54 protein-coding genes and 1 tRNA gene (2 of these 55 cut by a window edge) are annotated in these 55,087 nt (G+C 57.3%); 27 read left to right on the forward strand and 28 right to left on the reverse strand.

Features of this window, described 5'->3' with window-relative positions; genetic code table 11:
- The 3 genes from O4G22_RS07315 to O4G22_RS07325 form a co-directional block, all read left to right on the forward strand.
- Window positions 1–1,648, forward strand: partial view of an NPCBM/NEW2 domain-containing protein gene (locus tag O4G22_RS07315; RefSeq protein WP_295977887.1) — the 3' portion only. The gene continues 272 nt to the left of window position 1, outside the view; the window shows 1,648 of its 1,920 coding nt (coding positions 273–1,920); the start codon falls outside the window, past its left edge; it ends in the stop codon at window positions 1,646–1,648.
- A gap of 87 nt (window positions 1,649–1,735) precedes the next feature.
- Window positions 1,736–4,114, forward strand: a complete 2,379-nt coding sequence (locus tag O4G22_RS07320) for an LPS-assembly protein LptD (RefSeq protein WP_094135342.1) — start codon at window positions 1,736–1,738, stop codon at window positions 4,112–4,114.
- A 212-nt stretch (window positions 4,115–4,326) separates the two neighbouring features.
- The gene (locus tag O4G22_RS07325) at window positions 4,327–4,968 is read left to right on the forward strand and encodes an NAD(P)H-dependent oxidoreductase (RefSeq protein WP_297545141.1); all 642 of its coding nucleotides are present in this window, start codon (window positions 4,327–4,329) and stop codon (window positions 4,966–4,968) included.
- 12 nt (window positions 4,969–4,980) lie between these two features.
- Here O4G22_RS07325 and O4G22_RS07330 read toward each other — a convergent pair whose 3' ends face one another.
- On the reverse strand, window positions 4,981–5,757 hold the full coding sequence (locus O4G22_RS07330) for an RluA family pseudouridine synthase (RefSeq protein ID WP_306701418.1): 777 nt from the start codon (window positions 5,755–5,757) through the stop codon (window positions 4,981–4,983).
- A 14-nt stretch (window positions 5,758–5,771) separates the two neighbouring features.
- Entirely contained in the window at window positions 5,772–6,464 is a 693-nt protein-coding gene (locus O4G22_RS07335; RefSeq protein WP_306701419.1) for a pseudouridine synthase, read from the reverse strand.
- A 135-nt stretch (window positions 6,465–6,599) separates the two neighbouring features.
- On the opposite strand from O4G22_RS07335, the gene O4G22_RS07340 reads away from it, so the two are divergent.
- The gene (locus O4G22_RS07340) at window positions 6,600–7,982 is read left to right on the forward strand and encodes a tetratricopeptide repeat protein (protein ID WP_094135338.1); all 1,383 of its coding nucleotides are present in this window, start codon (window positions 6,600–6,602) and stop codon (window positions 7,980–7,982) included.
- Between the two features lie 131 nt (window positions 7,983–8,113).
- Window positions 8,114–8,629 carry a zeta toxin family protein gene (locus O4G22_RS07345; protein ID WP_306701420.1) on the forward strand — a complete coding sequence of 172 codons (516 nt, stop codon included), beginning with the start codon at window positions 8,114–8,116 and terminating at the stop codon, window positions 8,627–8,629.
- Window positions 8,630–9,200: 571 nt separating this feature from the next.
- Here O4G22_RS07345 and O4G22_RS07350 read toward each other — a convergent pair.
- A tRNA-Pro gene (locus tag O4G22_RS07350) sits at window positions 9,201–9,277 on the reverse strand.
- A 102-nt stretch (window positions 9,278–9,379) separates the two neighbouring features.
- Between O4G22_RS07350 and argC the strand changes: the two genes are divergently transcribed.
- The 3 genes from argC to O4G22_RS07365 are packed head-to-tail and all read left to right on the forward strand — an operon-like array spanning window position 9,380 to window position 12,222.
- A complete protein-coding gene (gene argC / locus O4G22_RS07355) occupies window positions 9,380–10,423 on the forward strand; it encodes an N-acetyl-gamma-glutamyl-phosphate reductase (RefSeq protein WP_297667774.1) in 1,044 nt (347 codons plus the stop codon).
- Between the two features lie 9 nt (window positions 10,424–10,432).
- The gene (argJ, locus tag O4G22_RS07360; protein WP_256943507.1) at window positions 10,433–11,710 is read left to right on the forward strand and encodes a bifunctional glutamate N-acetyltransferase/amino-acid acetyltransferase ArgJ; all 1,278 of its coding nucleotides are present in this window, start codon (window positions 10,433–10,435) and stop codon (window positions 11,708–11,710) included.
- A gap of 11 nt (window positions 11,711–11,721) precedes the next feature.
- Window positions 11,722–12,222 (forward strand): YkgJ family cysteine cluster protein, encoded by a 501-nt coding sequence (locus O4G22_RS07365; RefSeq protein ID WP_306701421.1) that lies wholly within the window; start codon window positions 11,722–11,724, stop codon window positions 12,220–12,222.
- A 129-nt stretch (window positions 12,223–12,351) separates the two neighbouring features.
- On the opposite strand, the gene O4G22_RS07370 is transcribed toward O4G22_RS07365, so the two are convergent.
- The 5 genes from O4G22_RS07370 to O4G22_RS07390 form a co-directional block, all read right to left on the reverse strand.
- Window positions 12,352–13,494 carry a tetratricopeptide repeat protein gene (locus tag O4G22_RS07370; RefSeq protein WP_306701422.1) on the reverse strand — a complete coding sequence of 381 codons (1,143 nt, stop codon included), beginning with the start codon at window positions 13,492–13,494 and terminating at the stop codon, window positions 12,352–12,354.
- 131 nt (window positions 13,495–13,625) lie between these two features.
- Entirely contained in the window at window positions 13,626–14,651 is a 1,026-nt protein-coding gene (locus O4G22_RS07375; RefSeq protein ID WP_288926625.1) for a hypothetical protein, read from the reverse strand.
- A gap of 170 nt (window positions 14,652–14,821) precedes the next feature.
- Complete coding sequence (locus tag O4G22_RS07380) at window positions 14,822–17,323, reverse strand: excinuclease ABC subunit UvrA (protein ID WP_306701423.1); 2,502 nt, start codon at window positions 17,321–17,323, stop codon at window positions 14,822–14,824.
- A gap of 1 nt (window position 17,324) precedes the next feature.
- Window positions 17,325–17,963, reverse strand: a complete 639-nt coding sequence (locus O4G22_RS07385; protein ID WP_094135331.1) for a polymer-forming cytoskeletal protein — start codon at window positions 17,961–17,963, stop codon at window positions 17,325–17,327.
- 71 nt (window positions 17,964–18,034) lie between these two features.
- Entirely contained in the window at window positions 18,035–18,622 is a 588-nt protein-coding gene (locus O4G22_RS07390) for a bactofilin family protein (RefSeq protein WP_297404119.1), read from the reverse strand.
- A 210-nt stretch (window positions 18,623–18,832) separates the two neighbouring features.
- Between O4G22_RS07390 and O4G22_RS07395 the strand changes: the two genes are divergently transcribed.
- Entirely contained in the window at window positions 18,833–19,846 is a 1,014-nt protein-coding gene (locus O4G22_RS07395; RefSeq protein WP_297404118.1) for a hypothetical protein, read from the forward strand.
- Between the two features lie 50 nt (window positions 19,847–19,896).
- On the opposite strand, the gene O4G22_RS07400 is transcribed toward O4G22_RS07395, so the two are convergent.
- Window positions 19,897–20,277: a hypothetical protein gene (locus tag O4G22_RS07400; protein ID WP_290489186.1), complete on the reverse strand. Its 381-nt coding sequence runs from the start codon at window positions 20,275–20,277 to the stop codon at window positions 19,897–19,899.
- Window positions 20,278–20,479: 202 nt separating this feature from the next.
- Here O4G22_RS07400 and hisA point away from each other — a divergent pair, with 202 nt between their 5' ends.
- The 6 genes from hisA (at window position 20,480) to O4G22_RS07430 (ending at window position 25,196) form a co-directional block, all read left to right on the forward strand.
- Window positions 20,480–21,265, forward strand: coding sequence for a phosphoribosylformimino-5-aminoimidazole carboxamide ribotide isomerase (hisA, locus tag O4G22_RS07405; protein ID WP_290489188.1), 786 nt, complete (start codon window positions 20,480–20,482; stop codon window positions 21,263–21,265).
- The gene (locus O4G22_RS07410; protein ID WP_297545120.1) at window positions 21,262–21,552 is read left to right on the forward strand and encodes a DUF167 domain-containing protein; all 291 of its coding nucleotides are present in this window, start codon (window positions 21,262–21,264) and stop codon (window positions 21,550–21,552) included. The genes hisA and O4G22_RS07410 overlap by 4 nt, the downstream gene beginning before the upstream one ends.
- Window positions 21,553–21,686: 134 nt before the next feature.
- Window positions 21,687–22,241 (forward strand): nucleotide exchange factor GrpE, encoded by a 555-nt coding sequence (locus O4G22_RS07415; protein ID WP_094135326.1) that lies wholly within the window; start codon window positions 21,687–21,689, stop codon window positions 22,239–22,241.
- A 23-nt stretch (window positions 22,242–22,264) separates the two neighbouring features.
- Window positions 22,265–23,422, forward strand: a complete 1,158-nt coding sequence (dnaJ, locus tag O4G22_RS07420; RefSeq protein ID WP_290489192.1) for a molecular chaperone DnaJ — start codon at window positions 22,265–22,267, stop codon at window positions 23,420–23,422.
- A gap of 22 nt (window positions 23,423–23,444) precedes the next feature.
- Window positions 23,445–24,182 carry a 16S rRNA (uracil(1498)-N(3))-methyltransferase gene (locus O4G22_RS07425; RefSeq protein WP_094135324.1) on the forward strand — a complete coding sequence of 246 codons (738 nt, stop codon included), beginning with the start codon at window positions 23,445–23,447 and terminating at the stop codon, window positions 24,180–24,182.
- A 21-nt stretch (window positions 24,183–24,203) separates the two neighbouring features.
- Window positions 24,204–25,196 carry an HAD hydrolase-like protein gene (locus O4G22_RS07430; RefSeq protein ID WP_295977916.1) on the forward strand — a complete coding sequence of 331 codons (993 nt, stop codon included), beginning with the start codon at window positions 24,204–24,206 and terminating at the stop codon, window positions 25,194–25,196.
- A 12-nt stretch (window positions 25,197–25,208) separates the two neighbouring features.
- Here the strand turns inward: O4G22_RS07430 and O4G22_RS07435 are convergent, their stop codons facing one another.
- From O4G22_RS07435 to O4G22_RS07455, 5 genes are all read right to left on the reverse strand, one after another.
- A complete protein-coding gene (locus tag O4G22_RS07435; RefSeq protein ID WP_290489195.1) occupies window positions 25,209–26,999 on the reverse strand; it encodes an alpha-1,3-galactosidase-related protein in 1,791 nt (596 codons plus the stop codon).
- Between the two features lie 98 nt (window positions 27,000–27,097).
- Window positions 27,098–28,018, reverse strand: coding sequence for a phytoene/squalene synthase family protein (locus tag O4G22_RS07440; protein ID WP_297545114.1), 921 nt, complete (start codon window positions 28,016–28,018; stop codon window positions 27,098–27,100).
- Window positions 28,019–28,057: 39 nt separating this feature from the next.
- On the reverse strand, window positions 28,058–29,380 hold the full coding sequence (gene lepB / locus O4G22_RS07445; RefSeq protein WP_306701424.1) for a signal peptidase I: 1,323 nt from the start codon (window positions 29,378–29,380) through the stop codon (window positions 28,058–28,060).
- 16 nt (window positions 29,381–29,396) lie between these two features.
- Complete coding sequence (locus O4G22_RS07450) at window positions 29,397–30,773, reverse strand: FAD-binding oxidoreductase (RefSeq protein WP_306701425.1); 1,377 nt, start codon at window positions 30,771–30,773, stop codon at window positions 29,397–29,399.
- Window positions 30,774–30,776: 3 nt separating this feature from the next.
- On the reverse strand, window positions 30,777–31,361 hold the full coding sequence (locus O4G22_RS07455) for a DOMON-like domain-containing protein (RefSeq protein ID WP_094135318.1): 585 nt from the start codon (window positions 31,359–31,361) through the stop codon (window positions 30,777–30,779).
- 91 nt (window positions 31,362–31,452) lie between these two features.
- Between O4G22_RS07455 and O4G22_RS07460 the strand changes: the two genes are divergently transcribed.
- Window positions 31,453–32,106 (forward strand): hypothetical protein, encoded by a 654-nt coding sequence (locus O4G22_RS07460; RefSeq protein ID WP_297545109.1) that lies wholly within the window; start codon window positions 31,453–31,455, stop codon window positions 32,104–32,106.
- Between the two features lie 15 nt (window positions 32,107–32,121).
- Here the strand turns inward: O4G22_RS07460 and O4G22_RS07465 are convergent, their stop codons facing one another.
- Both O4G22_RS07465 and O4G22_RS07470 read right to left on the reverse strand, forming a co-directional pair.
- A complete protein-coding gene (locus O4G22_RS07465) occupies window positions 32,122–32,844 on the reverse strand; it encodes an EpsI family protein (RefSeq protein WP_297407503.1) in 723 nt (240 codons plus the stop codon).
- Window positions 32,845–32,858: 14 nt separating this feature from the next.
- Window positions 32,859–33,809, reverse strand: a complete 951-nt coding sequence (locus O4G22_RS07470; protein ID WP_094135315.1) for an exosortase/archaeosortase family protein — start codon at window positions 33,807–33,809, stop codon at window positions 32,859–32,861.
- A gap of 82 nt (window positions 33,810–33,891) precedes the next feature.
- Between O4G22_RS07470 and O4G22_RS07475 the strand changes: the two genes are divergently transcribed.
- The 5 genes from O4G22_RS07475 (at window position 33,892) to hisH (ending at window position 38,418) form a co-directional block, all read left to right on the forward strand.
- On the forward strand, window positions 33,892–34,821 hold the full coding sequence (locus O4G22_RS07475; RefSeq protein WP_012420508.1) for a ribose-phosphate diphosphokinase: 930 nt from the start codon (window positions 33,892–33,894) through the stop codon (window positions 34,819–34,821).
- Between the two features lie 133 nt (window positions 34,822–34,954).
- Entirely contained in the window at window positions 34,955–35,560 is a 606-nt protein-coding gene (locus O4G22_RS07480) for a 50S ribosomal protein L25 (protein ID WP_297545107.1), read from the forward strand.
- Window positions 35,561–35,700: 140 nt separating this feature from the next.
- Complete coding sequence (locus O4G22_RS07485) at window positions 35,701–36,927, forward strand: hypothetical protein (protein WP_306701426.1); 1,227 nt, start codon at window positions 35,701–35,703, stop codon at window positions 36,925–36,927.
- A gap of 286 nt (window positions 36,928–37,213) precedes the next feature.
- Window positions 37,214–37,804, forward strand: coding sequence for an imidazoleglycerol-phosphate dehydratase HisB (gene hisB / locus O4G22_RS07490; RefSeq protein WP_012420511.1), 591 nt, complete (start codon window positions 37,214–37,216; stop codon window positions 37,802–37,804).
- Between the two features lie 5 nt (window positions 37,805–37,809).
- Window positions 37,810–38,418: an imidazole glycerol phosphate synthase subunit HisH gene (gene hisH / locus O4G22_RS07495; protein ID WP_094135310.1), complete on the forward strand. Its 609-nt coding sequence runs from the start codon at window positions 37,810–37,812 to the stop codon at window positions 38,416–38,418.
- Between the two features lie 290 nt (window positions 38,419–38,708).
- Here the strand turns inward: hisH and rpsF are convergent, their stop codons facing one another.
- The 4 genes from rpsF to O4G22_RS07515 form a co-directional block, all read right to left on the reverse strand.
- Entirely contained in the window at window positions 38,709–38,993 is a 285-nt protein-coding gene (rpsF, locus tag O4G22_RS07500; protein WP_012420513.1) for a 30S ribosomal protein S6, read from the reverse strand.
- A 435-nt stretch (window positions 38,994–39,428) separates the two neighbouring features.
- A complete protein-coding gene (gene pdxA / locus O4G22_RS07505; RefSeq protein ID WP_306701427.1) occupies window positions 39,429–40,298 on the reverse strand; it encodes a 4-hydroxythreonine-4-phosphate dehydrogenase PdxA in 870 nt (289 codons plus the stop codon).
- Between the two features lie 19 nt (window positions 40,299–40,317).
- Window positions 40,318–40,578: a hypothetical protein gene (locus O4G22_RS07510; RefSeq protein ID WP_094135308.1), complete on the reverse strand. Its 261-nt coding sequence runs from the start codon at window positions 40,576–40,578 to the stop codon at window positions 40,318–40,320.
- Between the two features lie 146 nt (window positions 40,579–40,724).
- A complete protein-coding gene (locus tag O4G22_RS07515; protein ID WP_297667738.1) occupies window positions 40,725–41,135 on the reverse strand; it encodes a thioredoxin family protein in 411 nt (136 codons plus the stop codon).
- Between the two features lie 173 nt (window positions 41,136–41,308).
- Here O4G22_RS07515 and O4G22_RS07520 point away from each other — a divergent pair, with 173 nt between their 5' ends.
- Together O4G22_RS07520 and O4G22_RS07525 are read left to right on the forward strand one after the other, a co-directional pair.
- Complete coding sequence (locus tag O4G22_RS07520; protein ID WP_297667737.1) at window positions 41,309–42,280, forward strand: D-alanyl-D-alanine carboxypeptidase family protein; 972 nt, start codon at window positions 41,309–41,311, stop codon at window positions 42,278–42,280.
- A 44-nt stretch (window positions 42,281–42,324) separates the two neighbouring features.
- Window positions 42,325–43,404, forward strand: coding sequence for a 6-phosphofructokinase (locus tag O4G22_RS07525; RefSeq protein WP_094135305.1), 1,080 nt, complete (start codon window positions 42,325–42,327; stop codon window positions 43,402–43,404).
- 77 nt (window positions 43,405–43,481) lie between these two features.
- Here O4G22_RS07525 and O4G22_RS07530 read toward each other — a convergent pair whose 3' ends face one another.
- The 5 genes from O4G22_RS07530 to O4G22_RS07550 all read right to left on the reverse strand — a co-directional run bounded on the left by O4G22_RS07530 (window position 43,482) and on the right by O4G22_RS07550 (window position 48,156).
- A complete protein-coding gene (locus O4G22_RS07530; RefSeq protein ID WP_306713843.1) occupies window positions 43,482–44,678 on the reverse strand; it encodes a DUF805 domain-containing protein in 1,197 nt (398 codons plus the stop codon).
- Window positions 44,679–44,773: 95 nt separating this feature from the next.
- On the reverse strand, window positions 44,774–45,586 hold the full coding sequence (gene zupT / locus O4G22_RS07535; protein ID WP_094135303.1) for a zinc transporter ZupT: 813 nt from the start codon (window positions 45,584–45,586) through the stop codon (window positions 44,774–44,776).
- A gap of 51 nt (window positions 45,587–45,637) precedes the next feature.
- Window positions 45,638–46,657: a thioredoxin family protein gene (locus O4G22_RS07540; protein ID WP_306701429.1), complete on the reverse strand. Its 1,020-nt coding sequence runs from the start codon at window positions 46,655–46,657 to the stop codon at window positions 45,638–45,640.
- 12 nt (window positions 46,658–46,669) lie between these two features.
- The gene (locus tag O4G22_RS07545) at window positions 46,670–47,674 is read right to left on the reverse strand and encodes a hypothetical protein (protein WP_306701430.1); all 1,005 of its coding nucleotides are present in this window, start codon (window positions 47,672–47,674) and stop codon (window positions 46,670–46,672) included.
- A 20-nt stretch (window positions 47,675–47,694) separates the two neighbouring features.
- The gene (locus O4G22_RS07550; protein ID WP_143246909.1) at window positions 47,695–48,156 is read right to left on the reverse strand and encodes a hypothetical protein; all 462 of its coding nucleotides are present in this window, start codon (window positions 48,154–48,156) and stop codon (window positions 47,695–47,697) included.
- 108 nt (window positions 48,157–48,264) lie between these two features.
- Between O4G22_RS07550 and O4G22_RS07555 the strand changes: the two genes are divergently transcribed.
- From O4G22_RS07555 to gmk, 3 genes are read left to right on the forward strand one after another with little or no spacing between them, the layout of a single operon-like run.
- Window positions 48,265–49,539, forward strand: coding sequence for a valine--pyruvate transaminase (locus tag O4G22_RS07555; protein ID WP_306713844.1), 1,275 nt, complete (start codon window positions 48,265–48,267; stop codon window positions 49,537–49,539).
- A 20-nt stretch (window positions 49,540–49,559) separates the two neighbouring features.
- On the forward strand, window positions 49,560–50,435 hold the full coding sequence (locus O4G22_RS07560) for a YicC/YloC family endoribonuclease (RefSeq protein WP_290489229.1): 876 nt from the start codon (window positions 49,560–49,562) through the stop codon (window positions 50,433–50,435).
- A gap of 5 nt (window positions 50,436–50,440) precedes the next feature.
- Window positions 50,441–51,037 (forward strand): guanylate kinase, encoded by a 597-nt coding sequence (gene gmk, locus O4G22_RS07565; protein WP_306701432.1) that lies wholly within the window; start codon window positions 50,441–50,443, stop codon window positions 51,035–51,037.
- Window positions 51,038–51,381: 344 nt separating this feature from the next.
- Here gmk and O4G22_RS07570 read toward each other — a convergent pair whose 3' ends face one another.
- Window positions 51,382–53,256 (reverse strand): SLC13 family permease, encoded by a 1,875-nt coding sequence (locus O4G22_RS07570; protein WP_094135296.1) that lies wholly within the window; start codon window positions 53,254–53,256, stop codon window positions 51,382–51,384.
- Between the two features lie 131 nt (window positions 53,257–53,387).
- On the opposite strand from O4G22_RS07570, the gene gluQRS reads away from it, so the two are divergent.
- Complete coding sequence (gluQRS, locus tag O4G22_RS07575) at window positions 53,388–54,233, forward strand: tRNA glutamyl-Q(34) synthetase GluQRS (RefSeq protein WP_094135398.1); 846 nt, start codon at window positions 53,388–53,390, stop codon at window positions 54,231–54,233.
- A 76-nt stretch (window positions 54,234–54,309) separates the two neighbouring features.
- Here the strand turns inward: gluQRS and O4G22_RS07580 are convergent, their stop codons facing one another.
- Together O4G22_RS07580 and O4G22_RS07585 are read right to left on the reverse strand one after the other, a co-directional pair.
- Window positions 54,310–54,765, reverse strand: a complete 456-nt coding sequence (locus O4G22_RS07580; RefSeq protein WP_306713846.1) for a hypothetical protein — start codon at window positions 54,763–54,765, stop codon at window positions 54,310–54,312.
- Window positions 54,766–54,770: 5 nt separating this feature from the next.
- Window positions 54,771–55,087, reverse strand: partial view of a hypothetical protein gene (locus O4G22_RS07585; protein WP_094135294.1) — the 3' portion only. The gene runs 115 nt beyond the window's last position; only the last 317 of its 432 coding nucleotides appear in the window; its start codon lies beyond the right edge, outside the window; the stop codon is at window positions 54,771–54,773.

Raw genomic sequence — 55,087 nt, forward strand, 5'->3', positions numbered from 1 at the left:
AACGTTCAAGGACAGGCCGGCCCTTGAAGGATACCGGGAACGGTATGATCATATTCTGAAGAATATTCAGGCTTATTATGCGGATCAGATGCAGGCCAACGGTTTCCCTCCGCTCACATTCCAGCTGGATTTGGATGAACGGGGCAAGCTGGTTATTTATGACGCCTATGTGGATAAACCCATGAGCGAGATGAGCGTGCAGAGCTCCGGCCCCGTTTCCCGGGAGGCCGCCAAGAAGGTGCTGGCTTCCAAGGGAATTGATATTGATAAGGAGCATGTGCTTATCGTGTGCCAGCTTCCGGACGGCGTAGGGCCTTATTACGGCGGCGGCTTCAGCCATCAGGGCACAGGGTGGACCTGCGATCAGGAAGGGCTGGATCCCGCCAGCTTTCTGGATACGGAAATGATGCAGGGCGGCCGTTTCAAGGTGACCAGGGGGAAGAACGCCACCATTTACATAGGCGGCACAGCCCATGAATTGGGGCACTCCTTCGGCCTTCCCCACACGGGGGACGGATGGAATTACCCCAACGCAGGGGCTTCCCTGATGGGACACGGCAATTCCACGTACGGTAATGAGCTGCGCAATGAGGGGAAGGGCTCCTACCTGGCGCCTACGGATGCTTTGAAACTGGCCAGTGTCCCCCTGTTCAACGGGGTGGAGACGGAGCTTCCCTCAGATGCTTCCTTCGGGCGTATGATGGGCAGGTATGTCCCGGGGTCTTTTGAACGGCTGGAGGCCATTCCCGTCAAGGACGGACTACGCCTGAAAGGGAGGGTTCATCTGACGCGCCCCGCCTATGGCATCGTTGCCCATTTGGATCCGCCCGGAGGGTCGGATTATGATTCCAATGCCGTGGGCGCTTCTCTGGATGAAAAGGGAGAGTTTGATCTTACCATCTGCAGGCCGGGCTATAAGGGCGGTTTTATAGAAATGCGGGTGGCCGTATTGAATTGCGACAGCACGCGCAGCATGATTACTCTGCCCGTTTGGATGGATGCCAGGGGGGCCAAAGCCCCTTCGCTGGCCCAGATCGTTTATTTTGGAGATGTTCAGAATCTGTGGAGGCGGGGCCGCATGGAAGAAGCCCGGAAGGCTCTGGCGGAAGTGGAACGCAGGCATGGTTCCCGTCCAGAAGTGAAGGAGTGGCTCCCTGTCTGGAAGCGCGCCCTCCAGCGCCAGAACCTTGCGCTGGAGGTTGCTCCGGCGCAGATTCCCGCGGAAACCGCCAGCATCAGCCTGAATGACTGCAAGCCTTCTGCAGCTCAGGTGGGGTGGGCCGTTCCGTTGTGGGATGCCCTGTTCCCGTCGGATTTGGGGCCCGTGCCTTTCTTCCGGACAATTGGAAGGCCGGAACGTTTCATCCTGGCCCATGCCCCGGCTGTCTTTTCCTATGACCTGGACGGGCGCTGGAAGGAGTTCCGCGCTGATGTGGGGCTGCCTTTCGGGTCCCGCGGCAGCGTCAAATTCAGCGTGTATTTGGACGGCAGGAAGCTCATTGAATCCCCTGTGCTCAAGGACGGGGATTCCATTCCCGTGAAAGCGGCGGTGGAAGGCGGCAGGAAGCTGGAAATCCGCGTGGATGACGCCGGAGACGGCAATTCTGCCGATTGGGGCATCATCGCCAACGGCATGCTGTCCCGGTGAATTTTCCGCTCCACTGGCGGAGAAATGTGACATTAGGCTTGTCTTTTGTCCTTTCTCATAGTGTTCTGTGGGCTAGTCATGATTGGGATGCTTGCAAAGCTATGGGGTGCAGCGGCTCTGGTTGCCGGGGCTTCCCTGTTTGCAGAGACGGCTGCGGAGCGGCCGCCCGCTCCTTCCGCTGAACCCGGGCAGGAAGGTGCCGGGGGGAAAATGGCGGGCAATCTGTTTTCCGGCGCTTTCATGCCGCAGATTCCCTCCAATATCTCCATCACCAATGACGGGGCCGTCAGGGTGGAGGACTCCCGGAAGGTCATTTTTGAAGGACCGCGCATCCACATGGTTACGGATACCGGGGTGGAGGTTTTTGCGGATTATGCCCAGGCGGATATGGATCAGGGCAAGGTGTTTCTGAAAGGGAACCTGTCCATTTACCAGAGTGACGGCAGGACGAGGACCAACAGCCTGGTGCGCGCCGACAGCGCGGAGTTTGACTGGGAGAACGAAGTGCTTCTTACGGAGGCCATCCGTGCGAAGATGGAGGGATTGATTCTGCGCAGCGGAAAGTTTGAATCCCGGAAGGATGCCGCCGGCAACACTTACCTGGAAGCCCGCAATGCCTCCGTCACGGCGGAAGACGTCAGCGAGCCTCTCACCTGGATTTCCGCGGACAGGATACGCGTGTATCCGGAAGACAGGTTTTCTTTCAAGAACCTGACCCTTTATTACGGAGGCGTTCCCTTCTTTTATTTCCCCTATCTCAGCCATTCCCTTAATCCGGAAGTCGGTTACCTTCCCATTCCCGGCATGCGCTCTATCTGGGGGCCTTACCTCCTGAATGAATACGGGTTCCTGATGGGGAAAAAATGGTCGGACAACGGCATGCCTTCCGCGGATTATCTGGGAACCCTGCATGCAGATTACCGCATCCGGCGCGGCTTCGCCTACGGATTGGACATCCGCGACGTGCTGCTGGAAAAGGATTGTCCGGACATGACGGGGCTGTCCTTTTACAAAACCCACGATAAAGGGGTGAAAATCAATGCCGGTGATGATGAGTACCGCGAGCATCTGGATCCGGACCGGTGGAGGTTCGCGCTTCAGCAGATGTGGACCCACCGGGTAAATCTCCGTACGGACTGGCAGTTGAAGGCCAACATCAACATGCTGAGCGACGAGTACATGCTCCGCGATTTTTATCCGGAAATTTATCAGCGCAATTCTTCTCCGGATAACACGGTGCTTCTTTCCCGCACGGACGATACGAATGATTTTTCCCTGCTGCAGCGTTTTGTCCCCAATAATTTTTACATAGCGGATCAGCGGACGGAGTTCAGTTATGAGCGCATCAAATCTCCCATATTCCGTTCTCCCGTCATGTATGAAAGCCGCACCAGTTTCGCTTTCCTCAAGCAATACGTTCCTCCGTTCATGCGGACGGAAATCCGGAACATGCTGGACGGGATGGATCCCGGAACTTCTTCCTATGATTACTGGGCCCGAATGCTGATGACGGACAGCTACAGCAGGTTCCACTCCTTCCATGAAATTTCCGTTTCCAGGAAAATCATGGGGTTCCTGAACCTGACCCCCAAAATGGGCGGGGGTTATACGGGATATTACGGCGTGGAGGACTACAAACCGCTCAATCAGGGAATTTTTTACGCCGGGGCGGACGCTGATTTCAAATTCTCCCGCCGTTATTCTTCCGTCTATAGCGATTCCTTTGGACTGAACGGCATGAATCATATCGTTCAGCCCCACTTTACGCTGGCGTATGTCAAAACCAACCGCCTGAGCGAGCTTTATCCCCAGATTGACGGCGATACCCCCACGACCAATCCCCCGTCCTTGAGCATAGGCAGGTACACGGAGATCGACTCCCTGTCCACGGGGCTCGTGTTCCGGTATGGATTGCGCAATATGCTGATGACCAGCCGGGACGCCAATTCCCACCGCTGGTTTTCCTGGGATGTGTTCATGGATGCTTATCTGTATAATCCCGTTAACCAGCGGGATTTTTCCAACCTTTTTTCGTTCATGCGCTGGAATCCCGTTCCCTGGATGGAATACCGGTCGGAAATGCAGGCTCCCGTTTTGGGGAAGGACAAGATTTCCGGTTGCCATGAATATAACAACTCCCTGCGTTTCATGCCGTGGCGTTCCACGGAGTTCATAGTGGGGCACCGTTATTTGAACCAGCATTCCCTTCTGGAGGACAACAGCCAGCTGGATTTGCGCATTTTGCAGCGTTTTTCGGAAGCCTGGGCTTTCAGCGGCAAGTGGCGTTTTTCCCTGCTGGACGGCAAGATGGACATTCAGGAATATAATGTGTACCACAATATGGGGTCCTGGTATTTGGGTGTGGGCGCTTTCGTCCGCAAGAACGGGAACAAAAACGAATTCGGGCTGGGCATCAGCTTCACCATCCAGCAGACCGGGGATTATATGCCGGTCAAATTCCTTTGATGCCCGGAAAGCCGCGCGGTTGGCGGGATGGGGAGCGGAGCTGTTTCCGGCGTGCCGGACAGGAAGAAGGGCGGGGCCGGCAGGGAGCCGCTGCCGCTCTTGTGCCGGAACCTTGGCTTGCATTCCGGCAGGGAACGGGGAAAATGCCAGGGCATGGAGCAAGCTGCGGGGAAAAGCCGCCCGGCTTCCTGCATGAAACATCATACACGAATATGAACGCTCAGGAATTGATCGAGACGCTGGAATGGCGTTACGCCACCAAGGTATTCAATCCGGACCGCCGCATTCCGGCGGAAGACTGGGAAGCCCTTCTGGAATCCCTTCATTTGAGCCCTTCCTCCCTGGGGCTTCAGATGTGGAAGTTCCTTGATGTCCGGGATCCCTCTGTGCGTTCCCGGCTTCGGGAGGTTTCATGGGGACAGCCCCAGGTTACGGACGCTTCCCGTCTGGTGGTTTTTTGTGCCCGCAGGGACTTCAAGCCGGAAGACGTGCAGCGCTATCTGGAACGTATCGTGGAAGTGCGCGGTGTCACCATGGATTCCCTGGACCAGTACCGCGCCCGCATTTTTGAACTGGTGGGTTCCAAGTCTCCGGAAGCGCTGAAAGCCTGGCTGGAACGGCAGGTGTACATTGCCCTCGGGTTCATGATGAGCTGCGCCGCGGATCTCCGCGTGGACACCTGCGCGCTGGAAGGGATGGATCCGCTTGCCTATGACCGTATTCTTCATCTGGAGAATTCCCCTTATTACACGCTTTGCGCCCTGGCCCTGGGTTACCGGAATGAAGAGGCGGATAAGTACGCCCGCCTGGCGAAAGTGCGTTTTGACCGGGATGAGGTCATTCCGGTCATCTGACGGAGTTTTTTACTAATCCCCGGTTTCAAGCAGCAGCCGCATGTCTTCCGGCAGGGGGGCTTCCGCGGTGAAGGTCTCTTCATCAAACGGAAATTCCAGCCGGCAGGCATGCAGCGCATGGCGCGGCAGAACCAGCCGCTCCTCCAGTTCCCGGCTCCATCCATGCTGGATGTATTCCAGATAGCAATGTTCGGACGGACCGTAAATTTTGTCACCCAGGATGGGATGTCCCAAGTGTGCCAAATGCACGCGTATCTGGTGCATGCGTCCCGTTTCCGGAATGCACCGGACCAGCGCCAGAGGGCCCCAGCGTGTGTTCCACGTTCGTTCTTTCCGGAAAACGGTAGTGCATGCTTTGCCGGCTGGATGCACGGCCTGTTTGACCCATATGCGGCTTTCCGCCACTTCCCCCTGTCTCAAAATGGGGGCGGCACATGCTGTTTCCGTCCATTCAGGCCATCCTTGCACGATCGCCAGATATTCCTTGTGCATCAGGCGCCGCTGCATGGCTCTTCCCAGCTCCCTGGCCGCTCTTTTGTTTTTAGAAATCAGCGTCAGGCCGCTGGTTTCCCGGTCCAGCCTGTTGACCAGGGAAAGGGCGGCTCCGTTGGCTATTTCGTAGCTTAGCAGGGCTTCCACCCCTTCCAGAAGGTTGGGTTCCTTTTTCCCGTTGGACGGGTGGACGATGAGGGGCGCCCCCTTGTCCACCACAATCCAGTCCCCGGATTCCGCCGCTACCTCAAAGTGCGGAAAACAGGCAATCGGCGCGTCGGAAATAGGGATCCACATGGCGGACGGGAGGATTACAGCGTCTCCGGACGGATGGGCGCCCATTCCCCCGGTTTCAGGTTCAGGCTGTCCAGATGCAGGGAGCCGATGGAAATACGGCACAGAGATAAGACGGGAGCGCCTGCGGCGGCCAGCATGCGGCGGACCTGGTGGTATTTCCCTTCCGTAAGCGTCAGCCGGGCAAGCCGCGGCTCCCGGATTTCCAGCAGGGCGGGGGCGCAGGGGCGAGCCTCCCCATTTAGCGTGAGAGTCCCGGAGGCGAACAGCTCCACGGCTTCTATAGGGATATCCTTCTCCGTGACGGCTTCATAAACCTTGGCGACGTGATGGCGGGGGGAGGTCATGCGGTGGATGAATTTTCCATCATCCGTGAGGAGCAGCAGACCGGAAGTTTCCTTGTCCAGCCGTCCTACGGAAGAGACCGCAGGGTTTCTGTTCCGCCACCGGAAGGGCAGCAGATCGTAAATCAAATCCCCCTCACCGTCGTCATGGCTGCATGTGTACCCTTCAGGTTTGTAAAGGGCGGCGTACAGGCCGTCCGGGAATTCTACAGGCTCTCCGTCCAGCAGGATGCCTTCCGCCTGCACCTTGTCCGTGGGCGCGGAGCATGGTTTTCCTTTGAATGTAACGGAGTGGCGTTTGATCCAACCCGGCGCTTCCCGCCTGGAACAATATCCGTAACGGGATAAAAGAGCATCCAGTCTCATACGGCGTATTTTTTCCTAACGGGAACAAAAAACAAGGTTGAAGTATGCCTCCCCGGCTGATACCATTGGACCATTACATGCAGGGCCGCCCTGTTGGGGCGCTGCCATTATTCCCATTTACGCTTATATAGTTCCATGATTGAAACGATTACAGAAGAACAGTTGACTCCCCAGCAGGCCGAATTTTGGGTGCGCGCCCGCCAGGCGGTGGACATGAACAATTATCCTTATGCCGTCAGTCTGCTCAAGGCCCTGGTAAAGCAGCTCCCCGGCTTTCTGGAAGGACGCAAGGCGTTGCGCGCCTGTGAAATCAAATTGAATCCGGAGGCCAAGAGAGGAGGCCTGTTCAGCGGCATGAAAATCAGCACCAGCAAGCTCACTTCTTCCAAAAAAGACGCGGCTACCCAGCTTTCCGCGCTGGAAGACGAATTGGAACATGATCCTTACAGCATTCCGGTCAATGAGGCCCTGTTCATGGCTGCCATGGAAGTGGATTTTCCGGACTTGGCCGCTTTTGCTCTGGAGACCGTCCGCCAGGGGCACCCGGGCAATAAGAAAATGCTCCATATGCTGGCCTCCCATTACGTTTCCCGGGATATGCCGGCCCAGGCTGCGGAGGTGTACCATGACCTTGTAAAGCTGGATCCTACGGACAGTGTGGCCGTGAAGAGTGAAAAGGACTGCATGGCACGCGCCACGATGCAGCAGCAAAAGTGGGAGGAAGCCAAAAGCTTCCGGGACGTGATGAAGAACTCATCCGAAACGAACACCCTGGACAAGAGCGACAAGAAAGGACTCACCCGTGCGGAACTGGAAGAGCGCCTGGGGCTTCTCTCCGCCCGTTACGCCCAGAACCAGCAGGATCTGGCCGTCGTGCGCGACATTGCCGGCGTTTATGAACAAATGGAAGACTGGGCGAATGCCTATTCCTTCTATAATTATGCGTTCAGCCTCAGCAACAATGATATTTCCCTGGAAAACAAGGCCTCGGAAATGAATGAGCGCTGCCGCAAGGCCCAGGTGGAGGAAATCCGCCGCCGCGCTGCCGCGGAGCCGGATAATAAGGAGCTTCAGGAACAGCTGGCCCAGTTCAGCAAGGAGGCCGCGGAACAGCAGGTGGCCTTGTGCCGCCAGCGCGTGGAAAACAACCCCACGGATCCGCAGACCCGTTTTGAACTGGGGCAGGCCCTCTTCGACTGCGGCAATTACACGGAAGCCATTCCGGAACTCCAGCGCGCCCGCAACAATCCCCATATCCGCATCCGCGCCATGCTGTTGCTTGGCAAGTGTTATGACGCCAAGAACATGCATGATATGGCCCTGCGCCAGCTGGAGGAAGCCAATAAGGAATTAATAGAAATGAATGATACCAAGAAGGAAATCCTCTACATGATCGGCCTGCTTTATGAAAAGCAGGGCAAGAAGGGGGAATCCCTGGCTGCATTCCAGCAGATTTACGATGCCGAGTACGGCTACCGCGACGTAGCCCGGCGTGTGGAATCCTCTTACGGCAATTAAGGCGGTTTTCATTCCGCGCCCGTAATGGGACGCCATGCTCAAAGCCTTTGCCGTTTCCGGCAAAGGCTTTGTTGTTGGAAGGTTATGACAGATTGTTTTTTTCTTATGAAACATGAATGATCAATGTTTTTATGATTCTTCTGATTGGCGGCGGCACGCATACCGGGAAAACGCTTGCGGCGCAGCGGGTGCTTGAAAAATATTCCTATCCCTATTTGTCCATTGACCATTTAAAGATGGGGTTGATACGCAGCGGAATGTGTCCCCTTTCTCCTGAGAGCCCCGATGAAGAGCTGACCCCCTTCCTCTGGGGCATGATCAGGGAAATTGTAAAGACCGCGATTGAAAACGGTCAGAATTTAGTGGTGGAAGGTTGCTATATTCCCTTTGACTGGAAAAAGGATTTTACGCAAGCCTGCCGGGAACAGATACGGTATGTATGCCTGATTTTTTCAGAGAATTATATTCAAGGGCATTATCATGATATCCTGAATTATGAGAATGCGATTGAAAAGCGTGTGGAGAATGCTGCCTTGACACGGGAAGAGTTGCTGCGTGAAAACAGGGACAATCTTGAAAAATGCAGGTTCTACGGCTGTGACTATCTGTTGATTGACGAGCCTTACAATGTGGAGATCGTGTTGTAGAGAACAGAGGTTTCAAATTGTTCCGGGGAAGGAAAAAGGATGTTATGCCGGATTGCTTTGTTCATAGGGACAGGCGGTAAGGGGCCGTGTAATGCGTCAAGACCTCTGATAGAACTATGCCGGGTATCTTAATAACTTGTCCAGCCGCCCACTCCGTGCAGGGTGTTTGCATCGGCTTTGCCCGGCCAGCAGGCCATTTCTGGCCACTGCCTCGTATCTTTCCCTGGTAGCCTCGTTATGAACGCCTGTATCCTGTCATTGAGCATTCATCGCATCTTTAACGCCCTCTCGCTGGACGGTTGGGAATCCGGTTTTGGACTGCCCGTAGTCACCATCGCAAACCTGGTCGCATCATTTTCGGCGTTCACCGTCTGACCATCCATCCCCGCAACGCATACAATGCAGCCGTATGCAAATGGGGTAATCAATGGATTCGAAATACTGACGCATACCCATCCCTTGCCATTTCTGCGGCCCACAATACGGCATTTTTCATTTTGACGTGTGGCTGTTTTAACAACAGGGGAAAATAAAAACCGCTGTAAGCGTTTCAGCTTACAGCGGTTAAAAATGGTCGGGTTGACAGGATTCGAACCTGCGACCCCCTGCACCCCATGCAGGTGCGCTACCAGACTGCGCTACAACCCGATGAACTCGGACCGACCGGGGTCGTGTCTCGTGACGGCGAGGTGTATATAGGAAAACTTTAGTGTTGGCAAGAGTCTTTTTTCATAGCATACCTTTTTTGTCATGAAGCAAGTTCAAGTTGCAGTCGTCGGAGCCAGTGGCTACACCGGGCAGGAGTTGTTGCGCATCCTTTTGAACCATCGCGGCGTGAAGCTGGTATGCGCTACTTCCCGCCAGTATGCCGGGCAGCCGTTGTGGGAGGTTTTCCCCCGTTTTCGGCAGGTTCCGGGTTCCGACCTGAAGTTTACGGATTCCGATGTGGAAGCGATTGCCGCCACTGGGGCGGAGGTCGCTTTTCTGGCCCTGCCTCATGGCGTGGCCGCTTCCTATGCCCGCGGTCTGGTGGACCGGGGCGTGCGCGTGATTGACCTGAGCGCGGATTTCCGTCTGGACAGCCCGGAGGTGTACGAAGAGTATTACGGGAACCCCCACCCGGACACTGCCCTGATGCAGGAGGCCGTGTACGGCTTGCCGGAGTGGCGCCGGGAGGAGATTGCCCGGGCGCGCATTGTGGCTTCTCCCGGCTGCTATCCCACCAGCATTCTTTTGCCTCTCATTCCCTTGTTCAAGGCGGGCATGCTGGAGCCGGAGAACGTGGTGGTCTGTTCCGGCAGCGGCGTGAGCGGAGCGGGGCGCAAGGCGTCCATTCCGCTGCTGTTCTGCGAGTGCAATGAGAGTTTTCATGCCTACGGAGTGCCGAAACACCGCCATTTGAGTGAAATTGAACAGGAGCTTTCCCATGCCGCGGGGGAAACGGTGGTGATGTCCTTTACCCCCCATTTGATTCCCGTTAATACGGGCATCTGCTCCACGATTACGGCCAAAGTGAAAAAGGGGGCGGACCCCGAATGCGTCGGCCGCCTGCTGGAAGAAGCTTATGCCGCGGCCCCGTTCGTCCGCCTTCTGGGGCGCAACCAGCCTGCGGATACTAAGAATGTAACGCGGACGAACTGCGTGGACATTGGCTGGGCTTATGATCCCCGCACGAACCGCGTGATTCTGATGAGCGCGGAGGATAATGTGGTGAAGGGTGCGGGGGGCCAGGCCGTTCAGTCCTTCAATATCATGTGCGGATTTGATGAAACGGAAGGCTTGTGGGTTCTGTAGCTTTTTGATATGTTGAAAGACACTTTCAAGACGATGAATGATTCATCCTATATTCCGGTTGACGGGGGCGTTTGCGCGCCCCGGGGATTTTTGGGGAGCGCCGTAAGCTGCGGCATCAAGAAGCCTACGGCCACGCGTCTGGACCTGGCCCTGATTTATTCCACGGAACCCTGCGTGTCCGCAGGAACGTTTACGACCAACCGCGTGCAGGCCGCCTGCGTGAAGGTGAGCCGGGAGCATCTCCGGAAAGGAAATATCCGCGCCATCGTGGCGAACAGCGGGAACGCGAACGCCTGCACCGGTACCCGGGGTGTGGAGGACGCCAGGGGCGAATGCCGCAGCGTTGCGGAGCTTCTGGGGCTGGAGCCCGCAGAAGTGGCCGTATGTTCCACCGGCGTGATTGGCCTGCCAATGCCTATGATGCGCATTTATCCGAAGTTCCCGGAGTTGGCGGAGGGTCTTTCCCGCGACAAGGGGCATGAGGTGGCCCAGGCCGTGATGACCAGCGATACGAAGGAGAAAATCATCGCCATTGAATTTGTGGTGCAGGGCAAACCCGTGCGCATCGGCGCCTGCTGCAAGGGGGCTGGCATGATCAATCCCTGCATGGCGACCATGTTGTGCTTTATCACGACGGATGCGGGCGTTTCCCGCGATGTGCTGGAGCTGTGCGTGCAGTCCGGAGTGAAGAGTTCTTTTAACTGCATCACCATTGACGGAGACATGAGCACGAATGACACGGTTCTGGTGATGGCGAACGGGGCGTCCGGCGTGAAGCTGGAAACTCCGGAAGATATTTACGCTTTCCAGCAGGCTTTGGCCCATGTGATGCTGGAACTGGCCAAGCACATCGTGCAGGACGGAGAGCGGGTGACCAAGTTCGTCACCGTGCATGTGACGGGAGGCCGCACGGAGGATGAAGCGAAAAAAGCGGCGGAAGCCGTAGCCAAGTCTTCCCTGGTGAAGAGTTCCTGGAACGGGAACGATCCCAACTGGGGGCGCATTATTCATGCTGTGGGCTACTGCGGAGCAAAGGTGGACGAAGAGAAGATAGACATCGACATCGCCGGTTTGGCCGCCTGCCGCGGCGGCGTGCAGGCGGATACTCCGTCCGACGATTTGCGGCAGGCCGTGCAGGTTCCCGCGTTCCAGGTGGATATCAATTTGAATCGGGGCGAGTTTTCCCATACGGTGTATACCACGGATTTGTCTCCGGAATACGTGGATTTCAACCGTTCCGAGTATGCGTACTGGAACCAGGCGAAGGCGGACGGCCTGACCTGTTAACTGGTTCAGTCATGGCGCGTGGCAAATGCCGCCAGGGAAAGGCGGGGGGAATGGTTCCCTCCGCCGGGGTGTTGATGGAGGTGCGGCGCCTTCTGGATGAAGGCGCTTTCCGCGCTTCCCGCGCCCAGCGTTTCTGTACCGGCGCTGCGGATTGCTGCCGGTTCCGCCTGACCGGGGAGACGCCGCATGTAACGCTGGGTGAGGCATGGGTGGCCTGGAAGGCGTGGCGCGCTTCCGGACGCACCCGGCTGGAGCTGCCTCCGGACGGGAGCTGCCCTTTTTTAAGCGGGCAGGGAAGATGCATGATTTATGAAGGCAGGCCGTTAGCGTGCCGCACTCATTTCTGCGTGCCGGCCGGGGGCGCCTTGCCCCGCCGGGAGGTCATTGACCTGATTCATGCGCTGGAAGATATTGACGCCGCGCTGGGCGGCGATGGCGCGTCCCGGCTTCCGGAAGCCGTGGCACGGTTGTCCCGAAAAGGCCCAGCGGACGGAAGGAAGAGGCGGCGATGACGGTCCGGGGTTTTGACGGCTGTCAGGTATCTATTTCCGGGCGGGGACATGTTTTCCCGCGTGTGTTGATGACCGGATCCAGGTCAAGGAGATGGAATTTTCGGGGGAGGCAGGCAGGAAAACGACTTTTCAGCCCTCTGAGTCCGTTTTTTTCTCTTTTTCCTGTTTGGAAGCCAGATGGCGCAAGGCGCTGGCGGCCTTTTTGTTGCCGTGCCGGACGGCTTTCAGATACCATTCTTCCGCCTGTTTGTCGTCCTGCTCAATGCCGTAGCCGTGGGCATAACAGTTGCCCACATTGAACATGGCTGTGGCGTTGCCCTGTTCCGCCGCCTTAAGATACCATTTCAGGGCTTCTTCCCGGTTGACGGGCGTTCCCTTTCCGTTCAGATGGCACCACCCCAGGTTGAGCTGGGCGGTGGTATGCCCCTGTTCGGCGGCTTTAGTGTACCAGTGGACGGCTTTGGCCATGTCCACTTCCATGCCCCGGCCGTTGCCGTAGCACCATCCCAGCGTGTATTGAGCCGTAATCTGCCCCTGTAGGGCTGATTTGTGATACCATACCAGCGCTTTGTTCAGATCCGGCTTTACGCCGAAACCGTTTTCATAGCACCAGCCCAGATTGTATTGGGCTGTAGCGTGGTTCTGCATGGCGGCTTCCTCATACCAGTAAGCGGCTTTCTGCGGGTCTTTTGGGGTTCCGCTTCCGTTGCCATAGCACCAGGCCAGGTTATACTGGGCGCGGGGGTCTCCCTGTTCCGCAGCCTGCTTGTACCAGTATACGGCTTGTTCCCAGTTTTTCCGGCTGGGGCTGTTGGCGTAAATCCAGCCGAGGTTGAGCTGGGCTACTGCGTGGCCCTGTTCCGCCGCTTTTTTGTACCAGACGATGGCCTGTTGTTCGTCTTTTTCCACGCCCAGGCCGTTGATGTAGCAGAAGCCGAGGTCGAATTGCGCGGTGGGATGCCCCTGTTCGGCGGCTTTACGGTACCAGTAAAAGGCTTTGCCGTTGTCCTGAGGGGCGCCGATGCCGTTGGAATAAGCCCATCCCAGGTTGAGCTGGGCGGTAACGTGGCCCAGTTCCGCTGCCTGCTGATAGCAGTAAAAAGCTTCCTGCTGGTTTTCCGCCACTCCGCGCCCCTGTTCGTAGTTGATCGCCAGCTGGAACAGTGCCTGCGCGTCTCCTTGCAGAGCTATTTGCTGAAGGGTTTCTATGTCGACGGAATAGATGGAGACGGTGTTTTCCTGCTCACCGTGGTTGTGGGAAGCGTCATTCATTTCACAGGTAACCGCACCGGGGAACAACTGGGACAATTTTCGCTCTCCTGAACTTGTGCGCTTGCCGATTCTGCACATTTCCCCCATAAGAATCAAGACCCGTTTTTACGAGGGCCGGAGTTCGGAAAGCGTTACCGTCCAGTAAGCCTGCGACGGGACAGGACAAGGAATGAACCGCAGAGGAAGAGGATTCCGGCGCCGGGTTCCGGGACTCTCAGGTCCCCCAGCGGAGCGGTGAAGCTCTGTATTTCTCCCAGGCGGATGCCCGTCAGTCCCGCTTCGTCGTAGTTATAATTATACACGTCGTTTTCTCCATCCAGGCTGGTCAGATAAATGTCGCAGTGGGAGGAGCCGTATTCGTCCGTATAGTCGTTCACGACTACTTTCTGGCGGAACATTTCCACAGCGTAGTCGTCCGAGTCCGTCAGGTAGATAATCAGATTGCCGTCTTTGTCCGTGTCGTAGCCCCACATGGTGATGGCGTGGCCTCTTCCTTCTTCCCCGACGGTCAGCGTGGTTCCCCAGTTTTTGTTGATGCTGTTTGTCAGTTTCTGGTAAACGCCGCTTCTGGTGTCTCCGTCCCAGAAGCTGTATGCGGAAAATAAGGGGTTGTCAACAGCTCCTCCGCTTGAGGACTGCGGGACTGTCAGTCCCAGCTCTTTCCAGTATCCTCCGGGAGCTGTCGTCGTAGAAAGGCTCGGATAGGCGGTGGTATCCAGCATCCCGCCGTTGACCCACCAGTTGTAGGCCTGTTCCACGGAGCCTCCGCTGTTTGTCCAGTTCGTGGAGATGGTTTGGTAAATGGCCAGCTGGGCGACCTGCGGCATGACATCGTAAGTGGCGGATTTCCCGTTGGGCGTGGTGGATTTCAGGTCGCTTCTGGTATCCTGCCACCATTGGAGCACGTTGGAGGCTGCCGCCGCCCAGCAGATATTCTGGTCATAAGGAAGGTACAGCCATTCTGTGGGCCGTGCGGAAACCGGAGGATTTAACGGGTTGGTGGGGTGGGGCTTGGTCCCCCATGTCCATTTGGTTTTTTTATTGCAATCATACCATCCTCCGGATTCGGAGACATTTTCAAGGAATACGGGCGCGGCATGAAGCGTTCCGGGAAGGAACAACGCCGCCAGAGCAGAAGAGAGGAAACGGAGAGTCATAGGAAAAAGGAATACGTAACTCCTTTTTTGGTGAAAAAACAGGGAGGTCGTCAAGATAATAAATAGGGAAAGGGGGAGAATAGACCCCGGAGAAGCGGAATTTTTCTGAAGACGCCGGGAACGGAACGCCGGCGGCTGGGATGGGTGGCTGATTTCCTGCTCTGCCGTTGTTAACGGGGGACGAGCCAGGGTGAAGTGGGCGCTTCTGGATTGGACGATACATCTGCGGGGGAGCCCTCGGCCACGATATTGCCGCCGTGCCTGCCGGCTCCGGGGCCCATGTCCACCAGGTAGTCCGCGGCATTGAGCAGGTCCTTGTGGTGTTCCACGCAGAGGATGGTGTGCCCGGCATCCCTCAGGCGGAAAAGGGCTGCCAGGAGAAGGGCCACTTCATTGAAATGAAGGCCGTTGGTGGGTTCGTCCAGAATGAACAGGGCCCTTTTCCCGTCTTCCGCCAGTTTCCAGGCCGGGGCTTTGGCCAGTTCCGCAGCTATTTTTATGCGCTGGGATTCTCCTCCGGAAAGGGTGTCCGCCCTGCGGTTGAGATGGAGGTATCCCAGCCCTACGTCCTGCATGCTTTTCAGGATGGCGGCGGCTCTGGGCAGGGAGGAAAAGAAGTCCGCCGCTTCGTCCACGGTCAGGGCCAGCGCCTGGGCAATGGATTTCCCTTTCCAGGTGACTTCCAGCGTTTCCCTGTTGTAGCATTGCCCGTGGCAGGCGTCGCAGGGCATGGCCACATTTCCCAGGAAGTTCATGTCCACTTCAATCATGCCCGTTCCCTGGCACCGTTCACAACGGCCTCCGCGAATGTTGGGGGAAAAGCGCGCCGCCGTATATCCCCTCTGCTTGGAAAGGGGGAGCTGTGCGTAAAGGGGGCGCAGCACCTGGAGCAGGCCGGTAGCGGTGGCCGGCGTGGAACGCGGCGTTTTGCCGATGGGCGACTGGTCGATGACGACAAGGCGGTTGAAGTGCTCCGTTCCCTGCACGCGGCGCGGAATATCCTTTTTCCCGGAGAGGGCTTGCCTGACCGCGGGGATGAGACACTCCCGGACGAGGGTGGATTTCCCTGAACCGGAAGGGCCGGAGATGCAGGTCAATGTACCAACCGGGATACTCAGAGTGACATTGTTGAGGTTGTGTTTGTCCGCTCCGGTCAGGACCAGACGCTCCGCAGGAGCCGTCTTGTGTCCGGAGGCGGGCATGCTTCGCTTGCCTGAAAGCCATTCCCCGGTGGGGCTCCCGGCATTTTCCAGTATTTCCGCAAGGGAGCCCTGCGCCAGAATACGGCCTCCGTTGGTTCCGGCTCCGGGGCCCATGTCCACCAGGTAATCCGCCGCGGTTAGAATTTGCTCATCATGTTCTACGACCAGGACCGTGTTGCCCTGGTTCCGGAGCGTCCGGAGAGCGCGGAGCAGGCGGTCCGTATCGGCGGGGTGCAGTCCGGCCGTGGGTTCGTCCAGGATGTAAAGAACTCCGGAAAGGCCGCCTCCCAGCTGGGAAGCCAGGCGCGCCCTCTGCAGTTCGCCTCCGGAAAGGGTGTTTGCCTGGCGGTCCAGAGACAGGTAGGAGAGCCCCAGCTCATTCAGGAAGCGCACGCGTTTGTTGATTTCCTCCATGAGCGGGTTTAATGCCGCCGCCAGGGAAGGGGGCGTTTTCAGGCGTTCCAGTTCTCCGGCCATATCTTCCAGCGGAAGAGCCGTCAGTTCCGCCAGATTGTAGGCCCGGTCCGGCACAGACATGGTGACGGCCAGGGCCAGAGGGGAAAGGCGCTTGCCTCCGCAGGCGCGGCACGGGCCGTTTTCCTGTTCATTCAGGCCGGTTCCCCGGCAGGAGGGGCATGCCCCCAGCGGGGAGTTGAAAGAAAAATGGCGGGGAGTAAGCTGGGGCAGAAGGAAGCCTGTTTCCGGATTGCGGTAGCGGGTGTGGAAGGCCCGGATTGAAGCTTCCTCTCCCGGTATGGTGATGATGGCCCGCACCTCGTCCGGATTGATACGGAGAGCCGTTTGCAGGGAATCCGCAATGCGCGATGCCGTATTTTCCCCTCTGACGATGAGGCGGTCAATGACCAGGGCCGCGTCCGGAGGCGGGGGGGCGGGGGAGCTTATTTCTTCAATATCCCGCATTTCTCCGTTCCAGTAAACCCGTAGGAAGCCCTGCCGCTGGAAGTCGCCAAGCGTTGCTGCGGGGTCCTGGGACAGCAGGTTTTCTGCCGGAGCGGCCAGAACCAGGCGCGTGTGTTCCGGCAGGGAAACGAGTTCCTCCGTAATCCGGTCCGGGCTTTTGCGTTCCAGTTCCTTTCCTGTCTCCGGGTCATGGGGCGTGCCGGCGGCTGCGTAAAGGATGCGCAGGTAGTCCAGAATTTCCGTGATGCTCCCCAGCAGGGTGCGGGAGCTCTGCTGCCTGGCGGATTGCTCCAGGCACAGGGCCGGGGGCAGCCCGGTAATGCTGTCCACTTCCGGTTTTTCCGGTTGATCCATGCCCTGTCTGGAGCGTGCCGACAGGCAGTCCAGAAAACGCCTGCGGGATTCGGAAAAAAGCGTATCAAACGCCAGGGATGATTTTCCGGAGCCGGAAGGGCCGCAAAATGCGATGAGCTTGTTGGACGGAAGATCCAGATCCAGATTCCGGAGGTTGTGCTGGCGCGCGCCGCGGATGGAGATGGGAAGATTCATGTTATGCAAGGCGTGTAAAGGCTCCCTGGTGTGAGCCGCCTTCCTCAATGATGAGACGGCGCGCCGTGATATCTCCCAGGAATTTGGCGTGCCGGTGGATGGTGACGGTTTCATCCGCCGTAAGCGTTCCTTCCAGAGAACCCTGTATCCAGATGTTCTCCACGCGGATGGTGCCTGTGACCAGCACCGTCGTCTTTTTTTCCACCACCATCCTGCGGGCGGAGATGGAACCGGAGATGTGCTGGTCCGTTTTAATTTTGCAGACGCCGCGGCACAGGAAATCACCGGATGCCCTGCCGTATAAGACCAGATCGCGGCATTCGATGTTCAGCCCTTTCAGGTCTGCATTGGCCTGTACGGTAACGCTTCCGCAGGTCTGCACCTTGGTCCGGTGCGTTCTGCTGTGTAAAATGACGTCGTCCAGTTTGATATACGCGGAGCAGTGGCCGCACCTGGCGGAAACTGCCGTGGCGGGGACGGAAGTGATTTTGCGGCAGGAGAAGCATTCCACTTCCCGGGCTGGCGCCGGGCTGCTTTCCGCAGTTGGCGGGAGTGTCCAGGGCGGCGCCGGAGAAGGGTGGCTGATTTTTCCGGAGGGCGCGGCGCTGGTCCGGGGAACGGGATGGAAGGAAAAGTTCATGGAACAAAGAGGGCGGCAAAAGAACGGTCTGTTCTTTTGCCGCCCCGGAGAATGGCAGACGGAGAGTTTTTTTATTCCGCGTCAATATCCAGCGTGCTCTGGCTGGCCGGAGCGGGGGATTCCGGCTCCGGAGCAAAGGCCTGGACGGAAGCCGCCTTCTTGGCGGCGGAGATTCCTGTGGCGCCTACCGTGGGTGCGCCTACGGTAGAATGCCCGATGAAGATGGCGCCGCCTTCAATAGCCAGGGAGGCTGCCTGGATATCCCCTACGAGTTCCGCCGTGCTTTTCAGTTCCACGCGGTCCGTGACCGTTACATTGCCGATGACCTTGCCGTGGATGATGACGGACTTGGTGTTGATTTCCGCCCGGATGACGGCGTTCTGGCCTACGGAAAGCACCCCTTCGGAGGAAATGTCGCCTTCCACGGTGCCGTCAATCAGCAGGTCGTCGGAAAAGCGCAGGGAACCGATTACCTCCACATCGGAGTTCAGCACATTGCGGGTCAGCTGCTGGACGCGGGTGGTGGGGGCGTAGGAAGGAGCGGCTTCCGCAACCGGTTCGGGGATATCCTGGCTCTTGGCTACATCCATCCAGCTGGGGGTGGATTCAGGATTTTTATTGCCCTTGGGGGCGGGAACGGTGGTGAATGATCCAAACATGGCGTTAAAAAGAGGGGGGATGAAAGGTAAGGTGGGAGCTCTTGAAACTCGTCCGGTTTAATGTACATCACCCACATGTGGATGTGAAACAATTTTCTCCGGCAGGGATAAAAAAATGTGTCTGTTTTTTATCGTTGCGTTGCCTTGGGCGTTCCGGTAGTGTTTGACCATCTTTTCGCGATTGTTTTCTGTGGATATTTCCGTTTTAAAATGAGTGATTTATTTGAAAAAAAGCCATTCCTTTGCCCGACCGTGCGCAGGAGCGGCGGAAAAGCGGGCTTTGCGCTGGGCCGCATTCTTGCCGTCATCTTTTTCATGATCGCGCTGGGAATGTTTTTCGGCGGTCTTTTCTTCTGGCTCCAGAAGCGCCAGGCATCCCTGGATTCCGGGGCGGCCGCGCGGATTTGCGCCACGCCGGAGATGCTGTCCGGAGAGTTGAAAGCCGCGCTGAAAGACAAGGTGGACTATAGTTTCTGGCCTCCCTGTCACGTTCCTCCGATGGAGAAGCAGGATCTGTTGCGCAACTGCCTGGCGGAAGCCCAGAAATACCTGAGCGCCGCGGATGTGGTTCAAAAGTCTTCTTTTGTGTGGAAGTCCCTGCAATCGCTTCCCTTGATGGTCAGGCATTACGCCGTGTCTCCGCCCGAGGCGATTGTCAGCAGGCCCAAGGGGCCTAAAAGCTTTGCCGTATTTGAGGTGGAGGGGCTTCCCTGCGCCCAGCTCCTGGTTGGCTTTGAAAAGACTCCCGATATGGAATTCTGTTTTTTCAAGGATGAACAGGATGGTTCCTGGAAGCTGGACTGGCAGCAGTTTGCCCGTTTTCAGCCGATGAACTGGGAGGATTTTGTACGTGGGAAAGGGGAGGACATCGCGGAATTCCGCGTATGGATGGTTCGGGAGCGCATGTCGGAAAATAAGGATGAGTACGCATTTAAGCTGATTGCTCCCGGAATGAACGGTTCCGAAGACCGCAGCATTGCCCGGCCCATGGTTTATGTCCCCAAAAAATCGGAAATGGGCAAGCGTTTGTTCATGTTGTTTAAAATCAATGAGGAGATGGAACATTCCCCATACCGGGTGTTAAACGCCAATGACGAGGCCGGCATGCTCCGCGCGCGGGTTCTTCTCTCCCGCAGCAAGGAGCCCAACAGCAAGGGGGAATATTCCTTTACGCTGGTCAGGCTGCTGGGAGAGGGCTGGTACGGCCTTTCTTTCCCGGAATAAAAAACGGATTGAGCCGGTCTCCTGCTTTGCGGGGGATGAGCGTTGCGGTTTTACCGGTGGTGGAAACGGGGAGGGTGGCCTTCGTGAGGAGGCCTGGGGCGGTGGGGCCGGGAAGGGGGCGGACACGGCCTAAGGCGTGCGGCATGGTGTCCGCGGCAGACGCCCGCCGGCCAGAAAGGGCCGTGGTAATGCGGCCTGGGGTTCCATGCAGGAACATGGCAGCCGCGGTAGATGCCCCTGATGACGTAAATGGGTGCGCCTGCGGGGGTATAGGCGTAAATGGGCCGTCCGCATGGGGAATATCCCCAGATGGGGAATCCGGAGGGGTCATACAGGAAAACGGCTTGCCCTGCCGCAGGCATGCGGATTTCTCCATGCAGGTGAATCCCGGCTTCCGCAACGGGGGCGGAAAAGGCCAGGAGGGCAGACATGGCGCTTCCGGCGCAACAGAAAAGAAGGTATTTTCTGAAAGGGTTGTTTTTCATCGGTTTTTTGAATGGTGGTTGACGGCAGTTATCCGATAAAGCGGAGTCCCCGTCCCGTTTTGTGTAAATTTCCCAGTCCCGTTGTGCCGGGAGGGCGTGGGGGGAATACCGTCTTGACCTGGAGAGGCTCGCCGGGCAAAGTGACTGCGTGACGAAATTCAGACCATGCATTGATTTACACGACGGGCGCGTGAAGCAGATTGTGGGGGGCACCCTGACGCAGGACGGCGCCTCATTGCGCACCAATTTCGTCTCCGACCGCGGCGCGGCATGGTATGCGGATTTGTACCGCAGGGACGGCCTGCGCGGCGGGCATGTGATCAAGCTGGGACCCGGGAACGACCTTGCGGCGCGGGAGGCTCTGGCGGCATGGCCGGGAGGTCTTCAGGTGGGCGGCGGCATGACGCCGGAGAACGCGGAGGAATGGATTTCCGCCGGGGCCAGCCATGTGATCGTTACCTCCTGCCTGTTTGATGCGGAGGGAACGCTGCGGATGGACAGGCTGAAGGATCTTGTGTCCGCCGTGGGCGCGGAGCGGCTGGTGCTGGATTTGAGCTGCCGCAGGGTGCAAGGGGGCTGGGCCGTGGCCATGAACCGGTGGCAGACCCTGACGGAACTCCGGGTAACGGCGGAGACGCTGGATGTCCTGGCGGAACATTGCGCGGAATTTCTTATCCATGCGGCGGATGTGGAAGGGCTCTGCACCGGCATTGACCGGGAACTGGTGAACATGCTGGGAAACTGGCGCCGCCTGCCCATGACGTATGCCGGAGGCATCAGCCGCATTCAGGATATTGACGAAATAGACGCTTTGAGCGGCGGAACCATGGATGCTACGGTGGGGAGCGCTTTGGATTTGTTCGGCGGAGGGTTGATCAGGTATGGGGACCTGGTGGCCAGGCAGCGCGGGAAGTCCCGTACGGAAACGGTATGAAACTGGCCCTGAAAGTTGTTCCCAACGCGAAGAAGAGCGAGGCCGTGGGGTGGGAGGATGATCCCCGTGCCGGCCGCGCGCTGAAGCTGCGCATTGCCGCTCCTCCCGTGGAAGGAAAAGCGAACAAGGCCGTCATCCTTTTCCTGTCCGCATGGCTGGATATTCCCCGGTCCTCCGTCAGTCTGCTGCGCGGGGAGTCCTCCCGCCTGAAAGTGGTGGAACTGCCGGACGGATGCGAAGGAAAACTTGCCCGACTGCTTTCTGATGCGGATGCTTCCGGCGTTTAGGGAAGCCGTGCGGAAGGCCGGCATTTTCTTTTCTGCGTAGATGGGTTGCATCAGGCGCGTTCATTACGCGTCAAACGTCATCCATGTCTTAGCACGCCGTTGACGCATCCGGTAAAAGAATTTACATTGTCCGCATGAGCGACGAAGAGAAAGAGAAAAACGCGGAAGCGGAAGAGCTGGAAGCGCAGGAACAGGCTCAGAATGCTCCTGCCGAGGGGAAGGAAGCGGAACCTTCCCTGGAAGAGGAATTGCTTAAATGGAGGGATGCCGCCATGCGCACCGCCGCGGAATATGATAATTACCGCAAGCGCATGGTGAAGGAAAAGGAAGAATGCGCCAAGTTCGCCAACCAGCGCCTGCTGGAAGAACTTCTTCCCGTCATTGATAATTTTGAAATGGGCATGGCCGCCGCCAGCGCAGATGCCTCCTCCATGATTTACATCGGCATGAGCATGGTGAAGAAGCAGCTGGACGAATTTCTCGCCGGCAATGGCGTGAGCGCCGTGGATCCTGTGGTGGGAAGCATGTTTGACCACGCCACGGAGGAGGCCCTTCAGCGGGAACCCTCCGACCAGCCGGAAGGCACCGTATTGCGCGTTATCCGCAAGGGGTATATGCTGAAGGACAGGCTCCTGCGCCCGGCGAACGTGGTTGTCGCCCATACTCCGGAACCCGAACCGCAAGTCTGACCGTTTTTTAACATTCACGCCACATGGCTAAAAAAGATTATTACGAGATTCTCGGCGTTTCCAAGGACGCTACTGACGATGAGATTAAGAAGGCTTATCGCAAGCTGGCTTTAAAGTACCATCCGGACCGCAATCCGGACGACCCGTCCGCAGAAGAAAAGTTCAAGGAACTGGGAGAGGCCTATGAGGTGCTTTCCGATGCGGACAAAAGGGCTGCCTACGATCGCTTCGGCCATGCCGCCTTTGAACAGGGCGGCCCCGCCGCGGGCGGCGGTTATGCCGGGGGCGGGTTCCAGGACCCGATGGATATTTTCGCCCAGATGTTTTCCGGCATGGGCGGTTTTGCGGATATGTTTGGGGGCGCCGGCCGCGGCGGCCAGAAAAGGTCCACTAAAAGGCCCGGCTCCGATTTGCGCTATGACCTGGACATCACGCTGGAAGAGGCCGCGAAGGGCTGTACCAAGAAACTTGAAATTGAGCGTCTGGTGACCTGCAAGACCTGCCACGGCACCGGGGCCAGGGATGGAAAGGAAGCGTTCAAATCCTGTCCTACCTGCCAGGGGCGCGGCATCATTACCCAGCAGAGCGGCTTTTTCGTCCAGCAGTCCACCTGCCCCACCTGCCACGGCACCGGGGAAATCATCTCGGATCCATGCCCCGTCTGCCGCGGGGAAGGGCGCGTCAGGGAGGATTCCCACATCACCATCCGTATTCCTGCGGGCGTTGCCACGGGCAGCCAGCTCCGCATCGCCGGGGAAGGGGATGCCGGGGTGCATGGCGGCCCTACCGGGGATCTGCACGTGTTCATTGACGTCAAACCGCACGATATTTTCCAGAGGGAAGGCAATGACCTGAGCTGCACGGTTCCGGTGCCGCTTTCCCTGGCTGTCTCCGGCGGCAAGCTGAAGGTCCCCACGCTGGAAGGCGCGGCCACCATCAAGCTGCCGGAAGGAACGCAGAACGGCATGATCTTTCGTCTGCGCGGCAAGGGGGTAAAGGCCCTTCGCAGTTCGGACGTGGGGGATATGCTGGTGGAGGTGGAAGTGGAAATCCCCTCCCGGCTGACCAAGGAGCAGATGGATAAACTGAACGCGTTTGCTTCTGCTCTGGATGAAAATCGCAATCAGCCGGCTTGCGTGGAGTTTGCCGACAAGGCGGCGCGTTACCTGAAGAGCAAATAAGGTCCGTTTCCCTTTTTCAGACATGGCCCGCTTTTTTCTTCCGCCTTCCGAATGGGCTGCTTCCGCCTGGGAGCTGCGGGGGGATGAGGCGCACCATGCCGCCAAGGTTCTGCGTCTGAAGCAGGGTGACTCCTGCATCGTTTTTGACGGTTGCGGCCGTGCCGCCCGCGCTGTGGTGGCGGAACCGCCGCGCAGTTCCGGCGTGTTGCTGGTTCCGGGGGAGGAGTGTCCTCCTTCTCCCCCCGTGGCCCATTTGACGCTGTGCCAGGCTGTTCCCAAGGGCGCCAACATGGATCTCATTATTCAAAAGTCCGTGGAACTGGGTGTTTCTGCCATTATCCCGCTCGTGACGGATCGCACGATCGTGCGCCTGAATGCCCGGGAGGCTGAGGCCAAAAGGCAGAAATGGCAGCGCATTGCCCTGGAGGCCTGCAAGCAGTGCGGCCAGAACACGCTGCCTGAAGTGGCGCTTCCCGTTCCCTTCGCGGAATGGCTGCGCTGCGGAATTCCGGAAGGACTGAATATTATCGCCTCTCTGGTGCCCGGAGTGCGGCCGGTCAGGGAGGTGCTGGAGGCTGCCCGTTCCCGTTCCATTCGGCACGCTTCTCTGCTGGTGGGGCCGGAGGGCGATTTTACGGACCGGGAGACGGCCATGGCGTTGGAAGCGGGGTTTGCTCCTGTCACGCTTGGCCCTATCGTTCTTCGGGTGGAGACGGCCGCCTTTTTCGGCCTGGCCGCCATGCGGTACGCTCTGGACTAAGTTTTTTCCATACGCATTCCCATGTTCAAGAATATCATTTTCGACTGGTCCGGCACTTTGGTGGATGACCTGGCCCTGACGCTGGACGCCTCCAACTACGTTTTTTCCCAATACGGGAAACCCTGCATGAACAGGGATGAATTCCGCGCGGAATTCCAGCTCCCCTATCCGGACTATTATGCCCGGGTGCTGCCCCACGCGGATCTGGATGAACTGGAAGACCATTTCCGGTACGCCTTCCGCGTTTCCAACGCTCCGGTGGAAGTGCTGCCAAATGCCCGGGAATTCCTGGAATTCTGCCGCGCGCGCGGCGTGCGCTGCTTTATTCTTACCAGCGTGGACGCCAAAGAGTTTGATATCCAATGCAGGGAACTGGGCATGATGGAATATTTTGAAGCCATTCACGCTGGCATCCGCCATAAGGATGCCCACATTCATACCCTGCTGGCCCAGCACGGTCTGCATGCCCATGAAACCGCATTTATCGGGGACATGCAGCATGATGTGGAAACGGCCCATCACGCAGGCATCACATCCATTGCCGTCCTGACCGGCTATAATGACGCTGCGCAGCTTTCCAAGGCCAAACCGGACATGATTGTTCCGGACCTGCTTGTTCTGCGCACGCTGATGCGCCGTTACGCGCTCCCTTCCGATACGCAGGATTCCATTAACATCAACGGTCTTGAACTGGATACCTTCATCGGCGTTCCGGACGAGGAGCGCGCTTCCATGCAGACCCTGAAAGCGGACATCACTTTTTATCCGGAGGAGGCCTTGTCCGGACTGAACGATGATTTTTCCAGAACCGTCTGTTATGATTCCATGGCCCGTGCGCTCCGGGCGGAGGCCATGGCGCGCCCGCGCAAGCTGGTGGAAACGCTGGCGGAGGATATGGGAAACGTTTGCCTGAAGGAGTTCGGCGCGCGGCACGTGGTTGTTACTCTGCGCAAGTTCATCCTGCCGCGGACGGACAGCGTTTCCGTAACGGTGCATGTTTCCCGTCACCGGTAGGGAAGAGGTTTTCTACCGGATATCCACCGCTTTTTCTTCAGGGATCTTTTTTCCGTCTTTGGTGAAAGTGTTTTTCTCCGCCTTGACGCTGCCGGTATGGCGAGTGCGGATGGCGGTTCCGTTCTTGAGGTCAAACGTGTTTCCGGTAATAGTGATGTTCCGGTGAACCTCCCCTTCCGGCCGTGGGGCGTGCGGCACGATCTGGATGACGGCTTCTCCGCATTGAATAAAGGTATTGCGGGAAATGGTCATATTCCTGACCACACCGGATTCATACCAGCCGGAGGCGTCATCTTCCACCAGGATGGCGGGCATGCCCGTTTTCTCAAACCGGCACCGTTCAACCAGCACCGGCTTCCTGGTGGTAAGCAGGAAGCCCCGGGTGGGAATGTGGCGGCATACCGTGTTGCTGATATGGACGGATGGCGTCCATGTGACGTTTTCCACAACATCATTAGGCTGGATGTTTTCGGGATTGGGATGTTGCAGCGTAAGTTCTATTTCCTTTTCATTGAGTTGGTTGACGCCGGAAACGGTATTGGATGCATAAGGCACCAGCGTGTTGCTGGAAACATAATCGATCCGGTCTCCTGGGGCAAAGGCGTCAAAGCCGAAGGTCTGGGGATGCATGAACCGGACGGTGATTTTATTGGGGGCCGGCCTGCCTACAATGCGCAAGTGGGTGCCATGAACATTGATGGCGTCGTCATGGGAGGCTCCCAGCACGCAATCCTTGACGATGATTTTTCCCCTGCATCCGGAAAAGTGCAGATTATCCGCCCAGGATGAGTTGGTGCGGAGGGAGCGGGGGCGCGGAGCTATGTTCAAGCGGCTAAACATGATGTTCTCGCAGAACTGGGAAACGACGCCCATGCCGTGCATATAGTAAATATGGCAGTTATTCCAGAGGATGTTTTTGCTTCTGTATTGAAAGAAGCCGCAGCAGTCCCTGCGGGTATTGCGGTTCTGGTAGGATTGGCCCGGTTTCATGGTTGGGGAGCCTTCCTTGAACGTGATGCTGATTTTTCCGGGAGACAATTCTCTGATGACTGTTTTCCCGGGGTCGAAGCGGCCTTGGAAAGTGCCGGAAGCGGAATCGAAAACTTTGGAATACCCTCCCATGCGGAATTCCCATCCGGGGCCGTGCCAGGTCAGGTTCCCATCTTTCACTGTGTACAGGATTCCGTCCGGAATAGTTGCTTTCATGGTATTCCCTTCAACTTCCGTAACCAGAAATTCTCCCATGGTCGGATGCAGGTAGTCAAAACCCAGGCCGTTCAGGGAAACGTTTTCCGCATGTTCCATGCAGACAAAGATGGCTTTTCCCTCCAGAAGGATGTCGGTGGCTCCCGGTTTTCCCTCCAGGCGTATGTTTTTGGCTTCCGTCAGGCGGACAGCCATGGCCTTGGGCTCGTTGGGCGCATCGTTGGTGTTGGAAATCTGCGGTTTTCCGGTAATCAGGGCACCGTGTTTGAAGATATGCCTGCCGGGCATGAACCGGATGGTGACCGGGGACTGTTTGGAACCTTCCCCCATCAGTGCCAGGGAGACGGCGTGTTCCCCCGGATGGATGACGAGCGTATCTCCCCGCGCCATGATGAGGCGGTTGGCCGGAGCCATGCTTTTCCACGCCGTGGATGGGGACGTTCCCGGATTGCTGTCATTTCCCTTGTCCGGATTGATATGCCAGACATGGTTTCCTGCGGATTGCGTGCGCTCCGCCCGTTCCGGATAATCCGCTGCCGGGCATGGCCCGGTTAGCGTTGCGAGAATAAAAAGCAGGAAGGCCACGGGGTTTTGCATGCCGCAACTCCTACAGGAACACGGTTTTCGGGACAAGCATAATTCCCGCGGAGTTGAGAGAAAAACCGCAGCTTTTCCATGGCGCACCTGGGAGACCCCTATTTTTCATCCTTTCTGCCGGGGCGGGAAAGAAAGCCTACCAGCTTGTCATAATATGCCTTGGATTTGTCGTAGTAGGATTGGGGGTCAATATCCAGTTTGATGCGGAACAGGAGCCAGAGCTTGTGGAAGGTGTTGACGCGGTAGCGGATGTTGAAAATACGGAAGCCGCTCGCCTTCATTTTGTCCAGAATGGTATGGTAAATGAGCGCCATGGCCTGCGCCGGAACAAGAGCGGCTTTGTCTTCCGGGCTGAGGAGGTTGTATTCCCTCTCCGCTTCCGCAAAGAAAGTTTCCGCCAGATCCGCTTCATACTTCAGCAGATCCTGAAGCCGGGGGGAATACACCCTGCAGCGCAGGTCTTCCAGAGTGTATCCAAAGCGGTCCATATCCTCCTTGGGCAAATAAATGCGGTTGGACTTGCTGCAGTCTTCCGCCACATCCCGGATAATGTTCACCATTTGAAGGGCATGCCCCAGGGCAATCGCATACGGATAGGAAGCTTCTCCCGCCCCCATGATGCGGGCGGAGGTCAGTCCCACGCAACAGGCTACGCAGTAGGTGTAATCCAGAAGTTCATCACGGCTGCGGGGCTGCTGCTGGTTGATGTCCGAACGGCAGCCTTCAATCAGGTGCAGCATGGGAGTAGTGTCCAGCTCCAAATCCTGGATAAGGGCTATGATGTCCTCTTCCAGTTCCGTCAGTTCCAGGCCTTCTCCGCCGTTGATGACCTCCACCCAGCGGTTCAATGCGTCGTGGCGTTCGCGGGGAGTCATGCCCGGTTCGTCCACGATATCGTCCACCGTGCGGCAGAAAGCGTAAAATTCCGCCATATGGCGGCGTTCTTCTTCAGGAAGGTCAATGAGGGCAAAGGCCAGGTTGGACTTGGCCTTGCTGGTGATGGTTTGGGCTTGAGTCATGTCTTGACGGAGAAAACGTGCCTGCGAAAGGGATAAAAATCATGGAATCAGGCCCCAGTGGGAAGTAAAGGGCCACAGGCAGAAGCTGGCGGGACCTACGATGTTGTATTGGCGGACGGGGCCCCAGTACCGGGAATCAAAGGAGTTTTCGCGGGTGGAATTGTCCCCCAGCGCCACGTATTCACGCAGATAGGGGCGTTTGCTGTCGTTGGACAGATGCACGGTCCCTCCCTCCGTGATGTAAGCTCTGCCGTCCAGCAGGCTCAGGGGGGCGGGAAGGGCCACGTAGCCGCAGGGCTGGTAGGGGGGCTTGCCGGAAGCGACCCCCTGGATAGTCCGTTCCGTGGCGGGTTTCCCGTTGACGATGAGCTGGGAGTCCTGAATGGAGAGGGTATCCCCCGGAATGCCGCAGAGGCGTTTGACGTAGTGGGTTCCTCCTTCCTGGCCGGTGCTGCTTCCCTTATTGGCGATGCCTTCGATGCCGCGTGTATCAAAGACGAAGACTTCCCCGCGTTCCGGCTTGCGGAAGTGGTAGGCCATTTTATTCACCACGATCAGGTCTCCGGCGTCAAAACGGGCATTGACGATTGTGTCTCCGGGCAGATAGGTTCTGAACGGGGTGTGCCGTTCAGCTTCAAAGCGCGGCTCCTGATTGAGGAAGTAGCGGCGCGTTTCCGCTTCCGCCGCCGGGATTTCCAGCTTGGAGCCGTCATCGAAAATTACGTTGGTCACCGTGAGCAGGAGATACTTGGTGGCAGGTTCGAAGCGGACGATTTTCTTTTCCTTGGAGGCCGTTTCGTGCACATAGGAGCCGCCGTACAGGATCATGTCCCCGATTTTCTGCATCAGGGTGGGGCTCCCTTCCTGGGGAAGGGCGCGGATTCCGTTCAGGGAGGGCTGCATGGAACCGGTCGGGATGCGGAAGGGCTGGACTACGTAACAGCGCAAGCCCAGGAAAATGGCCAGAATCACGAACAGAACTTCCACGTTTTCCGCCAGGGCGGAAGGAACCGCTCCGGGAATGGATTCCAGCGTGGATTCCAGTTTGGCGGTAACGGTTTCCGCCTGCTGCCTGTCACCCCGGTAAAGGGCCGTTTTCAGCAGGTCGCGGCTTTCTTCAAACTCCGCCAGGCGTTCGGGAGGCAGAAGGTCGCGATTGTAATTGATATAGCGGCGCACTGTTTTCAGGGCCATACGCCCTTTCCGGCGCCATTTGGGCGTGAACCAGGCCAGAGGATGATCCAGAATAAACACCAGAACGGCGTCTGCAACCGGGAAGCAATCGTAAAGGGCAGCTAGGATGGACTTGTGCGGGCTATTCATGAAGTACGGCATCCATGATGCCCCGTCCGGAGGCGTCATGGAAGTTTATTTTACGTTACGGAAGCCCCATTTTTCCAGGATTCAGCAGATTTTTTGGGTCCAGGGCGGATTTGACCAGTTCGTGAAGGTGGAAGGCTCCTTCCCCCACGGCTTTCCGGAACCATTTGGCCTTCGCCAGGCCGATGCCGTGTTCCCCGGTAATGGCTCCTCCGTGCGCCAGCACCCAGTGGAACAACCTGTCCACACAGGCGTCCGCCAGGGCCTTCTTCTCCGGATTCGAGTAATCGTCCACCATGATGTTGGTATGGATATTGCCATCCCCGGAATGGCCGAAACACGCGATGTCCAGCCCTGTTTCCCGGTTCAGGGCCTCGCAGAATTCCACCAGGGCCACCAGGCGCGACCTGGGAATGACGATGTCTTCGTTGAGCTTGGTCATTCCGGTCGCTTTCAGGCTGTAGGAAAATTCCCGGCGGAGCTGCCAGATGGCTTCTGCCTCCGCTTCCGTGTCTGCGCGCAGAATTCCGGTTGCGCCGCATTCCTCCAGCAGGGTGCATAGGGAATCCAGTTCTTCCCGCACGGCAGGCCGTCTGCCGTCCACTTCCACAATCAGGTGGCCGCGGCAGCCGGAAGGCAGGGCGCTGTCCCCCAGATAGTTCCGGGCGGCGCGGAGAGTGAAGCTGTCCGTTATTTCCAGGGCGGAAGGAAGGTGCCCGCTGTTCAGGATGCGCTGCACGGCGGCGGCGGCCAGAGGGAATTGCGGGAAGCCGGCGCTGAGCGCGCCGAATGCTTCCGGGTGGGGGATGAGCCTCAGAACGGCCCGGGTGATGATGCCCAGCATTCCTTCCGAACCGATAAAGAGGTCTCCGAGATCGAATCCCGTCTTGTTTTTATGGGTGCGGCCGCCGCATTCCACTACCTCTCCGCTGGCAAGCACCACGGTCAGCCCCAGCACGTAAGCTTTGGTGACTCCGTATTTCAGGCACCTGGGGCCGCCCGCGTTCGTGGCGATGTTTCCCCCGATGCTGCATTCCTTCCTGGAGGCCGGGTCCGGAGGGTAGAACCATCCCAGAGCACGGGCTTCCCGCTGAAGATCCGCTGTGATAACGCCGGGTTCCACCACGGCAACGCCGTCTTCCGGGGATATCTCCAGGATACGGTTCATCCGTTCCAGGGAAAGGCTGATGCCTCCGCGCACGGGAACGCATCCCCCTACGTATCCTACCCCGCCGCCGCGGGCCGTGACGGGGATATTCATGGAGGATGCGTAGCGCAGCAGCAGGGAGACGTCCTCCGTGCTTTCCGGGAAAACGACTGCCTCCGGCAGAACGGAGGCGTACCATTTGTCTCCGGCGTGCGCCGCCAGCACATCCGGGGTTCCGGAAACTTTTCCAGGCCCCAGAATGCGGGAAATGTCTTCTTTCAAAGACATGGATTATTTGAGAATGGGGGTGCAGAAGCAGTCCGGGCGGTGGAAATCCGGATTGCCGGAAAGGTCGTCCGCCGTAGTCAGGAAAATCTGGTCCGGAGTATCCAGGATGAACGTGGCTGCCAGCTTGCAGTCGCGGATGTCCACGCCGCGCAGTTCGTTCAGAGGAATCCGGGCCATGGCGCACCAGCTTTCATCCGTTAAAATGCACTTGGTATCCACAGCCAGCGGAGCGGGAATGTCTTCATTGGCGCGGCGGGTGTCGGAAAAGGCGCAGGCCCACCATGCGCCGTTGGGCGCGAGGTTGAATTCCCAGTAATTGGTGCCGTCTCCGGCGGCCATGAACCATTCCGCCAGGTCGTAACGCCATAATTCCGGCTGGAACTGGCCGGGCCGGGCTTCCGGGTGGATGGTGGCTGCCTTGCTGCGGGAAGCCAGAAACCAGAGAAATTCCCCGTCCGTGGCGAAGGCGAATTCCGCGCTTGGCTCCACATCATAGCCGAACCAGTCGTTGACAAGTTCCTGGCGGGGCAGGGAGGCAAGCTGGTCAAAACTTCCGTTGAAGGCCCATTGGTGAATGATTACTTGCATACCGCCACATTTGGACAGTTTTCAGGTTTTATCAAGCCAGAACGTCTTACAGGCTTGGATATTGACGTGATTTCTCCATTATAAGGCCGTCATGCATTTTCAAAGGACGCTGAATCGGTTTCCCCGCGAAAATATCCCCGAATATCTGGCTGTGTTCATCGGCGGTTTCGGGGATATTTTGGCGGGTTGTCTGAGCCGTGTGGAAAAGGGATTTTCCGGTTTTTTGCCGGGTGTGGCGTACGCAACGGCTTATTACCACTGGGATGGAGGCGGCTGCGGCGTGTTTCTGGACAGGTGCGGAAAAATAGCGGTGGAGCTGGAAGAATTGAGAAGGAGATATCCCAGACTGCCTGTCGTGTTGATAGGACACAGTTACGGAGGCTCCTGCGCGGTGGAAGTAGCCAGGAGCCAGGCGGTTCAGGCTGCTCCGCTTTGCCTCCTGACCATAGACGCCGTGGCGCGCCGGCAAAAGAGCGTGCGTCCGGCCTGTGTGGAATGGTGGGGGAACGCTTACCTGCGGGACGGAGGCGGCTTCATGGACGCGGTGCCCAGAATAGGCGGACGCTGGGGGCATTGCTCCGGGGCTGATGCCAATCTGGCTTTTTCAGGCTTCCGGCGTGACCGGAAAGGCCGCCTTTATTCCCACCGACGTCCTGCGCCCATGCTTTATGAGCCGCCCGGGGAAGAAGCGCGCAGTCTGTTTCAAGCCGCTTCCTCCTGGCTGGAAGGAAATCTTCCGGATTGAGCCGCCGGAGCCGTGTTACCGCTTCAATTCATCCCACTTCACCAGTTGGGAGAGAAGTTGGCTGATGAGGCGTTCCGTCTGTTCCCGGGCTTTCTCTTCCGATACCCTGATCTTGTCCCCGTACGTGGTGGAAATCTGGAAATAGCACCAGCGTTGATCCATGCCGTGCAGAACCCTGTCTTTCATATCCATCAGGGTGCGGATCAAGTGGTCTTCCGTCATGTGGCGGTGGCCGATAAATACGTAATAATGCATGCTGTCCAGAATGACAGGTTGCGGATGGTCCGGAGCGATGTTCTGCTGGGATTTCAGCTTGGTCATCCTGATGGTTCCATGGCCTTCCACGGGGACATCCGCCGTGGTCCCCGTCAGGTTAAAGTGGCCCTGGGCCGGAAGGCAGCGTTCCGGACGGTGGATGGAGTTGTTTAAATCATGACCGGATCTAACGATGGAAACGCGGCACAGAACGGGTACGGTTTCCGTCTCATCCAGGCTGATGGGAAGTTCCTGCACGTAATCCGCTTTGGAAAATTCCGTGTCCGGGGCCAGGAGGCTCCGTTCCTGTTCAGATTCCTGACGGCGCGTGCCGTGCCAGCCGTACGGATTCATGCCTGTGGGGAGATCCATGCTGATGGAGGATTCCTGCACCTCCCCCTTGCGGGGCATCAGGTAAGTGCCGCCGAGCATGACGGCCATCAGGAAAGGGATGATGAGAATTTTGAGCGTTTTAATGTTCATGGCGGCGGAAACGCTTAATGGGACTTGTTCATTTTGACAACCAGTTTCTTTCGTTGTGACGGCTTCCATATCAGCTCCCCGGCCAGCAGGGAGTGGACGGCCGCCAGGCCGAAAAGGCTGATGGGGAAGAAAAACAGCAGGCCGGACCAGTCATGCCAGGTTTTTGACGCAAACTCGGGATCTCCGTATTCCGCCATCACCACGATACTGGTGATGCGGACACCGTTGCCGATGACAGCCAGGGGAATCGCGCTGAGGAAGAGCACACATTTTTTCCAGAATTTCAGGTCGGACAGGTAGGCCCAGGCCGCGGACAGCATGAGCAGCGCCATCAGGGAGCGCATGCCGCTGCACCCTCCTGCAATATTGAAAGCGTCCCAGTGTCCGCCGGTAGAGCGGATATTGGTGCCCTGCAGATAGGTATCTACCCCGAAGACGGTTGCTCCCCAATGCCCCAGCTCCGTCGCGATGATTTGCAGCCCTACCGTAGCCTGCTGGAAGGAGGGCAGGGGGATGCACAGCCAGAAAAAGAGCAGAGGGAAGGCGCACAGCCTGGCGGTTTGCGGTCCGGCCAGATACCAGGCCCCGCCCAGTAAAATCAGGGGAAGAGCGCCTACGGCCACGCGGGGCTGCCCCACGCGGAAAGAAAGCATCAGAAGCATGATCGCCGGGATGAAAAGAATCAGGCCGCGCCAGTCCATGCGTCTGGGAGCCTGGGCAATTTTCTTTCTGGCATGGTACAGCATGAAGGCGATGATGGGAACCACCAGCCAGCCGTGTTCATAATCCGTTTGCTTGTTCCAGGAGGAAATGAGCCACTGGATGCTGGTTTCATTTCCGGATGAACCGAATTCCGGGAATGCCAGATAAGTCAGCGCCAGCAGCAGCGTGCTCACGGCCAGGGAGGCGATCATGGGGGCGGTCAGAAATCTCTCTTTGCCGTCAGGAACGGGGGAATCCATCATGGAGAAAAATTAAATTGTGAGAATTAAGTATTGCGATTATGCGGACCTGTGTTCAGAATGCGTCCGCTTTTCAGTTTCCGGTATGAAGATTATCAGCGGTACAGCACACAGAGAACTTGCGGAGCGCATTGCGCAAAGCGTAGGCATTCAGTTGACGAACGTTACGGTGAATACTTTCCCTGATGGGGAAAGTTTTGTAAAGATAAATGAAAACATCCGGGGCAAGGATGTTTTCCTCATTCAGCCCACCTGCCCGCCCACGAACCATAATATCATGGAATTGTGCGTGATGGTAGATGCCGCCCGCCGCGCCAGTGCCGGACGCATCACGGCTGTTGTTCCCTTCTTCGGGTATGCCCGCCAGGACCGCAAGGACCAGCCCCGCGTTCCCATTACCGCCAAGCTGGTGGCCAATCTGCTGACGGCCGCCGGAGTGGACCGCGTGCTGACCATGGATCTCCATGCCGCCCAGATCCAGGGATTCTTTGATATTCCGGTGGATCACCTGTACGCCGCCCCCGTTTTAATCCGTCACCTGCGCGAACATTATGTTAAAGACCTCAAGAAACTGGTCGTCGTCTCCCCGGATGTGGGCGGCGTGAAAATGGCTCGCGCGTACTCTGACGCTCTGGGTGCGGAATTGGCCATTGTTGCCAAGCACCGCGTCAACGCCACCCATGTGGAAGCCATGAATGTCATTGGTGACGTGGAAGGTCGCGATGCCGTCCTGATTGACGACATGACGGAAACCGCCGGCACTCTGTGCGCTGCCGCCAATATCCTGAAGGAACGGGGAGCCCAGCGCGTGTTCGCCTGCGTTTCCCACGGCGTGCTGGGGGACATGGCCCGCGAACGGATTTCCGGTTCCTGCATTGAACGCGTTCTTACCTCCGACACTGTTCCCATGGCTTATGGCCCCAAGGTGGACTGTGTCAGCGTGGGAGATCTGCTGGGTCATGCCGTGCAGCGCATACATGACGGAGAATCCGTATCATCATTATTTGACATTTAGACAATTTTAGTGCAGAGTCCTGCGCCCTGACCTGAGTACCGGTTTACGCGGGTTCGGAAATCCCGGCGGGGCCTCTGCCTGAACCCGATTAGGAAACATCATCAATCAACACTCAATATTGCCTCTATAAAACATGGCTACATCCCATTCCCTCAAGGCCGAAACGAGAGCCTGCGGCTCCGGTAATCTGAAGCAACTCCGCAGCCAGGGCCTGGTTCCCGGCGTGGTTTACGGTCCCGGTTTTGACAACGTCAATATCCAGGTTGACGCCCGTGAATTTGCCCGCATGCTGGCTTCCGCCGTTTCCGAACACATCCTCGTGGCCCTGGATATCAACGGCAAAATCGTGAAGGTTCTCCTTAAGGAAGTGCAGCACAACCCCATCACCAACGCCTGCCTGCATGTGGACTTCCAGGCTGTGACCGACACCACGGTCATCCATTCCATTGTTCCCGTCATTCTGGAAGGCGATTCCGCCGGCGTGGCTTTGGGCGGCGTTCTGGACCAGACCATTCATGAACTGGCAATTATCTGCCAGGTGAAGGATCTGCCGGAAGCCATTAACGCTGACGTCTCCGGTTTGAAGCTGGGTGAAAGTCTGCGCATTGCCGATCTCAAGCTCCCCTCCGGCGTAACTACGGAACTGGCCGGCGATGTGATCGTCGCTATTGTGGAAGCTCCCCGTGTTTCCGGCGAGGAAGCGGCTCCGGCTGCTGAAGATGCTGCTGCCGAGAAATAAGTTTGATACATACTGTTTCTTCTTTTCCGGGTCCGGAGCCGTTTTTGCGGCTCCGGGCTTTTTTTTGTCGCCAACAGGGCGTCTTTTGATAAAGTGCAGGATACGTATTTGTCTGATCAATCTGGAAAAGCCTTAGATTTATGAACAAGTCCCTCATATTGGTGTTGGCCGCATTCGTTCCGCTTGCAGCTGCAGATGAAGTAAAACTCAAGGATGGAACCGTTTACAAAAATTGCACGGTAGAAGTGGAAACGCCGGAAAGCGTCAGCCTCCTGGTTCCCGTGTCCGGTGGGATCAAGGATTCCGTGACTGTGAAGAGGGATTTGATTGAATCCATCAGGAAGGCGACTCCGGATGAACTGGAAGCTGCCCGAATCGGCAAAACATATGCCAAACCGGAAACCATGAATGCCGGGGATTTGGAAAAAGCCTTGGCGGACCTGGACAAGACCATTAAAAAGAATCCCCAGGGGCTCGCCCATGACGCCGCCGTCAAGGCAAGGGCCAGAGTAGTGGTTTTGCTGGAAGAGAAGAAATTGACGGAGGAAGCACAGGCTGCTCAGGATGCCAGGGAGGAGGCGGAAGTGACCGTGCGCACCAAATACGATCATGAAGCCAACAAATTGCTGAAGCGTTTCAAGGCGCTTGCCGTGCGCAATCCATACCGGGCCATGGCCGTGTATGACCGCTTGCGCGACGGTTATCCCGGTTCCGCCGCTCTGGCGGATGCCTATCCGGATGCCGCCAGAATTGCCGGACAGCTCAACCGTAAGCTGGAGGTCATGATCGCCGCCAAGGAAAAGTCCCTGGAGAAGGAACGAGAAGCCCTGAGAAAAGAGGAAGAGAAGCGCCGCGGAAATCCCAAATTGACAAAGGAACAGCGTCAGGAGCTGATGGATGCTTTCCAGAAAAGGCAGACTGCCATCCGGGAACGTGAAAACCAGCTCACGGAAGTGTACCGTGCTTTGCGCAAGAAGGTCAAGGAACGCGGGGACCGGTGGTTTGAACCTACGGCAGGTTCTTTGGAAGCCATGAGAGACCTTAAACTGGTAGCCGCTACGGATGCGGAACGCTTAAAAAAACAGGACCCGGAAAACGGAGCCGGTTCCGCTGCGCTGGAAAAGGCCTGGAATCTGTGTGACGAGAAAAAATTTGACGAGGCTATGGAGGTTCTGACGGAGCTCCGGACCGCCCAGGTTCCCAGGGAATACTATGAGGAACTGACGGAAACGGTGCGCGTGGGATTGCGGGAACAGCGTGCCCGTGAACGTGCCGAACGTGCGGAAGCGGCACGCAAAGCCCGTGAAGACCGGGATAAGAAGCGCCAGAAGGAAAGAGACGAGGCGGCCAAGGCCCAAAAGAAATAATTCTGCCGTTTTCCGGAGAAAACGCTCCAGGGAAACATGTCGGAAATAGCGTTTGCGGATGGGATGGATCAAGTATGGGTTGATTCCATCCTGTCCGTCGGGCTTTCCGTCCGTCGGCTTTGCGCAATTCGTTGTTAAAGATTCCTGAAATTTTTCTGTCGGAGCGGTGCCGGAGGCGTGTTCCTTTAACGGTCTGCATGGTTTTTTGCGGGAAGAAGAGGGCAAATCTTTTCCCATGCGATATTTCCTGCTTTCTTCCGCCGCGTCTTCAGTATAGAAGTGCTGCATGAGGAACGCTTCTTGCAAACGGGTCACGGGTGAAACGGACATCAGCATGGAACTGAACCTGGACGGCACGGGATGCGCCGCCGTCGCAACGGGGCATGCATTTTTTGACCACATGCTGGACTTACTGGCCCGCCATTCCCTGATGGACCTGACCCTTCAGGCCCGCGGAGACCTGGAAGTGGACGCCCACCACACGGTGGAGGATGTGGGAATCGTTTTGGGGGAATGCATTAAAAATGCGCTGGGGGACAAAAAGGGCATTGTCCGCTACGGCTGTTCCTACCTGCCCATGGATGAAACTCTTACGCGCGTGGTGATGGATTTGAGCAACCGCCCGTATGTTGCTTTCCGTATCCCGGAAGGCGGTTTGCCGGATGCTCCCAACTTTCCGCTGACCCTTTGCGAGGAATTCTGCCGCGCGCTGGCCAATAACCTGCGTTGCAACCTGCATGTGGAAGTGCTTTACGGCAGGGATGGCCACCACATTGCGGAATCTGTCTTCAAGGGCATCGCGCATGCGTTGCGGCAGGCTGCGGCGATTGATCCCCGGGCCGCCGGGACGCTGCCTTCAACCAAGGGAATGCTGTAAAATACATGAAACTGGGCGTGATTGATTACGGTGCGGGCAATCTCCGCAGTGTGCTGAACACCTTTGAGGCCGCCGGCGTGACGGGGCACCTGGTGCGTACGCCGGAAGATGCGGCGGGCGTAACCCATTTGGTTCTTCCAGGCGTGGGCGCCTTCGGCGACTGTGCGGAAAAGCTGCGCCGCCAGAATCTGGTGCCCCTAGTTCGGGAGTGGATAGAGCGAGACAGGCCTTTTCTGGGCATTTGCGTGGGCTATCAGGTCCTTTTTGAAAGCGGGGAGGAAGACGAACAAGTCCCCGGACTGGGAATTCTCAAGGGTCGCGTGGTCCGGTTTTCAGAATCGGAACTCAAGGTGCCTCACATGGGTTGGAACAGCGTGGCTCTAGCCGATCCCGCCGATCCCATCTGGAAAGGCATGGGGAAGGAACCGTACTTTTATTTCGTGCATTCCTATTATCCTCAGCCGGAGGATGAATCCCTGATTGCCGCTTTCTGCACCTACGGCGTGCGTTTTGCGGCCGCTGTCAGATGCGGCAATCTGGTCGCCACCCAGTTCCATCCGGAAAAGAGCCAGAAACTGGGCGTGAAACTGCTGGAAAACTTTATTTCCCTGTAAGGCGGAAATTGCCGGCTCACAGGTTGCCGGCTCTTTTTCCTGACAGCAAGGGGGAGCAGGAGGGACGATGAATCAAATGAAGCGTGATTCTCGAAGAGCGGCCGATTAGTCTCTTATTGCCGGTTCCTGGTCAATATTGCTTTAGAGGCGGGGAATATTTGTTGAGCAGGGAGCTTTGCCTTCAGAGGGGAAGGGAGGGTAGTTCATAAGAAAAAAGAACCGCCCCTTCACGGGAGCGGTCCTTTTGGTAAAAAAGCAAGGAGCGGAAACTTCGTCCGCATGGGCCTGATTTAGCCGAGCACCTTGTAATACTGAAGGTGAATCTGGGGATTCAGGCGAAGGCGTTCGCGGATGGGCCTGATGGCGGAAGGTTCCGCAGAGAACGTGTAGGTCACATACTGCCCGGCGGAAAGGTGGTTGGATTCGTAGGCGAATTCGCGGCGGCCGGCGTTTTCCGTGGCGGTGATGTCGGCGCCTTCTTCCTTCATCGCGGCGGCTACGGTGCTGATCAACTCTTCAACGGGAGTTTCCGTACCCTTCATGTTGAATACGATAAGAGCTTCGTAATTTCTCATGGTCTTGTGATAATTAGAAATGTGTCGTGCGAACGGTGCGCACCTTGCGGGCAAGTAAGGTGCAATGATTGCCTTCAGAAAGCAAGCCTATTTTTTACCTTGTTTCCGGGAACATGCCGTTTCCTGCGTTTTACCCTCTCTGAGGCACGGAAGAATTGTTCTGCATGGCGTTTCCTGCCGGCGGCCTTTGCTGTAGGAGAGACGATTCCGGCGTTCGCTTGGCGGGTGCCGTACGGAAAAGAAGTGGACGCCGCAACTTAGGATATGATCTTTTCCCGGGTAAAGGATTCCTTTTCCTGCAAAAAAAGGAGGAACTGGCGGGAGGCAGATCCGCTGGAGCGGTTGCTGCCACGGGCAGAAGGGCTTTGTTCCCCTCCGGAACAGCTTTGTCTTGCGCAGGGTGTGGCGGGAAGAGCTCCGGAAAGAAGAAAAACGTTAACGCGTCTGCGCCATCTGTACGGCCAGCTGGAAAGCGTGGATGGTGCTGGACGGATTGGCCTTTCCGGTGCCCGCCAGGTTGAAGGCGGTTCCGTGGTCCGGGCTCAGCCGGGGGCGGGGCAGGCCCAGGGTGACGTTGACGGCGGTATGGAAGTCCACCAGCTTCAGAGGAATCAACCCCTGGTCATGGTAAGGGGCCAGCACGGCGTCATAGTTCCCTTCCACGGCATCCCGGTACACGCAGTCCGGGACGGAAGGCCCGTCAAATGCGGCATCCGTATTGATCCTCCTCAGTCGTTCCACGGCCGGGGAAATGATGGCTTCATCTTCATCGCCGAAAGCGCCGTGTTCCCCGGCGTGGGGGTTCAGGGCTGCCAGGGCGATACGCGGGCGCATGATTCCCTTGCGGATGCAGAAGTCTTTCAGCAGGGTTCCGATGCGGACCAGTTCCTCTGTTTTCAGCAGGGACGGCACGCTTTGGAGGGAGGTGTGGATGGTTGCCAGCCCCACCGTCAACCGTTTTCCAGTCAGGCACATGGCGTAATTGTTCGTTTCCAGGCGTTCTGCAAAGAATTCCGTCTGCCCCGGCCAGCGGAAGCCTGCCTCATGCAGGGTTTCCTTGCAGACGGGGGCGGTGACGACAGCGTCCACCGTTCCTTCCCGCAGGGCATGGGCCGCCTGTTCCAGATGGTCGAAGGCGTGTTTGGCGGATTCCGCGTTAGGCCTGCCCAGGGGAAGATTCTCTCTCTTGCCGATGAGGCGGTATTCCGCGCCTTCCGGGAGTTCTCCGGAAGCAAGCGCGGCGGAAATGACTTCCGGGCCTATGCCCGACTGGTCGCCCAGCGTGTATCCAATGACCGGTTTCATGATTCGGAAAGGGGCGTGATTACAATTCCGTGGCTTCCGGCATTCCGGCAGCGGAAGCGGGAAGTTCTTCCGCGGGGGAAACAGGAGTTTTTTCCTCCGGAACAGCCTGCAGGGCTGCCGCCCGTTTCTCCATGTTGATGACTTGTATCGTTTTTTCCGGCTCGTCAGGGTTGCGGAGTTCGAATTCCAGGTGGGAGTTGGTGGACCAGTGATAATAAATGGTGACGCCAAGGGCCGCCAGCACCAGAATCAGGAGAATGGAACCGAAGAAGGAGCGCATGCCTCTACTGTGTGCCGGAGGAAAGGGGAATTCAAGAAATTATCAAGACCGCCTGCGTGGGCTGGCAAACGCCGTTAACAGCCGTACACCTTCATTTCCTGAAAGAGGATGGACGCGCAAAAAGAGGCGCCCCGGCATGAGAATATTCAGGACAGGATTTTCATCGCGAGGAACAGGATCATGAGCAGGATGGCAAAACCGATGATTCTGCCCGCCATGCTGCCGTTCTTTCCGTCCTGTACGCACATGGGGCAGTTTTCCGGGCCGTTTATGCCGTTGCATCCCATGCCGCACGCTCCGCAGGGGGAATCCTCTTCCCGTTCTTGCAGGTGGTCTTTGAGTAGGAGTTCCAGCTCGCGCACGGAAGGCTCCACGCCGGAAACGACGATTTTTCCGTCAATGGCGAGTGCGGGCAGAGGCGCCCCAATCTGCTCCGGAACGGTTTCCGCGGTTCGCATCTCCGCATTAATGCCCAGATGGTCCAACGCCTGGAGGGTATTGGCGCGCAGGATGTCTCCCGGGCAGTCCCGGCTGTAAAAAAGCTGAATGCTGGTCATGGCGCTGGGTATGTCAGGAACGCTTCCGTTCGGGAAGACTCTTCCCACAACAAATAGAACGGAGCCCCAAAGGTCAATGCGTTTTTCCGTGTCATGACATATAAGTGTTGTACGGAAAATATTTTAGACTTTTCAAATGAGGAGGGAATGGGCACTATCCCGCCGGTCCCGCCATGAAAAAGCTATCTCTATTCTTTTTGACCCTGGCCTGTGTATTCCAGTTTTCCGCCCAGGCGCAGGAACGGCCCAGTTACATTGCCATTGAGGCCAATTCCGGCAAGCTTCTTTTCAGCTCCAACGCAGAAGCAAAAAGACCCGTGGCCAGTCTTTCCCAGGTAGCCACAGCCATGGTGACTTTGGACTGGGTGGCCCGTACGCGGTTGCCGCTGGACACTTTCATTGCCGTGCCCCAGGAAGCTTTTGGTCTCCGTGCGGGCAATCCCATGGATCTCCAGCCGGGAGACCGCCTGACGCTCCGGGACGCTTTGTATTCCACCCTGCTGGGCTCGGACAATGTGTCCGCCCTGACTATTGCCTCCTTTGTCGGTCGGGACCTGGTGTCCCGCCGGGGCGGGGGCGCCCCCATTGCCGCTTTCGTGGGGGAAATGAACAATCTGGCCCGTTCGTTGAGGATGTCCAAAACGCACTTTACCGCTCCCCACGGGCTGGACGCCGGAAACTCCGTTTCCACTTCCTGCGCGCTGGATATGGCCCTGTTGGGCGTTTACAGCATGCAAAACCCGGCTTTTTGCTACATTGTTTCCCAGGCGAGCCGACGCATTGAAGTGCAGTCCCAGACCAAGGGCAGGACGATGTATGATATTTCCAACAACAACAAACTCATGAGCTCTTCCGGCGTGGACGGCATCAAGGCGGGCACCTCCCGCGCCGCCGGCTCCTGCCTGTTGCTCAGCGTGACGCGCAACGCGATTTCCCGCCGCAGCCCTCAAACGGGGACGGAAGTGATTTATCCGCAACGCATGATTATTGCGGTTCTTGGTTCTGCAAACCGCTATTCCCTCGCCAGGGAAATGATGAATACCGGCTGGCGCGTTTGGGAAAACTGGCAGGCTTCCGGCATGGACATGAAGGATCCCAAGGAATTTGTCCAGCTTCCTATGAAATCTGCTTCACAAAGGAGATAGGAAGTAGACGGGAACGGAATTTTTTGCTATAAGAGCCGTCTAATATGAACATCGGTGTTTTGAATAGCGGGGGCGACTCCCCCGGATTGAATGCAGTTATTGAAGGTGTTGTGGGCGCGGCTTCCCGTCGCGGCTGGAACGTTGTGGGCTTTTACGACGGTTTTGAAGGGCTTTTGTCCGAGGAAGGGGATGAACGGTTTGAATGGCTGACCCCTGTCGCCTGCCGCGGATTGCGCGCCAAGGGGGGCACCATTCTGGGAACCGTGAACAAAGGCAACTTTGCCATCAAGGTGGGCGTGGACCAAAAGGGGTCTATCGAACCCGCAGTGCTGGAAAAAACAAAGGCCACTGTCCGCCGGCTGGGGCTGGATGCTTTGATCGTCGTGGGCGGAGACGGCTCCCAGTCCACGGCCCTGTTGCTTTCCGAGATAGGGCTTCCCGTAGTTGGAGTGCCCAAAACTATTGATAATGACCTGGGCGCCACCGATGTCACTTTCGGCTTCTACAGCGCCGTTTCCATTGTTTCCGAATCTTTGGACCGTCTGGAAACCACCGCGAACGCGCACCAGCGCATGATGGTGGTGGAAGTGATGGGGCGGCATGCGGGATGGATTGCTTTGGAAGGCGGCATCGCAGGAAGTGCGGATGTTATTCTTCTGCCGGAAATTCCTTTTTCCCTTGAAAACGTGGTGGAATGCATCAAGGCGCGCAAGGCTGCCGGACAGCGGGAAATCCTGGTAGTGGTGTCTGAAGGAGCCCGTCTGGCGGACGAACTGGTATTGCTGGATGAAAAGACCCAGGGGGAAGTGCGCCTGGGAGGCATCGGCAAGGTGGTTTCCAAAAAACTGGAAGAAGCCACTGGGATTGAAACTCGCTCCTGCGTGCTGGGCCATATCCAGCGCGGCGGTTCTCCCTGTTCCTATGACCGGATTCTGGGAGCCCGGTTCGGCAGTTATGCTGTGGAGCTGGTGGAAAAGCGCCAGTTCAGCTGCATGGTTGCCCTCCGCGGGACGCAGATGACTGCCGTACCCATTGAGGAAGCCGTGAAAACCTTGAAGCGGGTAGACCCCGATTGCCAGCTGGTGCGCACGGCTCGCGATTTGGGCGTATGCTTCGGGGACTGACGTTCTCCGCTTGCGTCACGGGGAAAACTGATTGTTACCCGGTGGGGCTTTGCTTGTCTTTCAACCGTATCCTGGAATCAGGATACGGTTATTTTTTGTGGAAGCGCGCCGTATTCATTGAGGCCTGGAGAGCTTTTAAGAAGCATCATGGACAGGAAGAGGATGGAAAGCAAATCCATCAGGCTGGACACCATTCCCAGGTAGTTCAGGTAGGGCGCCATATCTTCCGGGACCAGGCGCAGCAGGAAAATCAGCAGGAAAGTGACGATGAAAATAAGAATGGGAATCAGGATGAATTTCCCGCTCAGATTGCTGTCATGCAGGCGGCGTACGGCGACCGGCAGATTGAAGAGAATATTGAGCCCCGCCACAGCCGCCAGAAGCTCCAGGGAAAGCATGCTCAGCTCTCCGGATTGATAGAAGAAGTAAAAGGTGGGATTGAAGCAGGAATGAGCCAGTAGAATCAGAGCATCTTGCGGATGGGCGGCATACAACAGGATTTGGAGGGCAGGAGAGGTGTAGAAACCCGTCGGACGGCTGTCAACGTCTACCATGCTGTAGCCCAGCGGCAGGAACAGGAGGATGGAGAGGAGGAAAAAGGACCAGAATTCCGACCGGGACGCGCGTCCTGCCACCGTATTTAGTTTTCTCAGGCTGATGAGCCAGTAAAGGTAAAACGGGGTCAGCGGCTGTCCTTTCAATTCTCCGACAGGGGAATCAGCCGGTTGGGATTCCGGACGGCGGCTGTATTTGTTGCCGTCCGCCTTTCTTTCTCCCAGCGTCAGATAAAAAAAGGTCAGGTGCCCCAGTCCGAAGGGAATAAAAAGGGTAAGAAGCCAGAGTCCGCTTCTGCCTGTATCATGCAGGCGCCTGAACGCGGCTGAGATGCTTGGGATGAGCAACACCGCCCACAGGAGGATGGTTAAAGCGTCTCCGTAGATGCTCAATCTTGTATCCGGAATGTGCAGCCAGTCCGTCAGGATATACCCCGCCAGGGCTGGAATCAGCGCCAGAAGGGGAAGAGCCATGAACCACCAGAATTCCGCCCGGGAAGCGCAGCCCCGAAAATTCGCATAATGAAGAAAACCTTTTTTCCAGCAGGAGAGGGGGGAAGAAAAGGAAGATGCCTGCGTGGAAACTGGAGAAACGGCAGGAGAAGCAGGAGAAGCAGGAGAAGCAGGAGAAGCAGGAGAAGCAGGAGAAGCAGGAGAAGCAGGAGAAGCAGGAGAAGCAGGAGAAGCAGGAGAAGCAGGAGAAGCAGGAGATTCCGGCATGGATAAAAAGGGGGTTTCCGTTTAGACTCCCTGATGCCGGGGAATGCTCAATGCGCCTGCGCCCAGGACACGGAAATTTTTCTCCTGAAACAGGTTTAGATCAGGACAATGGCCATCAGCAGCATTCCGGCGATGATGCCCATGATGGAAATGTGATGGTGTCCCCAGCGTTCCGCCATGGGCAGCAGTTCGTCAAAGGAGATGAAGACCATGATGCCTGCAACGGAGGCGAAGAGAACCGCGAGTACGGTAGGTGTGAGGAAGTGGAACAGGAAGAACATGGCGATGGCTGCTCCCATCGGTTCCGCCAGGCCGGAGAGGAAGGAATAACAGAGGGCCTTTTTACGGCTGCCCGTACCGTAGTAAAGAGGTACCGCCACGGCGATTCCTTCCGGAATGTTATGGACGGCTACGGCCAGGGCGATGGAGGTGCCCAAGGTCAGGGAGTCCAATCCGGCGGCAAAAGTGGCGATTCCTTCCGGAAAATTGTGGATGCCGATAGCCAGGGCGAACAGAATTCCGGACCTTTTAATTCGGGAGGAGGAAAATTCACCGCTGGCTTGTCCATGGATATCTTCCGGGCCGCGCGCTTCGTGCGGGTTTTCGTCTTCCGGAACCAGATAGTCAATGAGAGCCGCCACGGCAATTCCTCCGAAGAAGGAAGCAATGGCAATCCAGGAGCCTGCCGTATGGCCTTCGAACTCCATCAACCTGTGCTGGGCTTCTCCCAGCAGCTCCACCAGGGAGATATATACCATGACTCCGCCGGATAATCCCAGAACGAAAGTAAGTGCCTTCGTGTCCGTCCTTTTCATGAAGAAGGCGATGAAGCCTCCTATGCCGGTGGCGAGACCTGCCAGTGTGGTGAGCAGGAAGACAACGAGAATGTGATTGGCGGAAAGGTCCATGCGTGCATCTGCCGGGCAGGGATGTTCCCCGACAGTAAAGAGAGGGTTGTCTTATTTCGCGGATGCCGGGGGAACAATCATTTTCACGGCCCGGATAGCGCCGGGGGGCAGGGGTGGTTCTTCCCCCGGCTTCAGGTGGCCCCGTTCCTTTTTGATTTCAGGCAGCTTGTCCAGAAGCCTGCTGAACGCTTTTCCTTCAAAACTTTCCGGAAGGAGCGCAGCGCCTTTTTGGAGAAGCCGTTCCAATTCATTGACCCTGTTTTGCCGCATGAGCAGGTTCACTTTTTGCATGAGAACGGCTTGTTTGACTTCCGGAAGAAGCCCGTCCTTTTGCAAGTAACTGTCCATGATGGAAAGCGCTTCATCAGGATTTTGTTCCGCCAGAATGTGAACGTTTTTCCGGCGGAACGTATCGGCCCATTCCAATATCTGGGCATGGAGCAGATTGTTCCTGTTCAGTTCGGAAAGAATTCCTGAAGCGTCCTGCGGGTCCAGTTTTTCCAGTTCTGCCAGAGCCGGCTTGTAGAAAGTGCGGATGCTGGATTGGGGAACCGTTTTCAGCAACTGGACTAGCGTGTCCCGCCGCTGCCGGTCAGTGAGTTTTTTCTCCAGCTTGTCCGTCAGGGCCTGCTGCGTGTTGAGCGCTTCCTCCGCTTTTTTCGTATCCTGCATAACCTGGCCAGGATTGGCGTAACCTGTGACGGTGTGGACGGGGCGCCCATGGGCGTCCGCAAACACCAGCGTGGGGAATCCGGTGATGCCGTAGGATTTTTTATAGTTTTCCAGAGAAGATTTTGTCTGTGCGTCCTGCTGTTTTTTACGCGGGTAGTCCAGCTCCACGGGAATAAAGGAACGGGAGATGGCTGTTTGAATTTCGGGAAGGGCAAGAGCCTGTTTTTTCTGCATGATGCAGGCTCCGCACCAGTCGGAACCGGTGAATTCCAGCATCACTCCCTTATTCTGCGCGGCAGCTTTCTGCATGGCTTCCGCGGGGTTCGCGCACCATGTTTCGGAGGCGCCGGCACCCCAGGCTAGGAATATGGCCGCAAGGGGATGTATGAGTTTTTTCATGGCGGGAGTTCATTATTGCATGGGAGGAAGCGGAGAGTGGGCGGGGGGAACCCACATGTTTCCGGAAGAGGGGCTGCCGGAATCCCCCGTGTGGGTGGGCGTTTCAATTTTCGGTTTTCCGGCAGGCGGCTCCAGATCTTCCACCACCACTTTCTTTTTAGCGGGCTGGGGCGTGGGGGCTGCCGCCGGGACTGGCGAGGACGCCTTGCGGATGACGGGAGACTTGAGGGAGGCGTCCGTCTGGTTCATGGCCGTAATATTCAGCGGATCGCCGTAGGCCAGCATTTCCCGGATGTCGTCAGGAAGATCTCCGGCAGGAATGGAGGTGCTTCCCTGTTCGTGCATAATGCGCACGAATTCATTTTCCACGCGGGTGATTTCCACATTCAAATAAGTTTTGCCGGAATGGGATGTCTTCAGAATGTCAAACTTGCGGCCGCGCGCCTTGGCTCTGGCGTGTTGGCGGTAGCGTTCGAAGTAGGAGCGGATTTCCCCCCGGATGCCGGCCACGCGCATTTTCTCTTTTTCAATGGACTTTTGAGTCTCTTCTAGGTCGGACGCCGTGTGTTCAAAGATATCCAGAAGGCTGAGAAGCTGTTCCTTGGGCGCGGTCCTGTTCCGTATTTCCCTGAGCTGTTCCTGCTTTTTCAGAAGCTGGGCATGATTGGCTTCCAAAGCTTCCCGCGAGTCTTTGACCGGATCCGGAAGCTGGGAAAATTTCTCATAAACAATGTAGCCGGCGCTGATGACGATAAGGGCGAACAGACCCAGGCAGAGGTTCCAGAAAAGAGCGTCTCCCCTGGCTTTCCGTTCGGAATCCTCCTGCCGGGCGGATTCTTCTTCCACAACGTGTTCCGAGATGACGTCCAGAGGTGTTTTCAGACGTTTTTTGATGGCGGGGGCAGGGTTTTCTTCCTTGTGTTTCCCTCCGTTTTCCTTGGGAGCAAAGCGGGTTTCGTCTTCAGCGGGGGGAAGGGTTTCGCCGGACGGCTGGCTGGGTGCGGGGGCGTCGGTCATGGAATGCGCAGGAATGGATGTTAATCTACCGGGTGGGTCTGTTTGAATTCGGCCAGTTTGGCCGCATACGCGTTATATTGGTATTGCAGGGCGTGGAATTCCTGCTTGCGCTGCGCCAGCGTTTTGCGCATGTCTTCAATGTCAAAGCACAGGTGCTCGAAGTCGCGGCGTTTGGAAGGCAGGATGTCTATATCCTTCACCGTGAAGGGCGTCGTGATTTTTCCCGGGTTGGAAAGTCTTTTCTGAAGATTGTAATTTACGCGGGCGTCGTGGGATTCCGCCTGGCTTATTTCCTGTTCCGTCTGGGCCAGAGCGTTTTTCATCTGCTGGAGCTGGGCCTGGAGCTGCTGGTGTTCCTGGGATGAATTTCCCGTCAGGAAGGAGGTCAGAGCTTCATTCGTACTGCTGTCGCACGAAGTAAGGGCCAGCGTGAGGGCCAGAGCCGGACAGGTACGCCTGGTGAATCGCACGATGTTGAACATGCCTGGGATTATGAACATTAACGGAGGGGAAAGTCAAACCGTTCATGCGCCCTGCGGGACAATGATTTTTCTCGCATAAAACGCGTATGCGGCTACAATGCCTGCGGCATGATGCAATTATCGGAGATCGGAGGCCATCTGACGGCCAGAACGGGTATTGATGATTTGATGGAGGATTTGTTTAAGGCCCTTCATTCGGGAGACGCAGGCCTGTGCCAGTTGAACGGCGGGAGCCCCGCCGTTATTCCTGAGGTGACGGAACTTTGGCGCCGCAGCATGGAGGAACTGGTGCGGAATGGAAAATTTGACGTGCTGGTGGGCCATTATGCCCATCCTGGCGGGGATCCCGCTTTCATCCGTGCGCTGGTGCATTTCCTCAATGAACGTTGCGGATGGAACCTGACGCCGGAAAATGTGGCAATCACCCAGGGCGGCCAGATGGCCTGCTTTACCCTGTTTAACATGCTGGCGGGGCCGTGCCCGGACGGCGCTATGCGTGAAATCCTTTTTCCCCTGTGCCCGGATTATGTGGGATACCAGTCCCAATCCCTGTGCGGCGGCGTCATGTTCCGGGGCATCCGGCCCGGCATACGCATGCTGGACGAGCACACGTTCAAGTATGTGATTGATTTTGACCGTCTGGACATACGTCCGGAAACGGCCGCCGTTTGCATGTCCCGGCCTACGAATCCCACCGGGAACGTAGTGACGGATGAAGAATTGGGGCTTCTGCGGGAAATGACTTCCCGCGCCGGGGTTCCCCTGATGATCGACAATGCTTACGGGCCTCCGCTGCCCAATATTTGTTTTGTGCCCGTAACCCCGGCCTGGGATGAAAACATGATTCTGACCATGAGCCTGTCCAAGATCGGGTTGCCAGGCACGCGCACCGGCATTGTCATTGCTCGCCCGGATATCATTCGTGCCGTAGTGAGCATGGTGACCACATCCTCCCTGTGTCCGAACAATCTGGGCCAGGCTCTGGTGACGCCTTACCTGGAAGACGGCACTCTGGATAGAGTCTGCCGTGAGACCCTTACGCCGTTTTACCGCAGCCGGGCGGAATTCGCCCTGTCCCTGCTGCCGGAACTCTTCGGAGACTCCATCCCCTGGCGCGTTCATAAGAGTGAGGGCGCCATGTTCCTGTGGCTGTGGTTTGAGGGGTTGCCCATCACGTGCCAGGAGCTTTACGAACGGTGCAAGTCCCGGGGCTGTTTTGTAAATCCCGGCCATCACTTTTTCTTCGCCCTTCCGGAGGAGGGGGAACCCTGGCCGCACCGTCATGAATGCATCCGCATCAGCTTTACCCAGACGGAGGAACTCCTGCGCAAGGGGCTTTCCATCGTGGCGGATGAAGTGCGCAAGGCCTACTCCCGTTCTTAATCCAAACCTGAACCGTATCCATGAACAGCATGACCGGCTTCGGCAGAGCCGCTGCCCAGACAGACCGTTACAATATTCTTGTTGAAATATCAGGCGTTAACCGCAAACAAACGGAAATCGCCGTCAACGTGCCGCGCGGCTGTGCGGAATGGGACGCCTCCGTGCGCCCCATCGTGCAGGGGGCCGTTTCCCGCGGCCGCGTAGGCGTCTCCATCTCCGTGGAGCGTCTGGAGGAAGCGGACGGCTCCCTCCAGCTTGATGAGAAAAAACTGGCTTCCCTGGCGGAGCTGTTGAACCGTGCGTCTGGCCTGACAGGTCAACCGCTGCCCCTCCAGGCGTCCGACCTGCTGAGGCTGGATATCGTTACTACCGCGGCGGAAGCGCCACTTTCTCCTGAAGAAGCGTGGCCGGTGGTGGAAAAGGCTCTTAAAGCCGCCCTGGAGGATTTTATCTCCATGCGCGCGGCGGAAGGCGCCAACCTGAAAGCGGACGTTCTTGGCAAGCTGGATGTCCTGGAACAATTCCGCCTCCGTATTGCGGAACATGCACCTTCCGTGCCTGTCAGGCTCCGGGAGGCCATGCTTAAGCGCCTGGCGGATGCCGACCTGTCCGTTTCCGCGGATGATGAGCGCATCATCCGGGAAGTAGCCCTGTTTGCGGACAAGTGCGATATTTCCGAGGAGATTACCCGTCTCTCCTCCCATTTTGACCAGTTCCGTACTTTGTGCGGTTCCTCCGCTCCCGCGGGCAGGCCTCTGGATTTCCTCTGCCAGGAAATCTTCCGGGAATTCAACACCATCGGCTCCAAGGCGAACGATTCCACGCTGGCCCATCTGGTTGTGGCCGCCAAGACGGAGCTGGAAAAAATCAGGGAACAAGTTCAGAACATCGAATGACAGCCATGAAACAGCCATTGGGAACGTTGCTGGTGGTATCCGGACCTTCCGGTTCCGGGAAGACGACATTGTGCCGCCGCGCGACGGAAAACGGTCTGTGCGTGTACAGTATTTCCTGCACGACGCGCCAGCCCAGGCCGGGGGAAGTCAATGGGGTGGATTACCATTTCCTGACTGCCACCGAATTTGACGCCAGGGTGGAGCGGGGGGACTTTCTGGAATACGCGGAGGTGCACGGTAACCGCTATGGCACGCTGAAAGCGGATATTTTGAATCTTCTGGAACAGGGGAAAAACGTGGTGATGGATATCGACGTGCAGGGGGCCGGGCAAGTCCGTTCCTGCCATGAGGGAATTCTTCCCCTTTGTTACGCGGACGTTTACATTTACGTGCCGCAGGAAGAGCTTAAAAACCGCCTTTGCGGCCGGCAGACGGATGGAGCGGAAACCATCGCCCTGCGCCTTCGCAATGCGGAACAGGAAGACGCCTGCCTGCCGCAGTACCAGTACTGCCTGGTTTCCGCTGACCGCGAGGCGGATTATGCTTCCTTTTGCGCCCTGCTCAAATGCCAGTCCATGCGGGTGGGGCTGATGCGGGACTAAGGTTTTGCGTTTTTACTGGGGGAACTGCGTTTTTCTCCCAATCTCATGGCATCCGGAATGGCTCTCCGGTTCCGAAACATTTGGAATTGGCTCTCTTCCCATATCCGGATGATATGCGATTTCCTTTCCTCCGCTTAAGCTTGCGTGAAGAAAGGTGGGCCGGAATTCTTGACGGGCAGGGTATTCATCAGCTTTTTGAATAATTCAATGCTGAAATGATCCTCCAGGCGAAGCGCCTCGAATGAGGCGCCCCGGTAGGTCAGATGCTGTCCCGCTTCCTTGTATCCGTTGCGCAAATTCAGCCGGAAGCTTTGGTTCCTTTTCCGTTGGCCGGGAAGTATTTTTTACTTGAACGGATACAGCCAGCCGATAGCGCAGGTGAAAATAACCCAGAGGAGCAGATTGAGGGGAAGCCCCACTTTGACGAAGTCCTTAAATTTGTAGCCGCCCGCATTGTACACGTAAGTGTTGGTCTGGTAGCCGATAGGGGTGGAGAAACTGGCGCTGGCGCCAAACATGACGGCCAGAATGAAGGGAACGGGGTTGGCGTCGAATTGCAGGGCCATTTCATAAGCCAGCGGCCCCATGACGGCGGCTACGGCATTGTTGGAGATCATCTCCGTCAGAATGGAGCAGAGCAGATACAGACCGGAGATGGCGACCAGGCACCCCAACGGGCCTATGTTATCCACTACGCCGAATGCGATGGCTTTGGCAAGCCCGGTTTTGCTCATGGCTTCCCCCACGCACAGCATGCCCAGGATCAGGAAAATAATGCCCCAGTCCACCGCCTGGTAGGCTTCCTTCGGCTTGATGCAGCCGGAGATGATGACGATAAGAGCTCCGATGAATGCGAGATAGAAAGGGTTGAAACGCGCGAAGAATTTGAAGAATTCCCCGTATTGCTCAAAGGACCCCAGCAGGCCGATAAAAATGAACAGCCCCATAGCCAGGATGGCCCAGCCCTGTTTGCTGCGGTTGTGCGCTTCCGCGGGGCGCTGGCTCAGGGGGATGATACGCTGCTTGGTCAGGATGCGGTTCATCCCTTCCTGCGGTCCTTCCAGAAGAAGCGTGTCCCCTGCCGCCAGTTTGGTATTCGGCCCCATGTCCGTGATGTTTTTGCCCTGCCTGTGGATAGCGAGCACGAAGATGTTGAATCGCTGGCGCAGCTTGAGTTCGGACAGGGAGAGCCCGGAGAATTCGGAATTGTTGGCGATCATGCCTTCCACGATTTGCACGTCGCGCTGTTCCAGCGTTTCCAGCCCGCGGCTGTCGTCCCAGCCCAGGTCCACGCCTTTGGCTTCCCGCACCTGGTTGACTTTTCTGGCGTTGCACAGGAAAAGAATGCGGTCTCCTTCTTCCAGGTTGATGTGCTGCAGCTCCTCCTGCATGGAAAATCCCCTGCGGCGCACTTCCACGATTTTGGTGCCCAGCAGTTCGGATTGCATCAGGTTGATGGGGGTGGTGCCGATGTGGGGGGAATCCGCGGGAATCCTGACCTGGAGCAGGAAATCGCGCTGGATGCCGCCCGGAAGCATGGTGGACAAGGTGGGGCGGGATGGAAGCCATTTGCGGCCGATTGTCCAGAGGTAGAGCAGACCCGCCGCCGCATAAATCAGGCCCATGGGCGTTACCGTGAACATCTGGATGCCGTCATAACCCAGTTTCTGCACCTGGCCGAGAACGACCACGTTGGTGGATGTCCCGACCACGGAGCAGGTTCCCCCCAGAATGGTGGCGTAGGAGAGGGGGATGAGCAGTTTGGAGGCCGCGATGTTATGGTCTCTGCAGAAGGCCAGCACGATGGGCATCAGGATGACGACCACCGGAGTGTTGTTGACGAAGGGGGAAACCATGAACGCTCCCAGCGTGATGACCAGCAGGGCAGTCAGTTCCCTTCCCTTGGCTACCTTGTTGAACAGTTTGGAAAGGTCTCCTATCAATCCTGTTCTTTCCAGGGAAGCGCTCAGAATGAACATGCACACTACGGTCAGCGGCCCGCTGTTGGCAAAGCTGGACAGAACATCCCGCGTGTTCAGAATCCCCGTAAGCATGAGGACGGCGGTGCCTGTCAGGGCCGTAATTTCCACGGGCATCCATTCCTTGATGAAGCAGATGAATAACAGGACCAGCAGAATGCCGACAATCCATTGCTGGGCGACCGCTGATTCCAGCCAGCCTATGACGGAGGCGAAGTTGATGTTGAGAAGAGAAAGCATGGCTTGAAAGTTGAAGGTGTGGGGAAAGGGTCCAACTCTCCTACTTTCCCGGCCTCTGTCTGTCAAGCCGCAATAATTTCCCGGAAAGGGTTTGAAAAGGTTTCTGCGCTTTTTTATTGTTGGTGCGCCGCATGGATTCCCCCATCATAACAAGGTTTGCTCCCAGCCCTACAGGCAATCTCCATCTGGGGCATGCTCTGGCTGCATGGGAGGCCCGTTCCCTGGCGGACCGTTTTTCCGGGAAGTGCGTGCTGAGGATGGAAGATATTGACCAGACGCGGTGCCGTCCGGAGTTCGTTCAGGGCATATTGAACGATCTGGACTGGCTGGGCATCCGCTTTGACGGTCCCATGATGGTTCAGTCTTCACGCTTCAGCGCTTATGAACACGCCCTTCAGACGTTGAAGGATTGGGGCGTGCTGTACCCCTGTTTCTGCACGCGCCGGGAGATTGCGGAGGAGGTGGCCGCCATGGGCGGGGCGCCGCAGGGGGGCTGCGTGGACGTATATCCGGGAACTTGCCGGATGCTTGACAAGGGGCGCAGGAAGGAGCTTCTCAAATCCGGCAAACCTTTTTCCTGGCGGCTGGATTGCCGTGCGGCGGCGCGGATTACCGGTCCCCTGCCGTGGCGGGACATGCGGTTCGGAGATCAGGTCTGCCGCCCGGAAGAATTGGGGGATGTGATTCTGGGCCGCAAGGACTGCGCCGCCAGCTATCATCTTGCCGTGGTTGTGGACGACGCTGCCCAGGGTGTCACCCATGTAAGCCGTGGTGAGGACTTATTCCCTGTGACGGGCATCCACCGGACGCTTCAGGCCCTGCTGGGGCTTCCTGTTCCGCAGTGGTATCATCACCGGCTGGTGAAGGACGCTTCCGGCAAGAGGCTTGCCAAGAGGGACAGGAGCCTGAGCCTTCAGGAGATGCGTGCCGCCGGGATGCGGCCGGAAGACGTGTTCCGGCTGATGCGGGAGAGCTGAGGGATTTTCACCGTATAGGGTGGGTCGCGTTGTTTCCGCCGGAAAAGGCTGGATTCAAGCCGGCGCCTGCGTTTTTTCAGCAGCCGGTCGGGTTTTTCTTGCCGATGCAGAGCAGGCACGCATAAAACGCCGCCAGGGTCAGCAGGAGAAGGGAGCACAGGATGACCAGAAGATTCAGATGCCCCAGAGGAATGAGCCATGCGTGCGGTATGGCTGCCGTTCCTGCCAGTATCAGGGGAAGCCAGATAAAAGCCGCCTGGGAAAACAGGATGACGGCTGTGAAGGCCATCCCTGCGGCCAGGGTAACCCGTACCGCCGGAATTACCGGCAGGAATGTTTCATGGATGTTTTTTTTCATGGCCCATGCCGTTCCCGCGAATACGGAGGCGAGAAACAGGGGGGCCAGCAACGCGGCGGAAGGGAAGATATCCCGGAGGGGCCATGCGCAGAGGGGGGAGACGGCCACCAGGAGGCCCGCGCTTTTAATCAGGAGGCCCCGGTGCGGCGGGGCTGGTGCCGCGTCGTGGTTCATATCCGTTAATCGGGCCAGACATTGCCGGGCGTGCTTCCCTGGGTAATGACGACTTCCTGGCCTATTTTCAGGGTAAAGTTGGGCGTTACTTCCTGCTGCACTTCCACGAGTTCGTTCGTATCCTTGAGCTTGACGCGCACGCGAATCATTTTGACGGCTTCCACCCTGCCGTCCACGATGGAGCCTGTGGCGGACGCCAGTTTTGAGGTCCCCATGCCGATGATGCCGGGAGTCATGGCTTCCGCCGCCGTTCCGGCCATGTTGGCGAAGGTGCCGTCATCCGTGGAGGTAAGGACGTTGATTTCCTTGATGCGGACCACGT

The organism is Akkermansia muciniphila (genome assembly GCF_030848305.1).
Classification (GTDB): Bacteria; Verrucomicrobiota; Verrucomicrobiia; order Verrucomicrobiales; family Akkermansiaceae; genus Akkermansia; species Akkermansia muciniphila_A.

Excerpts from the sequence above, each read along its gene's own strand:
- O4G22_RS07320 (WP_094135342.1), top strand. The coding sequence starts at position 1,736 with ATGCTTGCAAAGCTATGGGGTGCAGCGGCTCTGGTTGCCGGGGCTTCC.
- O4G22_RS07325 (WP_297545141.1), top strand. The coding sequence starts at position 4,327 with ATGAACGCTCAGGAATTGATCGAGACGCTGGAATGGCGTTACGCCACC.
- O4G22_RS07330 (WP_306701418.1), bottom strand. The coding sequence starts at position 5,757 with ATGTGGATCCCTATTTCCGACGCGCCGATTGCCTGTTTTCCGCACTTT.
- O4G22_RS07335 (WP_306701419.1), bottom strand. The coding sequence starts at position 6,464 with ATGAGACTGGATGCTCTTTTATCCCGTTACGGATATTGTTCCAGGCGG.
- O4G22_RS07340 (WP_094135338.1), top strand. The coding sequence starts at position 6,600 with ATGATTGAAACGATTACAGAAGAACAGTTGACTCCCCAGCAGGCCGAA.
- O4G22_RS07345 (WP_306701420.1), top strand. The coding sequence starts at position 8,114 with ATGATTCTTCTGATTGGCGGCGGCACGCATACCGGGAAAACGCTTGCG.
- argC (WP_297667774.1), top strand. The coding sequence starts at position 9,380 with ATGAAGCAAGTTCAAGTTGCAGTCGTCGGAGCCAGTGGCTACACCGGG.
- argJ (WP_256943507.1), top strand. The coding sequence starts at position 10,433 with ATGTTGAAAGACACTTTCAAGACGATGAATGATTCATCCTATATTCCG.
- O4G22_RS07365 (WP_306701421.1), top strand. The coding sequence starts at position 11,722 with ATGGCGCGTGGCAAATGCCGCCAGGGAAAGGCGGGGGGAATGGTTCCC.
- O4G22_RS07370 (WP_306701422.1), bottom strand. The coding sequence starts at position 13,494 with ATGAATGACGCTTCCCACAACCACGGTGAGCAGGAAAACACCGTCTCC.
- O4G22_RS07375 (WP_288926625.1), bottom strand. The coding sequence starts at position 14,651 with ATGACTCTCCGTTTCCTCTCTTCTGCTCTGGCGGCGTTGTTCCTTCCC.
- O4G22_RS07380 (WP_306701423.1), bottom strand. The coding sequence starts at position 17,323 with ATGAATCTTCCCATCTCCATCCGCGGCGCGCGCCAGCACAACCTCCGG.
- O4G22_RS07385 (WP_094135331.1), bottom strand. The coding sequence starts at position 17,963 with ATGAACTTTTCCTTCCATCCCGTTCCCCGGACCAGCGCCGCGCCCTCC.
- O4G22_RS07390 (WP_297404119.1), bottom strand. The coding sequence starts at position 18,622 with ATGTTTGGATCATTCACCACCGTTCCCGCCCCCAAGGGCAATAAAAAT.
- O4G22_RS07395 (WP_297404118.1), top strand. The coding sequence starts at position 18,833 with ATGAGTGATTTATTTGAAAAAAAGCCATTCCTTTGCCCGACCGTGCGC.
- O4G22_RS07400 (WP_290489186.1), bottom strand. The coding sequence starts at position 20,277 with ATGTCTGCCCTCCTGGCCTTTTCCGCCCCCGTTGCGGAAGCCGGGATT.
- O4G22_RS07410 (WP_297545120.1), top strand. The coding sequence starts at position 21,262 with ATGAAACTGGCCCTGAAAGTTGTTCCCAACGCGAAGAAGAGCGAGGCC.
- O4G22_RS07415 (WP_094135326.1), top strand. The coding sequence starts at position 21,687 with ATGAGCGACGAAGAGAAAGAGAAAAACGCGGAAGCGGAAGAGCTGGAA.
- dnaJ (WP_290489192.1), top strand. The coding sequence starts at position 22,265 with ATGGCTAAAAAAGATTATTACGAGATTCTCGGCGTTTCCAAGGACGCT.
- O4G22_RS07425 (WP_094135324.1), top strand. The coding sequence starts at position 23,445 with ATGGCCCGCTTTTTTCTTCCGCCTTCCGAATGGGCTGCTTCCGCCTGG.
- O4G22_RS07430 (WP_295977916.1), top strand. The coding sequence starts at position 24,204 with ATGTTCAAGAATATCATTTTCGACTGGTCCGGCACTTTGGTGGATGAC.
- O4G22_RS07435 (WP_290489195.1), bottom strand. The coding sequence starts at position 26,999 with ATGCAAAACCCCGTGGCCTTCCTGCTTTTTATTCTCGCAACGCTAACC.
- O4G22_RS07440 (WP_297545114.1), bottom strand. The coding sequence starts at position 28,018 with ATGACTCAAGCCCAAACCATCACCAGCAAGGCCAAGTCCAACCTGGCC.
- lepB (WP_306701424.1), bottom strand. The coding sequence starts at position 29,380 with ATGACGCCTCCGGACGGGGCATCATGGATGCCGTACTTCATGAATAGC.
- O4G22_RS07450 (WP_306701425.1), bottom strand. The coding sequence starts at position 30,773 with ATGTCTTTGAAAGAAGACATTTCCCGCATTCTGGGGCCTGGAAAAGTT.
- O4G22_RS07455 (WP_094135318.1), bottom strand. The coding sequence starts at position 31,361 with ATGCAAGTAATCATTCACCAATGGGCCTTCAACGGAAGTTTTGACCAG.
- O4G22_RS07460 (WP_297545109.1), top strand. The coding sequence starts at position 31,453 with ATGCATTTTCAAAGGACGCTGAATCGGTTTCCCCGCGAAAATATCCCC.
- O4G22_RS07465 (WP_297407503.1), bottom strand. The coding sequence starts at position 32,844 with ATGAACATTAAAACGCTCAAAATTCTCATCATCCCTTTCCTGATGGCC.
- O4G22_RS07470 (WP_094135315.1), bottom strand. The coding sequence starts at position 33,809 with ATGATGGATTCCCCCGTTCCTGACGGCAAAGAGAGATTTCTGACCGCC.
- O4G22_RS07475 (WP_012420508.1), top strand. The coding sequence starts at position 33,892 with ATGAAGATTATCAGCGGTACAGCACACAGAGAACTTGCGGAGCGCATT.
- O4G22_RS07480 (WP_297545107.1), top strand. The coding sequence starts at position 34,955 with ATGGCTACATCCCATTCCCTCAAGGCCGAAACGAGAGCCTGCGGCTCC.
- O4G22_RS07485 (WP_306701426.1), top strand. The coding sequence starts at position 35,701 with ATGAACAAGTCCCTCATATTGGTGTTGGCCGCATTCGTTCCGCTTGCA.
- hisB (WP_012420511.1), top strand. The coding sequence starts at position 37,214 with ATGAGGAACGCTTCTTGCAAACGGGTCACGGGTGAAACGGACATCAGC.
- hisH (WP_094135310.1), top strand. The coding sequence starts at position 37,810 with ATGAAACTGGGCGTGATTGATTACGGTGCGGGCAATCTCCGCAGTGTG.
- rpsF (WP_012420513.1), bottom strand. The coding sequence starts at position 38,993 with ATGAGAAATTACGAAGCTCTTATCGTATTCAACATGAAGGGTACGGAA.
- pdxA (WP_306701427.1), bottom strand. The coding sequence starts at position 40,298 with ATGAAACCGGTCATTGGATACACGCTGGGCGACCAGTCGGGCATAGGC.
- O4G22_RS07510 (WP_094135308.1), bottom strand. The coding sequence starts at position 40,578 with ATGCGCTCCTTCTTCGGTTCCATTCTCCTGATTCTGGTGCTGGCGGCC.
- O4G22_RS07515 (WP_297667738.1), bottom strand. The coding sequence starts at position 41,135 with ATGACCAGCATTCAGCTTTTTTACAGCCGGGACTGCCCGGGAGACATC.
- O4G22_RS07520 (WP_297667737.1), top strand. The coding sequence starts at position 41,309 with ATGAAAAAGCTATCTCTATTCTTTTTGACCCTGGCCTGTGTATTCCAG.
- O4G22_RS07525 (WP_094135305.1), top strand. The coding sequence starts at position 42,325 with ATGAACATCGGTGTTTTGAATAGCGGGGGCGACTCCCCCGGATTGAAT.
- O4G22_RS07530 (WP_306713843.1), bottom strand. The coding sequence starts at position 44,678 with ATGCCGGAATCTCCTGCTTCTCCTGCTTCTCCTGCTTCTCCTGCTTCT.
- zupT (WP_094135303.1), bottom strand. The coding sequence starts at position 45,586 with ATGGACCTTTCCGCCAATCACATTCTCGTTGTCTTCCTGCTCACCACA.
- O4G22_RS07540 (WP_306701429.1), bottom strand. The coding sequence starts at position 46,657 with ATGAAAAAACTCATACATCCCCTTGCGGCCATATTCCTAGCCTGGGGT.
- O4G22_RS07545 (WP_306701430.1), bottom strand. The coding sequence starts at position 47,674 with ATGACCGACGCCCCCGCACCCAGCCAGCCGTCCGGCGAAACCCTTCCC.
- O4G22_RS07550 (WP_143246909.1), bottom strand. The coding sequence starts at position 48,156 with ATGTTCAACATCGTGCGATTCACCAGGCGTACCTGTCCGGCTCTGGCC.
- O4G22_RS07555 (WP_306713844.1), top strand. The coding sequence starts at position 48,265 with ATGATGCAATTATCGGAGATCGGAGGCCATCTGACGGCCAGAACGGGT.
- O4G22_RS07560 (WP_290489229.1), top strand. The coding sequence starts at position 49,560 with ATGAACAGCATGACCGGCTTCGGCAGAGCCGCTGCCCAGACAGACCGT.
- gmk (WP_306701432.1), top strand. The coding sequence starts at position 50,441 with ATGAAACAGCCATTGGGAACGTTGCTGGTGGTATCCGGACCTTCCGGT.
- O4G22_RS07570 (WP_094135296.1), bottom strand. The coding sequence starts at position 53,256 with ATGCTTTCTCTTCTCAACATCAACTTCGCCTCCGTCATAGGCTGGCTG.
- gluQRS (WP_094135398.1), top strand. The coding sequence starts at position 53,388 with ATGGATTCCCCCATCATAACAAGGTTTGCTCCCAGCCCTACAGGCAAT.
- O4G22_RS07580 (WP_306713846.1), bottom strand. The coding sequence starts at position 54,765 with ATGAACCACGACGCGGCACCAGCCCCGCCGCACCGGGGCCTCCTGATT.